The organism is [Phormidium] sp. LEGE 05292 (genome assembly GCF_015207735.1).
Taxonomy (GTDB): Bacteria; Cyanobacteriota; Cyanobacteriia; order Cyanobacteriales; family Aerosakkonemataceae; genus Floridanema.
Window position 1 is genome coordinate 57,672 of the sequence record NZ_JADEWG010000001.1, and the last position, 57,671, is coordinate 115,342.

The window sequence follows — 57,671 nt, forward strand, 5'->3', positions numbered from 1 at the left end:
GCCCTGACTTGTAAATTTGCCAGAAATTCAACGTGACAGGGACTAATGCCGGAATTATAAATATCAGATTTAGCTGTAACTAAGCCTTGTTTAAAAGGTTCGACATACTCTTCGCCAATGCAAGGGTCGTAAATCTGGAGTGGTAAAATCGGCATCCATTCATCTGCCACCGACTCAACTACAGTCGTTCCTCCCCAGCCAGGAGAAAATCGAAAAATTATGACGCGATCGGTTTTGAGATATTCTCGCACTTCATCTACTGTGGTTTGCAGAATATCTTGTAAATTGAGAGAATTCCGTATGCGTTGGGTGCTTTCTGACACTAACCGCTGTTGTTCAAATTGGTGTCGCAGCTGTAGAGACGTTGCTTGCAACGTCTCTACAGCTTGTTTTCTGGCATCGATCGCCATAATCGTTCCCGACATTCGCACAGGTTGCCCTTGTAGGTTATAAAAGGCTTTTCCCCGTCCTTCAACCCAGTGAATGCTACCATCTGCCCAGACAATTCGGAACTCATGATTGTAGGAAGTGTGGTTTTTTAAGGATTGGTCGATCGCCTGATTTAATCCTTGTCGATCGTCAGGATAAAGAGAACTATCAAAGGTTTCATATCTCCCATCAAAACTACCAGGCGCTAAACCAAATAACTGTTCGTGTTCTGGCGACCAAATAATTTTCCCCGTCACCATATCCCAATCCCACATCCCCATTTGTGCAGCATTTAAGGCAGTTTGTAGGCGTTGGGCACTTTCTTCCTGGAATTTATGGCTTAGTCGTTCAACTTTGTGTTTGCTTGCCTTTAAATTTGCACTCAGGAGATTGATAATTAAGGCAACGAAGGTAAAAATTCCTAACCGTAGCAGATCGTCAAAAACAGGTGTCCATTGGTAGATTGGGGGAATCAAGAAGTAGTCGATCGCCAGCACTGACAAAACAACAGATACAATACCGGGATAAATGCCCCCATACCAGGTACTCACAATCACAGCAACGAAGAAAAACGCCCCCAGCGTCCCAGTCATTAACGGCTTTAACCAGATTGTCAGCAGCAGAGCGATTCCTGTGGACGCGATAGCCACTAGGTAGGGCAGTAACTTGTGATACCCTCTAAATTTCATCCTGCTTTCTCTGGTATGGTAATTTTCCAGCTTTTCAGCAATTTTGCTACTACTGTTATTGATCGATTATACCAGGAGATCTACTTCAAATGAAAGAAATAAAAATTTTTCTCTGTTTCGCTCTTTTCCTATTAATACCTCTAACCGGGCAAAGAGAAAACAAAGCTTTAGCTCATCAATCTTTCTTGATGACACAAGCTACTAATAATGAAAGCGAAAAAGTAATAAATTTAGTGTGGCGACTTCCAGAAGTACAGCAAAAAGCGGCAGAAATCAGGAGGTTATCAAAGGGCAAAGTAAGCGTTAAATTAATGTTAGAAAGTACACCTACTAAAACCGAACCTTACTATACAGTCAGAGTTTTTGAAGATAATCCCGATCGCATTGTCACACTTTATTGGTTTCGCGTTAATATGCCAGAAGAAAAGATTACCGTGCAAGATGAAATCACAGGGGAATACATTTCTTTAGAACAATGGCGAAAAAAATGAAAGTAGTCGAGATACAAAATAACTTTGGGTTAGATGCTTTGATGGTGTGCGATCGTCAAATCCCCACACCTAGTATAGGACAAGTCTTAATAAAATTACGCGCCGCTTCCCTAAATTATCGAGACTTATTAGTAGTGCAAGGTCGTTATAATCCCAAACAAAAATTACCCTTAATTCCCCTTTCCGACGGAGTAGGAGAAATAGTTGCGGTAGGCGAGGGAGTAACGCGAGTCAAAGTAGGCGAAAGAGTTGCTAGTATCTTCTTTCAAAAATGGTTAGCGGGAAAACCATCAAAAGAAGTATTTCGCTCAACTTTAGGTAGTCCTGTAGATGGCGTATTAGCAGAATACATTGTGTTAGATGAAAATGGAGTAATTTCAGTTCCGCAACATCTTTCCGACATCGAAGCTGCTACTTTACCTTGTGCTGCTGTTACTGCTTGGAATGCTTTAATAACTGGTGGTAATTTGAAAGCTGGAGACACTGTACTTTTGCAAGGTACTGGTGGTGTTTCGCTGTTCGCTTTGCAGTTTGCGAAAATGTCTGGTGCGCGAGTAATTATCATTTCCAGCAGTGATGAAAAGTTACAAAAAGCGTTAGATTTAGGTGCAACTGATGGGATTAATTACAAAGTAAATCCTAATTGGGAAGAACAGGTTTATCAATTAACAAATGGTGAAGGTGTTGACTATGTAGTAGAAGTCGGAGGTGCGGGTACTTTACCTAAATCTTTCCGCGCCGTTTCTGTGGGTGGACATATTAGTTTAATTGGTGTTCTCACGGGTACAACATCGGAAGTTAACCATCTACCTGTTGTGCATAAAGCTGTTACAGTTCAAGGTGTTTATGTTGGTTCCCGTGAGATGTTTGAACAGATGAATCGGGCGATCGAATTACATGGAATTAAACCAATTGTCGATCGCACTTTTCACTTTACCGAAGCCAGGGAAGCTTTAGAATATTTGGCAAGTGGGGCGCATTTTGGTAAAGTTTGTCTGAGTTTTGACTAATTTTGAATTTTTCACCGCAGATGAAAGCAGATAAACGCAGATAAAGAAGCATCAAAAATACTCTTCCCCAGCCCCCAATCCCCAGTCCCTAGTCCCCGTTAACCTGCTTTCCAAGTACCATGAAATCCCATCGGTACAACGCTGGGTAATCCTAGTTTACACACTGGTTCATCGTCTAATCTTTCGCTATCAAATACCCAAACTTCGCTTTGATTATTGTTGCCATCATAGACAACTGTTAACACCCAAGATTGATTAGGATTTAGGGAATCTGGAGCATAAATTGGTTCTACAGGATAGTGATTTTCGCCTAAGTTTGCTTCTTGGAGGTTGTTTGTTTTGTGGTCAAAACGTGCGATCGTACTATATATTTCCCTAGTAGTATCCGAATTTTTGCCATGCAAAGACATGAAAGTGTAGCGAGAAAATTCGCCGACATTTTCCTGGGGTACAATGGGAAATTCACCATCTCGATCGAGCAATTCTTCACTAGATTTTACTTTAGCAGTTTGCGGATCGAGACGCACTTGCCACAAGGTTGATTTAGCAGGAAGTTGAATTTCTCCTGTTGGTAATTGTTTGAGACGTTGATTAGTTTGAAAATCTTGATAACGAAAGAAATCAATGACAATTTCTCCGTTATTATCTACATAACCATTGCTAAAATGCCATTGATACCAAGGTTCTGCTACACTTTTACTTACTAAGGATAAGGTTGTGCGATCGAAAATTAAAATCTCTGTTCCTAACTGCGGTTTCCATTCCATAGCATCGCTAAAACTCTCTAAACCAAAAACTGTTGGTAACAAATTTATTCGCACTGGCGGAATGAAAAATATTAAATATTTCCCAGCCATGACAAAATCATGAACTAAAGGAACTCCACTCACAGTGGAACTAGATTTTTGCTGGATTTTACCAGTTGAATTACTCTGATAAATATTCAGAGTTGAATCCTTTCCCAGCGTCACGCCAAAATTAAAAATTTCTCCCGTTTTAGCATCACATTTTGGATGAGCAGAAAAAGATAAATTATCACCTAAAGCAGATAAATCATCTAAACCTTGAGTTTGCAAAGTTTCTAAATTTAAAGCATGAGGTTTTCCGCCTTCCCATAATGCTAAAAGCTTATCTGGTAATGCCAAAACTGAAGTATTAGCAGCATTTTTGACTGGTTTAATCCACTGATTCCAAAAAGGCCCAGGCGCAGTCATGCCATAATTAGGATAGAGGTATTTATTTGCTTTTGATTCTGCTAAATATCCAGCAGTTTGCACATAGCGATAAATTCCTGTAGCACCATTATCGCTAAATTTTACAGCTAAAATTGCGCCATCACCATCAAACCAATGACCAACTTTTTCGCCACCACGCTCCAATCTAGCAGGGCCATTACGATAGAGTGTACCACGCAGACCTTCGGGAATTTTACCTGCAATAATTGACAAAGGAGTTAAGGGAAATTCCTTTGCTGGTTGGGAAATCGCATTTGCCCAAGCTTTACGAGTTGTGGGTTTAGTAATTGTTGTCATCTTTCGTAAGTATGAGAGAGTGATAATTTTGAAATTTAAGTTTGCTTTTTTGCCAACCTGTTAAGTAATAATTGTAGCTAAAAAGTATCTTTGGAGGTATGACTAAGAAGCAATCTCATAGTTAAAATGTTTTTTAGTAGTATTGTGCATAAAAATAAAGATTTTTGTTTGTGTGTTTATGAATGCCTTGTATCAACAAGTAAGACAAAGCCTGTTAAAATTAATTAGTTATGCCATTGAAGCTTTACCAGCTTTTCTGGCGGCGATTATTGTTCTTTGTTTAACTAACTATGTTGCTAATTTGGTAAGAGAGATAGTAAAAAAGATTGGAGTACGTGCTGTTAAGAGTTTATCTTTGCGATCGCTCTTCATCCAAACCAGCTATGTTACAGTTTGGGTAATTGGTATTCTGGTCGCTTCTGTAATTGTTTTTCCTGATTTACGCTTAGGAGATTTAATCGGTTTACTAGGGTTAAGTTCGGTCGCATTTGGTTTTGCTTTTCAAGATATATTCAAAAATTTTTTAGCAGGAATATTGCTATTATTGCAAGAACCTTTCCGCATTGGCGATCAAATAATTGTCCAAGATTATGAAGGTACAGTACAAGATATTGCTATTCGTTCTACACAAATTGTCACCTATCAAGGAGAAATAGTCGTAATACCAAATGCTGTTTTATTTACTAATCCAGTACAAGTATTAACCGCCCAACGTCAGCGTCGCACAGATTTACAAATAGGCATTGACTACAATACAGATTTACGTTCAGCTATAGATGTTTTACTGCAAGCTGTATTAGATATCGAGGGTGTTTTAGCTGAACCAAAACCCGAAGTTGATGGAATAGGTTTTGGGGAAAGTTCGATCGATTTTGTAGTACGCTATTGGACTTTACCCCAAAAAATCCACGTTCGCCGCACTAGAACTAAAGTAATAATTGCCTTAAAAGAAGCGTGCGATAAAGCAGGAATTAATATTCCTTATCCTATCCGCACGCTTTACTATAATGACCAAGAAAAATATAACGATAACGCTGCTATTTTCAAAGGTAGAAAAGCTAGTGAGTGAACAATTACTGAGTAAGATTAGTTAGTTTGATTCTCAGATGCTTGCTGCACTTGTTCCACTGTCAATTCAAGTGCTTGGGCGATTTGTTCAACAGTTAAACCCAGTGCTAATAAACGGGGTACTGCTGCGAATTTAGCTATCATTTCACCTTCCTCTACACCCTCTTCCTTGATGCTTTGGTAAATTCTTGTTTGTTTGAATTCGGTTTCGGTAAAGTTAAACATTTGGCGGATTTCCTCCCTGCTTAATTGAGTGAATTTGTAAACTAAGATTGTTTCTATTAATTCTAGAATTTCTCGCTTGGTTGTGGTATCTGTAATTTGTTCTCGCGCTTGAGAGATTAATTCCCTGGCGCTGGTAACTGCTGTTTCCTCCCTTTCAATTATTAATTGTACAATTCTCAATCCGAAAGTGTTGTTTGCTGCTTCTCCTAATTCATCTAAATAGATGCGTTGTACTTGGGGAGTGGAAAGCAAACTTTGATATGGTATTGTGTCAAATGTTTCTATACTGCGAGTGGGATAAACTACTACCGCACGCCAAAGATTTACGGTTTCGTTTTGGCGGAGATAAAGGAAGATTTCGGAGAATAAGCGGCGGTAAAATGTTGTATCTGGTTGGAATTGGACTTCAGTGAAATATACTGTTTCTGCGTTGGTGTTGGAAACGGGGATGAATACGCCATCTATTCGGAAGGCGGTTTGTTTGATTTCAACTGAGACGAATTGATAGGTGTTGATATCGATGTTTGGTTGTCCGATTAATTCAAAAAAGATGCGGGGAAGGTTTTGAATAGGCGGTAGAATATTGAGTCGGTTTTCACGTTGGTTTTGCTTTTTGGCGTTGAGGTGGAATTTTAGTATTTTAGTGTAGCGTTAAAGCGCAACAACCTACCTTTTTTAGTTTGTCTATGGTTGGTGAATTGCTAATATTTCCTTAATCACTCTGTCTAAATCTTCTCTGGTTAAATTAGAACCTGAAGGTAAACAAATACCATGATTAAATAAATCTTCTGATACCGCACCACCGAAATATTCACAATCAGCAAATACAGGCTGTAAATGCAAAGGTTTCCAAACTGGACGCGCTTCGATTTGCTGTTTGGCAAGTGCTAAACGAACTTGTTCTCTATCTGCACCAAAAGCTTCAGGATTAATTGTTAAACAAGTTAGCCAACGAGTAGCACGTCCAAAGTCGGCTTCTGGCATAAATTCAATTCCAGGTAAGTTTCCTAAAGCTTGTTGGTAAACAGCAAAATTATGTCTTCTGGCGTTTACTCTGTCTTCTAAAACGTGCAATTGTCCGCGTCCAATTCCCGCTAAAACATTACTTAATCGATAATTATAACCTATTTCTGAATGTTGGTAATGGGGAGCGCGATCGCGTGCTTGAGTTGCTAAAAAACGAGCTTTTTCTACTAGTTCTGAATCTTCAGAAACTAACATTCCGCCGCCGGAAGTGGTGATAATTTTATTGCCATTAAATGAGAAAATACCAATTTTGCCAAAAGTACCAGGAGATTTACCTTTATAGCTAGCACCAAGGGATTCAGCCGCGTCTTCAATTAAGGTAATTTCATATTGATTACAAGCTTCTAAAATCGGATTTATATCGGCACTTTGCCCATATAAATGTACAAGAACAACCGCTTTCGGTAATTTGCCAATTTTAGCTTTTTTATCTAATGTTTCCCGTAATAATTCGGGATTCATGTTCCAGGTAGTGCGATCGCTATCAATAAAAACAGGTTTTGCACCCAAATAAGTAATGGGATTAGCACTAGCAATAAAAGTGAGAGTTGAGCAAAACACCTCATCTCCCACTTGAATACCTGCCAATCTTAAAGCTAAATGCAAAGCAGCAGTACCAGAACTCACAGCAGCAGCATGAGAAGCACCCACTACCTCACAAAATTCTTGCTCGAAAGCATCAACATGAGGGCCAACAGGAGCGATCCAATTGGTGTCAAAAGCTTCTTTGACAAACTCCAATTCGCGACCTCCTATATGAGGCGTTGACAAAAGAATTGGTTTAGGCACCTTGGGGAATAATCAATTTATTTTTTACAAACAAAGTATAGCATCCCTCTAATAGGTTCGTTAGCTAGTGTTGTTAGTGATTCATGAATCCTACCTTGACTCAGTTGGTAACGAGAACCAAAAGCAACAACATCGAAATTCACATCTGTTAATAGCTGATAAGCTTCTGGAAGTTTATACCAATAAACATGAGCTCCTTCATCAAACAGTGCTGCCAAGTTTGGTCGTTTCTCAAACCTCAGCCAAGGAAGATATTGAATTGAACGATTTGACCCGCGTAACTTTCTCAACAAGCGTATATACTCCACATAAGGACGGTATAAAGCACTGCTGAGTCTGGAGTCAAAACTGAGGAATGAAAATAAGGCAGTCCCCCCTACCTTAAGAATTCGGTAAGCTTCCTTTAAAGCTTTTAATCTTCCCAATTCATCATCTATGGAAGAAATCATTTGACCTAAATATAAGATTTGATCGAAGCTACAATCTTCATAATTTAATTGAGTAGCATCTTGAACCTGAAAATCAATATTGCTATCTACATCTCTCTGTTTTGCTACCTCAATAAATTCGGGTAAGTAATCAAAACCATAAAGAGAGGTAAAACCTAACTTGCTCATTTCTAACAAAAGTCTTCCTCCTCCTGTGCCAGCTTCAACAGTTTTTTTGCTCCGATCTAAATAGTTGGCAATCAAATATTGTTCTTCAGATGACAAACCATTTCCATAAGCCCAACGTGAAAATTCTTTAGTTTGGTAAACTTCTTTATTGCAGAAAGCTTTTTTTAGCGCGATCATATCAACACCTCTCACTTATTTTTTCTCAAGGATTTGTTAAATGGAAAAAGCAAATATCTGGCAGTTTTGTAATCAATAAATCTCAAACAAAAACAGCATTAGCTCTATGATTGCTGAGAGTTTTACTTACCCTTTTTCGTCTTGATTAATTTGACTTTCTTGAAGCTTTTTATTAACCATTTTTCGCAGAATTTCTGTATTATCTTTGATATCTGCAAGTTGTTCCTTTGCTTCCTCTTTATCAAGAAAACCTGCAATCACTTCCCTAGAGAGCAAATTTAACTCTGGATGATAACCCAATCTTTGGTATATGGGATATTCTATTAAACCAGGAATAACACAATTTGTGCTGTTTCCATGTATTTTCACAGTTTTCCAACCGATATCATCCAGCATTTTGTAAACGTCTTTTTCTGTTAATTGCAAAGCAAATGGTAGAGAAAAGAACTGCATATTTAGTCCTGATGCTTCATCTTTTACCCACCGCACAGAACGAACTTCTGGTTCAATCCAACGCCACCAGTTACGGCCTAAAATCACCCGATTAATACCCTTGTCTCCACAGTATTTTTGAATTTCTTTGTGGAACATTTCCCCGCATTTATAGCAAGGATAGCCATTAGTAAAATTTTTATCCATCATCTCTTTTACAAAAGGCGCGAGCTCTATGTTTAAAACAACGAGTTCCACGCCTAACTTGTCGCATAAAATTATACCATTATTGATAACTTGTTCTGGAATAAACCCGTTTTGTACTAAGACAGCAACCACCTCTAAATTCAACTTCTTTTTCGCCCAATAAAGAGCCGCAGCACTGTCTTTCCCTCCAGAAAATGCTACTACTGCATCTAGATTAGCTCCTTTCTCTCGCGGGGTATTGATAAATGTTTCCAATTCGCTCTGGAGAATTTCTAACTTGAAATTCTTTTTGTAAGTCATACACATATTACAAAGACCATCAGAGCAAATGTAGATGTTTGGTATCCTGGTATCAAACAGACAATTATTACATTCTACAGGTTTGATAAAGGGATTTTTGCCTGTGTTAACCCAAGTCTTAATCATATTTTGCCAATGTATCAGTCGCGCCCGGAAATTATAATTTTCTCGGTTCGCGGAGACATTGCATTTGTAGGGTGAGTAATCTTCTCGTAAAAATTTAGGTAGCAATAAACTAAAGGTGTTAAGTAAAGAAGAATTAGAGTTCATAGTTTGTGTCTCCATTATTTTGGTTGTTAGTTATCTAATTAGAAAATTTTTCCAGTTTAACGAGTAGTCGATTTACTTTTTAATTAACTGGTGATTTTGCGATCGATAAAGCGGGAAAAAATCATTGTCAAAATCATTGCTATATCCATATTTTTCCTCCCAAGCTTGAATAAGCTTTGTATATTTTTCTGGGTTGATAATCATTCGATATGTATAAAAATTAGACCTTAAATCAGAGAATCCAGATTTGAATTTAAACAAAGAATCATCACGGGAACCTACACCTCCACCTAAATGAAGCAAGCGATTTCCATTTTCTTTAGCCCAGCGCCGTATCACATCAATTTCTAACTTAGAAGGTGCTAGATAAAGATATTTTTGAAATGTTCCTGAAAGATAGGTTTGTACAATGCCATTAATTGAGATAAACAATAAACTGGAAGCGACTTCTCCTTCAGGGGATAAGATGGTGCAAAGGTGCAAGCGATCGCCAAGAATAGAACGCAACTCAACAAAGTAACTCTCATCAAAAAAGTAAAACTCACTAGCCGATACACGCTGCATAGTTGCCCGGTACAGGGCAATAAATTTATCAAAAAAGCTCCAATCATCAATCAAAGCTTGAAAACCCAATCTGGTCAGCTTATTAATATCTTTCCTGTGATTTTTTGTGGTTTGCGACCACATTTCTTCAACAGATGAAGACAGATCAATATATACAGTTTGACCATGTTTGACAACTGTTCCAAATTTAGCTAACACATCTAAATTTTGCGGCAGTAAAGGATGCAAACGGAAGAACGCACTAATCATTCCAGATGCCGCTCCCATCTCTCGAAAAGACTTGAGAAACATCTCTAAATTCGATGTATCATCAGGAGGAATTAAGAGAGGTGTTGGATAGCCATAAGGGGTAGTCGCATCGTACCAGTTATCAGGTGCTTTCAGGTTTTCTGGAATCTTTCGAGTTAAAAGAGGAACCAAAAACGCCGCTTCATCTGTCTCTCCATAGAAAGCAATAGGTTGACTTTGTTCATATTTTGCTGATAAAGAAACATACTCTGGCAGATGGTAAAAATCGTGAAAAGTCAGTGATAAAAAACGTTTCCATTTTGGATCGCAAGGCAAAATAAATTCTGACAACATGATCGTTTCGCTCCTTTTAAATAATTTCTCGCACCAGAACAAACGCCTCTGCTGCAAAACGTCCTACCGTACTTCCTCGTAACGTCGCCAAAGCTTTTAAAGTTTCTTGCGATCGCTCGTGAGGAAAAGGTTTGAGTTGAGAAGCATATATTTCCATTGCCTCAATTTTCATTTCCAAATAACCGGAAATATCTATAAAAACATTCGGAACAAAATTAGGCGTTAAATAAGGAGCATTCCAGTTCGTTTCTGAAAGTGTTTCGTAAGCATAAATTCTGTTTGGTGTATTAATACGATTGGGTCGTGCTGCTACCAAAGCTGATAAGAAAATTTTTTGATGGTCTACATGAAGATCGCCATTGAAAGGAATATAAAGAACCTGTGGTTGGATGTTGTGAATAGCTTCGACCAATTGATTATTAATCTCTCGGTAGGGAACACTATCTAAATTCGCTGCTGGTAGAGGCAGAAATTGGGTTTGTTTTACACCAAGTAATCGATTAGCAACTAAAGCTTGTTCGCGAACAATTTTAGATACTTCTTCTGAGTAATCAGGTGGATAACCTTGAGTGGCGATGATTACATAAACTTCAGCACCCTCAGCAGCAAACCGAGCCATTGAACCGCCAACACCAAGAACTTCATCATCAGCATGAGGTGCTATTATTAGGATTTTATTTTTCATCAATTGACTCACTTAATTAGCTCCTAAAAATTTCCTCGTTTCTAGACCACAACAGAATAAAGTATCGATAATCGATAGGTTAGGTAAAAAGCCCAACTCTGGAAAGAGTTGATTATAAGATTGAAAGTTAAATTCTTGCCAGATTACATTGATTCCAGCAGATTCAAAAAGTGATAAATCCATATATCTTTTACCGCCAGAACCGGATAAATAAGTATCAGCATCTACTGCTTTACAAACGTCGATGAGAAGTTCACTTTTAGTTCCGTCTATTGCCAAGTCCGACAAATAAACAATCTGCTTTTTAATGCCTAAAACCTCCATAATCCATTCAATTAAAACCATGTCAAGTTCGCAGAGATAATGCCATTCTTTTTCCAGTAATTGTTGAAGTTCCCAGGCATATTTATCAAAATAAGGAGCAGGGGAGTAGTTGGTGAGCAGCGTATTCCAATGCTTCCGCGCCCAAGGAAGTTCCGAGTCAATTTGCACTTCTTTGATATACTCTTCTTCTCTGGAAGATTGATGGAATACGGGAACTGTTAACCATTGCTCACCTTTTTGGGTTTTAATTTTGTTGCGATGTTGAATACCGCGTCGCATAAATTGCACGCTATCCATGACTACAAAAATGTCGCCTTGGTTCAGTTTATGGAAGAAACCCAAATAGGGTAAGTATTGAGGTTGGTGAATTACTGCGATCGTCATATAGCAATCCTCCATTAATTTAATGAAACTTGCAGTAGATGATTAGTTAAACTGCTTTTTATTACCTATTTAATTTGACAGAAACATCATCTTTAGGATATGCACCTTCTTTAGTAAAAACCACGGGAATTGTCCGAAAAAGGATAACTAAGTCTAACCAAACATTCCAATTATTGACATACCAAACATCCAGAGTTAACCGTTTTTCTAATGTGTTAAAAAGACCTCCTTGTACTGCCTCCCAAGCTGTAACACCTGGGTAAACTAAAAAGCGTTGTTTTTGCTCATCGGTGTAAGTTGGTAAACACTGAATTAACAGCGGTCGAGGCCCAACTAAACTCATTTCACCCCGTAAAACATTGAAGAGTTGTGGTAATTCATCAAGATGATATTCGCGTAAGAATCGACCGATCGCAGTGACACGAGGATCGCCTTTAAAAGTATTAATCCCCGCACCTTGATGGATCGCACCATCAATCATTGTCCGAAATTTATAAATTTCAAAAGGTTTTGTTAGCTTCCCCAGTCGTTGTTGGCGAAATAAAATTGGGCCTGGGGAACTTAAGCGGACTGCTAAGGCAATTAAAGCTAAAACTGGAAGTAAGATGAGGATGCCAAGACTGGCGATCGCCAAATCTAATAAACGTTTCAATACCAGATTAACTCGAATTCCTTGCCGTTTGTTTAGATAAGCTGTTTCTAAATCTTGCCACTTTTGGGCTGTCCAAACTTCCGTCATCATTTGCAACTCCTCTGGGTAATAACTAATTCAATCAATGTAAAAGATAAAAAACTAGACAGGATTTGCTGCTGGAGAATAGCGCAGAAACTCAATACCTAATTCTTGGTATAATTCTTCAAGTCTTTGGAAGACAAATCGCTCGTCATATTCAGCTTCAACTCGTTGCCTTCCTGCTAATCCATAAGCTTTTCTCAACTTGGGATCTGACAATAATTTTGCTAAAGCTTCGGCTAACTTTTCGCTATTTTGAGAAGGAACAATCAGACCTGTCTTTTCGTGGATAACCGCTTCTCGGCAGCCGCGAATATCCGTAGCAATAACAGGTAAATTCATTGCCATCGCTTCGAGAATTGAGCGAGGAAGTCCTTCATTATGGAAAGTTGGCAATACAAAAATATCTAAAAGTCCCAACAATTCCGGTATATCTTGACGTTTACCTGTCAAAGTAACGCGATCTTCAAGACCCAAGGTGCGAATTTTAGCAATTAACTCGGTTTGAAAAGGTTCTGGATCGGTGCTTAGTTGGGGGCCAATAATCAAAATATGCAAATGGGGAAACTGCGGCAGTAATGAGGCAGCTGCTTCAATTAAGTAGGCACTCCCTTTTTTGCGAGTTAAACGTCCAACAGTACCGACGATCAAATTGGCAGTCGCTGGAATATTTAAAGAGTCCCGTAATTGTTTTTGATGGCTGGGAGAGAGACGATCGCATTTGAATCTATCGATATCTATCCCATTTCCCAAGTAAGCAATTTTTTCCCGTGAACAAAGACCCTTTTGTTTTGCGGTAGCAACATCTTCATAATTTTGGGTCAGGATTAGGTCAGTGAATAAAGCCGCAAATTTTTCAATATTAAAGTAAACGGCATATTCTAGGGGTGGAGATTGTTCATAAAATGGAAAACCATGAGCGGTATAAACAATCCGTTTTACCCCAGCTAATTTAGCAGCGACCCGACCTAAAACCGCAGCTATTGGAGTATGAACATGAACGAGATCGTATTGTTTTTCCACCATCAATTTTACCATATTGTAAATACTTTTGAAATTAGGTAATAGTGAAATTCTACGATCGATTTGAATCGGATGAATGACGTAACCTTGTTGTTGCAGACGTTCCGCTTCTACCCCAGGAGAACAGGCTATTTCAACCAATACATTCCTAGATAAGAAGTAGTCTATTTGAGGTTTTAAAAGTCCTTCAGCAGTGACGCTAAGGGCACAAATATGTAAGATTTTCATCTTTGAATACCCGAACTTTTGTAAGTCAATTCTTGATTGACGAGAGGTTCGATAGGTGCTCCTGTTCTGATTACCCTATGTGGAACATTAGTACGTTCCACAGGGACTATTTTCTGTCACACACTTCTGAAAGATCTTCTTCTACTTTTAGCGCATGGGTTGGGGCGCAAAAAACTCTTCCTGTCGCCACCGCTATTTGTTAAAGCTCAAATATAACATCCATTGTTTTCACCTGCCTTACCAAAAATCAAAAAATTGATAAATTCCTACTTTTAAACAGAAACCATTTGCTTGACCTGTTCTAACGCCTCTGCATACAACGCTTCGTGCAAATTGAGAATCTGCTGCAAGTCATAGTTAGCCATGAGTTCCCGTCCCCGTTTGCCCATTGCTTTTGCGGCTATGGGGTGGTCTAAAATCCAAGTCATAGCCTGAGAAAGTTCCTCCACATTGCCCAACTCCACGAGTAAACCGCAATCTCCTTCCAGCAAATCCTGGATACCCCGAATTTCAGTACCAATAACTGGAACTTCCAAGCACAAAGACTCCATCACACTCCTGGGTAGCCCCTCCTGTTCCGAAGCCAGTACCGTTGCTACCGAAGCCTTAATCAAAGTCGGAATATCCCGCCGGAAACCCAAAAAATGCACTCTATTTGCCACACCCAACGCAGCGGCTAACTGCTGTATTTCCGGCATCAGTGGGCCACAGCCAGCAAAAGCTAGATGAACTTTAGGTCGATCGATCTTCGCAAATGCTCGTAAAACATCGCGATGGCGCTTCCGGGGAATGAACTCCGCAATTGATAAAAATAGAGGCGTTTCCGGTGCCAGTCCCAGTTCTTTTAGTGTCTGCACTACGACAGCATCAGAAATAGCATTCAGGTTGTATTGTTGAAGATCTACGCCAATTCCTGGCATATAGCGGACTTTTTTGGCAGGAAGAAGACCGTATCGCTTGGCGGCGGCTTCATCCTCGCGATTTATCGTCACTATGTAATCAGTCCATCGCCCCGCTAACTTTTCCAGAGTTAAAAAGATCGCGTTTTTCAGGGGATTTTCCCCATTGTAGAAGTTAAAGCCGTGAGCCGTGTAGATAATTTTTGGCTTTTGGCATTTTTTCAAATCTTTCAGGGCGTACCGAGTGACAAAACCTGCAACTGCTATATGAACATGAACGATATCATAGCCTTCCCGGACTACGATTTCGCGGATTTTTGACGGAGCAACTAAGAGATTTCGGGGATGATAAGGGCTGCGGGAAAATTTCACATCCCAAACGCGATCGAAAACTTTTGCACATTCAGTACAAGCTGAAACACCGTGAGCCATTGCATCTACTCGCCATCCCTGAGCGCGAAAACGATCGGCAAAAGGAAGCAAGAAAGCACGGAGGGCATTGGGAACAGCAGTAACAATTAACAATTTTTTCATTCAGATCTCCCGCAAAACTCATGAAAATTCCTAGTATTTTTGTTTGAGCCAAGCCTGGGTTGTATCGCGGACATAGCGGTAAAATGCAATTCTGCGATCGCGCAACACCTCCTCTCGATAATCTTTTGCCTTTGATAAATTCCGCGCCGACATCCGAGCCATGCGTTCTGGGTGAGTCGCTACCTCACGAATTTTTTTCGCAAGAGCCGCCACATTACCAGGTGGCACCAGATCTTCGGGCGGTAATAATTCGGGAATACCTCCTACAGTTGAGCCAATGCAAGGAAGCGCCCGCGCCATCGCCTCAATCATCGCTCGCGGCAAGCCTTCTTGATGGGATGGCAAGACAAACAGATCTGCCCAATCTAACTGAGTTCGCACGGCTTCCCCCGCAGGCAAGTTGCCCAGGAAAAAAACCCGATCGCTCAAATTCAGCTTTGCAACTTGTGCTTCCAGTTCCCCCCGGTGCTTGCCATCTCCCACCAGCACTAATTGAAGGTCTAATCCCGCTTGTACGCAGACAGCAACAGCATCAATCAGCACATCTGGAGCCTTATAAAGTTGATCCAGCGTACCTACGGTAATTAGAGTTAAAGGGCGCATTACTTGCTTAAGTGAACGAGGAAGAGGTACGAAAGCTAGATCCGCTAACTCCACGCTGGAATAGTGTGTCGAAAAAGCATCATTTGCTGGGGGATAACGCTGTTGCAAGGCTCTTTCGGTAACGTAAGCAGCAGCACAAGCTCGATCGCACTGCTGTTGCAATCGACGGGTGAACATCCAGCGGAAGAAAGTTCTCAAAGGATGTTTAACAGAACCAGGTGCAAAAACATCGTAGGGATCGGCTACAACTTCCACACCGTAGGGATGCTGAGTTTGACGCAGCACAGGTTCGAGATCGTTAGCCAATTGGGAACCAACGCGCAAAATCACCGCATCAGTTCGATTTAAAGCATTTCTGACTACCTGTTTTACCTGCATCGACCGGAAAAGATACTGAAGCGGCCCGGTGTAGTCTGGTACTAGTGCAAATGTTACCCCCGCACCGTCAGCCCGTTTCCAGTGAGGAGGAATCTCCCTGATTTTGCTCATCCGCGCCACAACTTTTACCCGATCGAAAACGTCCAGGTAACGCAACCAAAAGGAATAGGGAAACATTGTCTGCGTCCAGACTGCGCGATCGGGAGTCTGCAAAAAGTGATGCTCAAGCACAACAATTACATCCATCTTTGTTTCACTTTTTTGGAGACTTTTGTTCATTTTAGCTGTCTCAGTTCTTAGCATTTTTACTTTCCTTTAAGCTTCATTGTTTTGGCAGAATCAGTAGATAAATAGTTCTCTTTTTGCGATTTACTAACAATTATTTTGTCTGTACTTAGTAACATTACTATAAAAGGAAAACCTCCATTTTTCATCAAGAAATATATCTGATTATCCAAATCGCCAACCAAAATTACAAAACAGTAATTTACTAAAAACGGCAACAAAATTAATCGGTTATCAGCAGGTGACAAAGTGAAGAGGAGACGGCGAACATTCCCAACAACAACGCCAAGAAAAATAAAAGCAAACGGAATTACCATTGGCCCAAAGTTGAGCATAGTTTCACCAGCTAAACCATAAACTTTTGAAGATGCCCAAAGTTGAGGATGATAAGTTCCCATGCCATATTGTGCCTCTGTCCCTTCTTTAATCTTGTCGGGTGGTTTATTAGGCCAAAAAACGCTAGGAACCAGCATAGAAAGTGCTGAATAATAGGTGTGACCCCAGGCATATTTGTAGTCGCTAGTAGGTTGCATTAATCTGTAAAGCAAAAATGCCTGAACGTCGCTCCTACCCAAGTCTTGGAGAACTAATCCTTGCCACGATCGGCCCGATTTTTTTTCCAGAGTAGCACGCGCTTCCTGTCCTTCTAAAGCTGTACTCACCCCTTCCAAACCACCAGTCTTAAAAAAGCCATAAAGGTACATGAAAAAGACCATAAATACTAGACCGATCGCTATTTGTTTCTTAGTAATTGAGCGAATCCAAAAATTAATAATCCCCACAGCCCAAAACAAAGCCCAAATTGTGTTGCTCCGGCTACCGCGCAGACCGCCAAAAAGCATTTGTAGAACTATAAAAACCAGCAAAACTATTACTAATACAGTCCAACTTCGCATTTTTTGATTTTTTTGGGCATAAGCAGCAAAACCCATCATTGCTAATATTGGAAAACTCTCTGAAAACAAAAAGATGATACCAGATCCGGCAAATTCACCTTCTCCTTCTCTTCTAGCCGCTCTTGTAGCAGCTTCAATATAGTTAGTTATTCCACCAAACTTTTGGTAAACCAATAGTTGTAAGACAGCAGAAAGCATCAAACCAAAGCAAAGAATCGGGATAAAACGCCGTCGGTTGAGTTGCCAAACTGTTTGCTTTGCCGGATTTTCCTTTGGCTGAAAGACAATATTTCTAGAAAGCCGATATATCCAAAGACCTAAAAAATTCAGAATCGCCATCCAGCCAATCCAAGGTCGCCAGTCGGGAGGCGGTGTAGCATCTCCTCCCATCCAAAAATCCCAACTGACATGAAACAGGGGTGCTAAGAAGAAGAAATGAAAACCTAATAAGCCGATAATCCCAACGGGATCGAAAATACCTAAGCGACCGCGAAACCAATCAACCGCATCAATTCCTATGAGAATTCCGCATAATGTGACGGGGAACAAAAACCAGTGTAAAAACTGATCTGAAGTTTGGATAAAAACTAAAACAATCAGGAGGCTGAGGAAAAAAGAAACGATCGCACTATCCTTATATTCAGTTTTGATGGGTAAACTATTCTGATTCATACAACAGCCTCGCTATAATTTTGAATATCTCGCTGTTCAAAATCAACCACAACAGCACTAAACTTAGCTCTCGAACCTCTGCGAGAAATCGAGGAAAGATACCTAAATTCAATCTGTACGTTTGTCTGCAAACGCTTAATTAACTGCTCATAAATTAAATGTTCTAAATACTCGTTTTCTACTGAATCTGCTTCAAATTTGACAATATTACAGATAAATTTTTCGTAATCTACCTGGACAATCTGACTTTCTTTAACACCAGGAAGGTCTTTAAGAACGCTGTAACCCAGCATTCCAATCCTGCGCCCATCCCTAGTTTTTACCAGGTTCTCTAACCTTCCCTCAACTTGAGCAATAATCGGCCATTTCAAACCACAAGAACAGTTTGAGACATAACTTGTTGATATGGCAGCATCTCCTAGTTCGTAACGAATCAAAGGCATACTTTTTCGCAGCAGTCCAGTGACGACAACTCTTCCTAACTTGCCTTCTTTCACGGGTCGATCGTATTTGTCTAGGATTTCGACAATACCCACTAGTGGATTGATGTGCATTTGTCCTTCTAGACATTCCACAGCTAAATGACAGTATTCTTGTGAAGAGTAATAGTTAAAGACTTTCCGGCAAATTGAGTTTTCAATATTAGCACGCCAATCAGGTTGCAGGGTTTCGGAAGTGACAACAGCAACGCATCGATCTTTTGATAGAAAAGTGCGATCGCCTAACAGAATCGCTAATTGGTGAACGGCTGAAGCGTAGCCCCAAATTAGTTGTGGTTTCAGGTTGTTAATTAACTCAATGATGCGAGCGCGATTGCGAGAATTTAATGAGTAAATAGACAAAGCAACATTGCCAAATAAAATATCGCGCCAGTATAATTCTTCACTGTTAGGTGAAGGTGTCATAAATCCGGTAAGATAAAGCGATCGCGGATAGCGAGTTCCGCAAATGCGAAGAAAAAATTCTTCATTAATTGCTTGAAAAAATCCTTTTTCCCCAAGAGTTTCCGACAAGCGCAGCGGAGTTCCACTCGTACCGCTAGTCGTGTGAAACATTGTTAACGGTAACAATGGAGAAGGTAAAAAATTAGAATTGTTGGCTCGCAGCGTTTGTTTAAAAAGAACCGGAAACTGAGAAAGAATTTCTAAAACATTGTCATCTCTAGAAGAAAGGACGGGATAATCATTGAGATTCTTTTGGTAAAAAGGAACTCGATTTCTGGCGAATTCGTAAACGGATTTAAAAGCAGTTGCTTGGTAATTCCAGAATTCATCAGTAGACATCTGCCAAGCATTTCGCACCAGGGAACGATTTGGCAATCCTGCCAAACTTTTAATTCTAGTATTGAGTTCAATTTTGGTGGCTTTCCAGTTACTCATAAATTTCTCCAGATTGATTTATCTGTGAATTTGGGTAGCACACCTGGTAAGACTTGCTGGCGTTCAAGCTATAAAGTTTCACCAAAGCTTCAATTCCTTTTTCGATGTTCAAGGAACTCTGCTCAATAACACTCATAGCTTCTGATTGCTTGATGACTGACGGATCGTGAAATCTAGCTAACACTGCATCCGCCCAAACAGAAGCAGGTTGGGAAAGGGATAGCCGCTGCACCAGCGGCTTGACCGCATCTACTTCTTCGGTAATTACATCTGAAAATATACAGGGTAGCCCTGCCGCCTGTGCTTCGAGCGAGACTAGGGGCAACCCTTCGTAGAAAGAGGGAAACAGGAAAATATCCATTGCACCTCGCATCAAGCGAGATATATCAGACCTGACACCCGCAAAGATTACGCGGTCAGTTAAACCTAACTGTGCAACTTCCTGTTCTATTCTCGGACGCAGCACGCCGTCACCTATGAGTAACAGGTATGTTTTTGGTTCTCGTTTGGCGACTTCTGCGGCAATTTTTAAGAGAAACAGGTGATTCTTTTGTTTGGCAAATCTGCCGACGTGACCGATGACAATGGCATCTACTGGAATATTCAACTCGGCGCGAACTTTAACCGGATCGATCGCATCTCGAAAACCTTTTAAGTCAATACCGTAGTAAAGTACTTGCCAACGAGGATCGCTTTCCCAGTTAGCACCGAACAAAGCTGCAACTGCTGGGCGAGCACACCCTAAACCAAGGGTGGCATAGCGATCGATCCAATGTTTCATCACAGTGGAATATAAGCGCCGATATAATCCGGCTTGAGCTTGCAGGAGAGAGCTATCATTATGGCTGTGGGCAATGCGGACGGGTACGCCAGCTTGTTTTGCCAAGCGCAGAACATAGCCGCTGAAGAGATGGGGGTGGCTGTGAACGATGTCGTATGGGCCATACTCGCGCAAGATGCGCTTGAAGTTGGCAGCAAAACTCCAAGGATTCCAGCGATCCAGCGGACAGGGGATAATTCGACTACCCAAGGCGCGAATCTCTTCATCGTAATCGCCCGGTTGAGTTGTCAGAACCAGGAAATCCATCAAGAAACGATCGCGATCGATATGTCGCAAAACGTGCATCAACCAAGTTTCTATTCCACCCCGCACCATTTGACCGACAACGTGCAAGATCCGAATTGGTCGATCGCCTAAAGTGCTTTGTAGATGCAGTTTTGATTTAGCTGTCGAGTCTGTGTCATACATCTTTTTCAGTTCCTCTCACCTCTTCAATCACGGATATTCACTACAGCTTGGAATTTTGGGCCTAGCATATACTGAGTGCTGTTTGGCAGGTTTTGCAAAGAAAGAAAAACGGTTTCGAGTCCCTCTAATTGACTGTCGAGTTTGGGTTGAATTGCGATCGCGCCCGTACTCGCGCCAACAGGAATTGTCACCGAGTTAGGAATAGTTTGGTAATCTACCCCATTTTCGGCTGTTCCCCGGATGCTGTAATTCACCGTTAATGCTTGACTTAAATTGCCCGTGCGAGTAATGCGAAACTCTCCTAGATCCCCTGATTCAGAGGCATACATATCTGGCGCTACTATGTTGACAATTATCGGATCGCTTTGAGTGAAATTTAAGTTGACATATTGTTTTCCATCTTTCTCGCTAGGTAAAAAATCAAAGGGGGCATCCTGGGAATTTGCGATCGGCTTTCCTTCAATCGAAAGGTTATCAAAATTGATATTGTTGATGTTGCGATCGGCATCGTAGCCTTGAAAAACTGACTTACTACCACCGCGATCGTCTACTTTCAGGTTTTGAATATAGACGTTTCTGATATAGCCAAATTGATTTGGTGTTGAATCAGACCGCCACGAACCTACCCGAATTTGCCAGTTAAATAGACGGGCTGATTTATCATTTTGCGGAATATCAAGAATATCTTCAACCCGAATATTTTTAAAATAAATATCTTCAAAATAGCCTCCAGCGATCGGCCAAAATCCTGAGAGTTCATTGGCAAACACAACATCGATATTTTCGTAGGTGATATTTCGGATAAAATTTGGTTTTTTTGTTGAGGCTAATTTGAATCCATTACCACCATAAAATACAGAATTTTTTACATTAATATTTTCATTATTTTGAATCGCACCCTTCAAGTCTCCACCGTGAGCAGTAGCATCATCCGTTCCTTTGTAAAGCACGTTATCGATCGTAATGTTTCTGGAAGACCAAAAATCAAAGCCATCTGTATTGAGAAATTCCGGCTGCGGATCGGCTAAAATCTTGACATTGTAAATATCAACATTTTCTGAATAAGATATCCAAACATTGGCAACTGCTGGATCTTGGAGAAGAGTATCCTGAATGAGAACATTTTTCGCATTCTTCAACAAGATTAAACTGTACCATCCCCCTCTCGATCGCCAATAAGTCCCATTACCATTAATGACTCCACGCCCGATAATTTTTACATTATCAGCGTTTTCAATTTGGATTAAACCCTTTCCATAAGAAGGATTTATTTCTTTGGTGGCATCCAAAACTGCTCCTGGAGCCAAATATAAAGTGAGATTACTCTTCAGGTTGAGTTGCCTAATTTTGTATACTCCAGCAGGGAAATAAAGCACACCGTTTTGGGCTGAAGCTTCATCAATGGCTTTTTGAATTAGTTCCGTTGCCTCTTGTTTACCAGTATTATCAACGTTGTAATTTAAAATGTTGGTAACATTAACTTCGTCAATGCTGGGAGGTTTTTCTTCTAACGGTTCCGCAAAAATAAATAACTTTTCATCCAATGAATTGACTTGATGAAGAATTAACTTTCTGGGATCAGTTAGGGAAAAAGAAATTTTATTCCCGTTCCGATTGGTGGGGATTTCGTAGCTTGTAGGACTAAGGGTGTATTTTTCGCTCGCTTCATCAGCCGTAATTTCAATATCAACTTTCCCAGCAAAAGCAAATTGAATATAACTCAACGAATTATATTTTTGTACTGATACAGGTTGACCATTGACGGTGACTGAATAAGCACGGCTTTCTGTTGATAAAGCTGACTTGGGATAGAGTTCAACTAAGCTTTCACCCGACGATATGATACTGTTCATAGATAGCGTGTCCTGATATACAAAAAGGATGGTTGCTAAACAAGCTATTGCCAAAAGCAACCAATTAAATTTCCATCTCCTCAGATTTGGGAATTTTATGTAGGGCATAAACGACCACCCCCAAAGTAAAAACAGTTTGGACAATAGCTGCCAAAATCAGTGCTAGTGCTGCTCCAGGTAATCCCAGAGAAGGAATGAACCACAGACTTGCGATCGCACAAGTACCTGTCACCGCAATAAACAAAGGAATTTGAATCACGAAATACCGAGCAGCGGTGATTCCGTAACCCAGGAAAGAAGCTATATAACCGATCCCAGCCGCCACCATCACTTGAACAAACAAATCACTATGCTGGGCATACTCAGGTCGATAGATAATAGTCAATAGTTCCCGACCTGCAACCTGTGCTATCAAAACAGCCACTACACCGATCGCTCCACCCATCCCCACTAACTTGATTAGCAGCGTGCGGAAAGCTTGACTATTTCCCATCGCGTAGTATTTCGCTAATCGCGGACTGGCTGACTGTCCTAAAGCCAGGATCACCATATTCCCGGCTACCATTAGGTAGGCTAAGGCAGCAAAAATCCCCAGTTCCCTTTCCCCTAAATAAGATTCGATAAAGTATCGCGGGATATTGCTATTCAAGGAAATCAACATCATCACCAAACCCAAAGGCAAGCTCAACCAAGTGAGTTGACCCAAGGTTTTTAGGTTCCAACGCGGGCGTAACGGATTTTGGGAAGTAGTGCTTTTGTGCTGACTTGTTCCCCAAGGGCTAGTTTTCAGCAGCAAAGCACCACTACGAATGTCATAACTAAATAAGACGATCGCCCAAGCGATCGCTAATCCGACACTTCCCCACAGCACACTCCTGGTAAAGTAGACCCCAATAGCTAATAGTAAAAGTGATAAAGGGCCTTTAATCATCATCGAAATAGCGATGCGATCCATCCGTTCATGTTGTTGGATGAGTCCGTAAAATACATCGCTAATCGACTCAAATCCCTTAGCCAAACCGATAGTGAGAATCACCAGTGAAGTCTGCCAACGATATCCAGATGCGATCGTAATTGCCGAAATTATCAACAGTCCCAACGTCGTGGCGATCGATCTCAAACCCAAGTAATCGCTAAACTGATACTTATGTTTAGCATCCGTCGCCTGCACATTGCGTAATGAGAGATTGGTCAACATGATCGCAGGTGCTGTCACCGCTAGACCCAAGGTAAACTGACCGACCATTTCAGGAGAGCCAAGTTTAGCCAGCACGACCAACATTCCCCATTGACAAGCCGCATAAACAGCATTGCCAGCGAATGTCCAAGAAAAATTTCGGCGTAATGTTAGTGGTTTGATCTGTTCCATTGGTTACTGATTGCAATAGCTCGATTTAATGGGCAATCCTTTCCTTTTCATCAGTCAGGAATCACCAGTTACTTGATAAATATCTTTATCGATTTGGAATTGCCTTGGCTTCAATTAATGTCTTCACTGCTTTACTTTCTACAGGTTTCGAGAAAAAGTAGCCCTGACCATAAACACACCTGAGAGACTTTAATTGAGCTATTTGACTCACTGTTTCGACACCTGTAGCGATAATACTCACACCTAATTTTTGGCTAAAACTAATTATCTCCTGAAGAGTTTCTGAGTTGACTTGGGTAGAATCAAATTCCTGAATCGCACAACAATCCATCTTTAAGCTATCAATTCGACCATGACTGAGGCTGGTTAAATTGTAAAGATAATTCAATGATGAATTGCTTAATTCAAAGTTATCGATTTGTAATTGTACTCCCAAAGGCTTGAGTTTACTGAATATTTTACTAGCTAATTCAGGATTTTGAGCCATCACTGTTTCTGGAATTTCCAACCTCAAATTAGAAGCATTAAGTTTGGTTTCTTCTAAAATTTCGCTAATTTTTTCAATTAAGTTAGTTTGGAAAAACTGTTTGCTCGAAAGATTCACTCCCATAGATAATTGTACATCCAGGAAGTATTGTTGCTGCCAAACATACATCTGATGACAAGCTTCCCGCATCACCCACCAACCGATCGGAATAATTAAACCAGTTTCCTCAGCCACAGAGATAAAATCTGTGGGAGAAACTAAGCCATAGTCTGGGTGTTGCCAACGCAACAAAGCTTCAAAACCAATCAGTTGATCTGTTTCCAACCGCATAATTGGTTGGTAGTGAATTTGAAACTCTTCACATTCAATCGCCCGCTTTAAGTCATTTTCTAAAGCGTGTAAATTAACGGTCGAATATCCAGGAGTATATTCCGGGACTAATTGCTCTAGCAAAAAGACAATCAAGTTGGCATTATTTTGCTCTGCTGCTTTACAGAGTGAATCAATCTTAGTATCGATTAATTCTGGAACAATGCGGCTGGCATTTTCGGCTGTCAGGATCTTTTCGTGTCGCGTGCGGTTATATTGTTCACCGCAAATAAACAATTCTTCGTAAAGTTTTTCTCCGGGACGCAACCCTGTAAAGGTAATATCAATGTCTTTGCCAAGCTCTAATCCTGAGAGGCGAATTAAATCTTTTGCTAAGTCTACAATTTTGACTGGTTTGCCCATGTCGAGCATGAATACTTCACCGCCACGTCCGAGTACAGATGCTTGCAATACTAGTTGTACTGCTTCGGGAATTGTCATGAAATAGCGGCAGATTTCTGGATGAGTAATGGTGATTGGCCCACCTTTAGCGATTTGGTTTTTGAAGGTGGGAACAACGCTACCTCGACTACCTAAAACATTGCCAAACCGAACTACTACAAATGGTTTGCCACTCTTTTGAGCGGTTCGCAGCACTAACATTTCCGCAATTCGCTTGCTAGCTCCCATAATATTGGTGGGATTAACGGCTTTGTCTGTGGAAATCATGACAAAGTTCTGCACATCATAGTGCAATACTAGGTCTAACAGATTTTTGGTTCCCCGCACGTTATTTGTTATTGCTTCTGGTGGGTTTAATTCCATCATGGGAACGTGCTTGTGAGCCGCAGCGTGAAATACCACTTCTGGACGAAATTTCTCAAACACATACTTCATCCTTGGTAGGATTCGTAAGTCAGCGATGAAAGCAGTAATTTGGGGTAAATTTTCTAGTTCTTCGCCTTTATTTTTCAAGGATTTAATGATACTTTGCAGTTCTTGTTCTATGGTGAATACAGAATTTTCTCCATGTCCCAGTAGTATCATTTGAGCTGGTTTACATTTGAAGATTTGCCGACAAAGTTCGCTGCCTATTGAGCCGCCTGCGCCTGTAATTAAAACTTTTTTACCTTGGAGAAGTTGGGAAACTTTTTCGATGTCGGTTTGGATAGGTTCGCGGCGTAATAAGTCTTCTATTTGTACTTCTCTGACATTGCCTGCGTTGGCACGAGAATAGATAATTTCATGAATTGCAGGTAAGGTACTGGTGAGAATTTTATTAGACTGACAAATATCAACTATTTTGCGAATTACATCGCCAGAAGCACTAGGGATGGCAATAATTACCCGGTGAATATGCAGGGAGTGTACGATTTGGGGAATTTGACTACGATCGCCAACTACATTGATGCCACAAATCTTTAAGTTCAGTTTTTTCGGGTTGTCGTCAATAAATGCAACAGGATAAAGTCCTAGTTGAGGATTCTGTTGTAAGTTCTTGACTAAGGATACGCCAGCACTACCAGCACCAACGATTAAGGCGCGATCGCGACGATGGAATTTTTTATGTTGTTTGCTGATCCTTTCTAGAACTGGCACACTAAAACGAATGCTACCAACTAATAAAAAGCTGAGTATTCCATCTAGCAAGGGTAGTGATTTAGGTACGCTGTGAACTAGGGGATTATGCAAATAAAAGATTTTCAAAATAATTATTTCTGCTACAACAGTAATAATCATGGCGAAACCTATTTGTTCGAGTTCATCAAGTCCAGCATAGCGCCAGTAACGTTTGTAAAAACCAATATTATAAAGTAGCGCAATTTTTGCTAATGAAAATAGTATCGTTACTGCTATGAGTCCTTCTAGGTATGGCGCGATCGCTACTCCATCATCTAAACGAATTTTTAAAGCAATCAACGGGGTAATTAGAAACACACTTGTATCTATTAGTAAAAAGTGTCTATTTCTCAATCCCCGAACTAATTCTGCTAATTTATTTGTCATGTGTCACCCCCAACTATTTCTTAATTTTGATAAAAATTTTATATCTGTTTTTTTCCTGCGAAGGAAAAGCTAGTGCAGCGCAACAGAGATTATTGAGCAGTTCAAAATAGGTAAAAAGCTGAACATAAAAGCTTTCTTACCCTCTACCTTCTGCCTTTGGAATACTTGAGAGATTTAGAAAAAAACTGAGGAAGAAAAAAATTTTAGAAATTTCTCAAAATATATAAAACTTTTCAACCACAGAGACAACAAGAATCATGAGCTTTTGATTGCAAGTCATCAGTCTCACAAGGAAAATATTAAATTGTCATAGCAATTCTCCATCAAGTGTACTTAATACTTCGTAATTATCCTCCCTGAAATCGTAGCTAGAGATAACACTCAGTACAGAAAGTATTAAGCATATTCTTAAAGAGAAATGGATAAGCTGACACGCATTTAAATTGGGATTTTTGAAGCCTCAATTCCTTACACCAAAGGTTTCAGGCTAAAGAATTTAAATGCTGAACAGCTTATAGAGAGACGTTTGTTGAAACATGAAATAATCCATGAGTCACTAAAAAATTTTTTATCTACTACAAAATAGCGTACCGCTCGCTATAAAGACAACTGGTTGGTAATAAACTTTATAGAAACTTTAATCATTTTGATGTCCTGAATCATTTTATTTAATTAAAATTACTTATCAGGCTAGCATAGCTATGCCAAAGTCCAGACCCATTTAAAAATAACTGTTGTCTACTGTAAATTATTGAAATAATTTTAACTCAAAGTGTACGCGATAAAAACATAATTTGCATATTTGAACCAATCCAGTGAACAGATGTAAGAAAGAATGATTAAGTAGTCGCAAATATGCAGTATCTTTTTTAACTAAAACTTTAATCTTTATTGATGAAACTGTAAATACTTGTGCTACATTTTTTTACTTATAGTAAGTTTTACAAAACTATTTTTTTTATATTATAATAATAAATTGAAAGGCTATAATCCTTACCAAATCCTTACCAATTTCTTCCCAAATCTTTACCAGATCATCTATTAAAATACACATAAGATAAATAAAATTTATCAACGATCGATCTAGACGTAAATGGCTGAGCTTTACAGATTCTTCATAATTAGAGCTTTACAGTTGATATATATATTTTTTTTATAAATTTGTGTTAAATATGTATAATAAGTTACTTATAAAAACTATTTTACCGTATTCTCCAAAGCTATAATAGGGCTGGAAAAACCGAAAAATAAGCTTCAAAAAACTTTACCAGGAAATTCAAACCAAACCTTAAATTATTTTAAGCTACATTACTAGTACTGAAACACATTACAACTACTCTAGCTGGGTGAGTTACTATAAATCTATTCGTTAAAAAATTTTCATACACTGTATAAAGCTAACTGGAGTCATAGATGGAATCTACAGAAACTTCTACAGGATTGCAGCATTACTGGCTAATTATCAAACGGCGTTGGCAACCCGCATCCTTTGTATTTATGTTAGTTGTTGTCCTTTGCACCTTAATTACGTTCCGAGAAAAACCAGTTTATGAAGCAGTAGGAAAACTTTCATTTAAAAAGATCAGTCCTACTTCCTCTTTAACAGGCTTAGGGAAAGAGATAGGAGAAGTTACTGCTGTAGGAGAACAAAGTAATCCATTAAGTACAGAAGTAGAAGTAATCCGATCTGTGCCAATGCTCCAAAAAACCATTAATCAGCTAAAATTAAAAGGCAAAGAAGGAAAAGCACTAAAAATTAATGATTTTTTAGCCAACCTGAACGTAATTAATATTCGCGGAACAGATGTACTAACAGTTTCTTATAAAGATCAAAATCCGCAAATAACCGCAGCAGTTGTAAATACATTAATTAACCTATATATAGAAAACAATCAAACTGTGAACCGGATGGAAGCTGCGGCTGCTCGCGATTTTCTGGAAAAACAATTACCTCAAGCAGAAGCAGCTTTGCGGCAAGCAGAAGCAGCTTTGCGAAAATTTAAAGAACAAAATAAAGTAGTAGTTTTGCCGGAAGAAGCTAAGTCAGCAGTAGAAGTAATTGCTAAATTGGAAGAGCAAATTGCTGTAGCCAAATCTCAATACGCCGATATAAATGCTCAAAAGCTTTCCTTTGAAAAAGAGTTGCAGATGAATCCTAAGCAGGGGTTAACAGCAACTTCTCTGAGCCAATCTTCTGCGGTACAGGAAGCACTCAAAGAATATCAGCAGACAGAACGCCAGTTGGCAATAGAAGCAATACGCTTTCAGCCAACACACCCTGTAATAGTCGATTTAAAAAATAAGAAAGAAACGTTGCAGGCTTTACTAAAAGCTCGAATTGAAACAGTTGTTGGTGAGGCAAAATTAAATAAGGGAAATTTACAAATTGGAGATTCAAAACCAAGGCTCATTGAAGAATTTGTCAAAGTGGAAGCGAAACGCCAGGGTTTAGCTAATCAGATTGTTGCTTTATCAAATGTGCAAATGGCATATAAGCAAAGAATGAACGTTTTGCCCAGGTTGGAAAAAGAACAACGAGAACTAGAAAATAAATTACAAGTATCACAATCTACATACGCGCTACTATTTCAAAAGCTTCAGGAAATCCGCATTACAGAAAACCAAAATGTAGGTAATGCACGCATTATTGAAGCGCCTGAAGTTCCTGAAGAACCTATCACTTCTCGGAAGAAATTATTTATTGTTTCAGGTGTTCTGTTGGGTAGCCTGCTGGCTATAGCTACGGCGCTGGTTTTAGAATCTTTAGATAAATCTTTGAAGACGGTTGAAGAAGCAAAAGAATGTTTTGGGTTGACTTTGCTAGGAGTAATTCCGGCGCTGAAAAAACCGGACAAAGTTGCTCAGGGTAATTTCTTTTGGAAAGATAAGCCTAATCACAAAGACTTAGAGCGACCGACTCCAAAGATTGTAGTGACAAACGATTTACATACTCCTATTAGTGCTGCTTACCGGATGTTACAAGCGAATTTGCGATTTCTGAGTTCTGATAAAGAGCTAAATACTATTGTGGTGAGTAGTTCGGTTCCTCAAGAGGGTAAGTCTACGGTATCTGCAAATTTGGCGGTAGCTGTGGCACAAGTGGGACGTAAGGTGTTACTGGTGGATGCAGATATGCACCATCCTGTGCAGCATCGGATTTGGGATCTGACTAATCAGGTTGGTTTGAGTAATGCTATTGTCGGACAAGCAGAACTAAGAATGGCAATTAGGGAAGTGATGCCTAATTTGGATGTGCTCACTTGTGGGGTAATTCCACCTAATCCTATGGCTTTACTTGATTCTCAAAGAATTTCTTCGTTAATTGATGAGTTTACAACGCTATATGATTTGGTGATTATCGATACGCCTTCGTTGAATGTGGCTGCTGAGGCGCTGATTTTGGGTAAAAAGGCAGATGGTCTTTTGTTTGTAGTGCGACCTGGTGTAGTAGATTCTGCTAGTGCTACTTTTGCTAAAGAGCTGTTGGAAAAATCAAATCAGAATGTGCTGGGTTTGGTGGTGAATGGAGTGATTCCTAATCACGAACCTCATAGTTGTTATTATTTTGCTAATGAATCTTACTCAGATGCAGAGAATCTAACGGATGTCTTTGCAGATAAACACAGATAAATAAAATTGGCTCTCTCGTACTTGTGGTGGAAAACCTTGGTTTTTGGGATTGGGGATTGGGTACTGGGTAAAGGGATTCATTGTAGCTCAAGCGTTTCCCGAATTAATTAGCTTTACCGATCGCCATGAGTACAAGAGAGCCAAAATTATTAAACTTTTAAACTGCTACAGCGGCTTTTAACTGGAAGATTTTTTCGATCGCATCTTCTACAACTTTATCCGGTGTAGAAGCACCAGAGGTAATTCCTACGACAATTTTGCCAGCAGGTAGCCAATTTTCTACTACTTCTAAATCGCCGTGTAAAATTTTATGTTCGATGCGATTTCCAGGGCCGATTCTCTCAGCACAATCGATATGATAAGAGGGAATTTTCCGCTCGATCGCTATTTCTTGTAAATGCGTAGTGTTGGAAGAATTATACCCGCCAATTACTACCATTAAATCCAATTTTTCATCGACTAATTGGAACATGGCATCTTGGCGTTCTTGTGTGGCATCGCAGATCGTATTGAAGCTTTGGAAATGCTCGTTTAACCGATCGGGCCCATACTTTTTCATCATCGTATGTTCAAACAATTTACCAATTTGCTCGGTTTCACTTTTGAGCATGGTTGTTTGGTTGGCAATACCGATATGTACTAAATCTACATCCGGATCGAAACCTTGAGAACAAGCACGGCTGAATTTAACTAAAAATTCCTCACGGTTGCCACCATTGAGAATATAATTCGCTACATATTCGGCTTGTGCCATATTCAAGACAATCAAATATTTATCAGCAAAAGAACTCGTGGCGATCGTCTCTTCGTGGTTATATTTGCCGTGAATAATTGAGGTGTAGCTCTTTTTCTTGTGCTTTTCGACAGTGTTCCAAACTTTCGACACCCAAGGACAGGTAGTATCAACAATTGTGCATTTTTTTTCGGAAAGCAATTGCATTTCTTGGACGCTGGCACCGAAAGCGGGTAAAATTACCACATCACCCATACCAACGCCAGAAAAATCTTTGTTACCCTGTTCTACAGGAATAAATTCTACTTGCATTTCCCGCAATCTGTGATTCACAGAAGGATTGTGGATAATTTCATTAGTAATCCAAATTCGTTCTGTGGGGAAATGCTGACGAGTTTCATAAGCCATTGCCACCGCACGTTCCACACCCCAGCAAAAGCCAAACGCCTCTGCTAGTCGGATGGTGACATCTCCCCGTTCCAGGGTATAGTTATTTTCGCGGATTTGCTGAATCAGACTGCTTTCATACTCGGATTTCAGAACTCCAGCGACTTCTTCTTGATGACCGAATCCTTTACGATGGTAGTTTTCTGATTGTTGCAGTGAACGTTTAAAAGCTTTTGTATCCATTTTTGTCCCTTGTCTGAAAAGTCCAAGTGCAGATGTTTTCAGACTACCGGGAAATTGGCACAATTGTCATGTGATTTTAAGAAGGCAGAAGGCAGAAGGCAGAGGGCAGAAGGGAAGAAAGGCAGAAGGCAGAAGGGAAGAAAGGGGAAAGGGAATAGGATAAGTTTTCAATAATTTTCTCCCCTGCTCCTGTGCTCCTGTGCTCCTGTGCTCCTGTGCTCCTGTGCTCCTGTGCTCCTGTGCTCCTGTGCTCCCCTGCTCCCCTGCTCTCCTGCTCCCCTGCTCCCCTGCTCTCCCAAAACTAACTGAGAGTACATTTGCAAAGCCGATCGCCAAACTAGATAACCTTGACGGTTAAGATGTAATCCATCAGTGGTTAAATCGGCGCGAAGATGACCTTGAGCATTTGTAAATAAAGGATATAGATCTAAAAATTTTACTTCTTCTTCTTGGGCGATCGCAGCTATTTGTTGGTTAAGCTGTTGAATGCGACTGATGGGAATAGCCTTTAAGCGATCGCGCCCTTCCCAAGTTGCCTCTTCTCCACCATGAGGTAAAATCGACTGGACGACAATTTGGGTTTGGGGATGAACTCGCCGCAATCGTCGCAGAATCTTGCGGTAATTTCTTAACAAAGTCCGATCGTCTACTCCCCGAATCAAATCATTAATCCCAATCATGATGTAGATTCTTTCTGGTTGAGTGCGATCGAACAACCCCAACCTCCGCCATAAACCAAGAGAATCTTCCCCAGAAATTCCTTGATTCAACCAATTTTGGTCTGTGGGTAACAAATCTGGCGGAAACCATAAACTCAAGGAATCACCCAACAAAACATTTAAATGTGTTGGCTGTTTTTTAGCTGCTACTTCTGCTTCCTGCTGCAAAATAGTCATCCACTTTTGATATGACAGTTGGTGTCTTTTACCTAATCCAGGAGTGGCAGAAAAATCTTCTGACAACAGACTTTCTCTTGCAGGTGAAGTACTAATCTGATAATCAACTGGCCACCAACTATCACGTAGTAGCCAGCCAACCACCAGTATCAGTAAAGCATTAACAGCGAGAGACAGCAAAGCCCAAGTCGGGTAATTCTTGAGCGAATGTAATACCCGTTTGGATGTTAATGTTTTTGGTTCTGATTTGAGAGTGCGATCGGTCATTCGATTTTAAATTTTAGATTTTAGATTTTAGATTTTTCTGTTTCGTTCAGAATAGAACAAATCTAAAATCCAAAACGGTATAAATTACTCGCCCAGACTCAACCCGGAAGCAAACTCTTCTCCATAAGCTTCTTCGCCATGTTCGTTGATATCTAAACCTTGGTCTTCTGTCAATGGTTTTACCCGCAGTGGCATCACCAATCCCAAAAGCTTCAAGATAATTAGTGTCCCAACAGCAGCAAAGATATAGGTAGCTATCACACCAACTAATTGGGTAATGACTAATCCGGGATTGCCATATAGTAACCCATCACTTCCCGCGCTGTTAACTGCCTTAGTCGCAAAGAAACCCGTGAGAATCGCGCCTATAGTCCCGCCTACGCCGTGAATCGGGTAAGTATCTAAAGAATCGTCGAATTGTAACTTCGCCCGCAAGCTAACAGCCCAAAAACAACAGAAAGCAGTGATCGAACCTATTAAAATTGCCCCCAAGGGAGTCACGAAACCTGCGGCGGGAGTTACACCTACTAATCCAGCGAGGAAACCGCTAGCGATGCCAATCGCGGTGGGTTTGCCTCTTAATACCCATTCCACAATAGTCCAAGTTAGACCCCCGGCAGCAGTGGCTACCGTAGTAGCTACAAAAGCTACAGTTGCTAATGGGCCTGCACCTAAAGCACTACCACCGTTGAAACCCATCCAGCCAAACCACAGCAAACCAATTCCCAGTAGAACATAAGGGACGTTGTGAGGGGCTGCGGGTTGGGTGGGGTAAGTTTTCCTGGGGCCTAAAATCCAAGCAGCGACTACGGCAGAGACACCGGAACTGATGTGTACGACGGTTCCTCCGGCAAAGTCTAAGGCTCCCAAAGTACCGATCCAACCTTTGCCCCAAACCCAGTGAGCTAAGGGAGAATAAATAAAGGTAGACCAAAGGAGAATGAACCAGAAGTAAGCTTTAAAACTTACCCGTTCCACAATTGCCCCAGAAATTAGGGCTGGGGTGATGATGGCGAACATCATCTGGTAAACCATGAATAGTTGATGGGGAATGGTGGGTGCGTAGCCAACGGGATCTGGTTGATCGAAGGCAACACCATTCATAAATGCCCATTTCAAGCTGCCTAAAATGGGATTCATAATGTAAGGAGGATTGGCTCCTGGTGCCAGTTCGTTGGGTGCAAAAGCGAGGCTGTAACCCCACAAAATCCAGGTGACACCAACAACTGCCATTAGGATCAAGCTCATCATCATGGTGTTGAGGACGTTGCGCGATCGCACCAACCCCCCATAGAAAAAGGCTAATCCTGGTGTCATCAACAACACTAATGCTGAAGAAATTAACATCCAGGCACTATCCCCAGTATCGATTTTCGATGCTTCATTTGTGGCTGGTGTGGTAGCTTCCTGACGAGAGGCATCTGGTAAAGGTGACTCTGGTGCCGGGGGGGAAACTGCTCCCGGTGTCGGACTCGGAGAGACTAATGTAGGAGATGCTTCTGGCGAAACTGTCGGACTCGGAGAGACTAACGTCGGAGATGCTTCTGGCGAGACTGTCGGACTCGGAGAAACTAACGTAGGAGATGCTTCCGGTGAGACTGTCGGACTCGGAGATGGTGATTGCGCCAAGGATTGGATTGCCGTTGGCCCAACTAATACCAGAGCCGAAATTATGAAAGGAAGAATAAATTTTTTCAACACTTACCTTTTCCTTCTATTACCAACCAAAGATTTTACAGCAATGTTAATTGAACGAATTATAAGTATATGGTTTCTGTGTTTTTGCAAACAAAATAATTTAATTTTTCTAATCTTTTCTGTTTGTAACTTTAGTGAATTATAGTAAAAAACCTAAATTTTAAACATAAAGTCCCGCATATTTTCAGAAATTTTCCTGAACTTATGACGGGAAGATTATTGACAAACTAATGAATATATTTGCTGCAATTAGTCAAGCATTAACTAAAATTTACTAGTTATGCCACCAGAACTATTAGAAATTCCTCCTGATTTACCTCCCAAAGTGGAAGGGCTAGCTTCTTTGACAAAGCCGCTGTAGCCTTCCATTCCGTGTTCCCCAATATCCAAACCAACGATTTCTTCTTCTGGAGATACACGAATGCCCAAAGTGGATTTGAGTGCTAACCAAAAGATGGAACTGATCAGAACGGTGATGCCTCCGACGGAAAGAATGCCGACGATTTGAGGCCAGAGTGTGGTGAAACCGCCACCCATAAACAATCCGTGTGGGCCAATTGGTTTACCCGCCAGGTCAACCATCCAGGGATAACCACCAGGGCCAACAGCAAATAGACCAACAGCTAATGTACCCCAAATCCCGCAAACTAAGTGAACTGAGGTTGCACCTACTGGGTCATCTATTTTTAAGCTATCGAAGAAGGTAACTGCAAATACAACAATCACTCCAGCCACTAAGCCGATAATGAAGGCGCTACCCATGTTGACGTAGGCGCAGGAGGCTGTGATGCCAACTAAGCCAGCCAAGATGCCGTTGATGATCATGGATAGGTCTGGTTTACCAAGGTAAAGCCAAGCGGTAATAGTAGCTGCAATTCCACCGACGGCACCAGCCATGTTGGTGGTGAGGGCGATGTGTGCGATCGCTCTACCATCAGCAGCCATTGTCGAACCTGGGTTAAATCCAAACCAACCCAACCAAAGAATTAAGCAACCCAAGGTGGCAATACTCATATTGTGACCGGGTAAAGCCACAGTTCCGCCACTTTGATATCTGCCAATACGTGGCCCCAAAAATGCTGCGCCCATCAGTGCTGCCCAGCCCCCAACGGAGTGAACTACAGTAGAGCCAGCAAAGTCAAAAAACCCCATGTCTGCTAACCAGCCACCGCCCCAAATCCAGTGCCCAGTAATCGGGTAAGCAATACCAACGAGTAAAACGCTAAAGATTAAGAAGTCAAGGAATTTAATTCTTTCCGCCACAGCCCCAGAAACAATAGTGGCTGCGGTTCCGGCAAATACTAATTGGAACAAAAACTTGGCTTCTAAAGGTACACCTGTCCAGTTCAAAGCACCGAAAATGCCTTTGTAAGCGTCTCCTGTGGCAGGACTGTTATCTTGTCCGTTGAGGAACATTCCTCCTAGTCCACCGATGAAGTCGTTGCCGTCAGCAAACATCAAGCTAAAACCAATTGCCCAAAATGCAACGGTGGAAAGAGCAAATACAATTAGGTTTTTCGCTAAAACGTTAACCGCGTTTTTCTCCCGACAAAAGCCAGTTTCTAACATACAGAAGCCAGCGTTCATGAAGAAGACTAAAAAGGCGGCGATTACTACCCAGACTGTATCCAACGCTATTTTTAACTCAGCAGTTGTTGGGCCAGCCGCAGGTACAGCTGGGCTAACTACTGCTGAGTCAGCAGGTGTAGCTGGTACAGTTACAGGTGCGAGTACAGGCGATGGAGTGGCTGTGCCATCTGGTGTAGTTGTGCCTTCTATTGGTGATGGAGTTGGTGTAGCTTCTTGTACAACTCCTGGCTGTAAAGGTGTAGTGGTGGGTGTGGCATCTTGTGCGATCGCCATGTAACCCCACGACAACAAAATCATTAGAGCTAAAGGAATACAAGCTTGCCAACTAGGAGACAATCTCTTCACTCTCGCTGGCAATTTCTGCAAAAATTTTACACTTAATACTTGGTCGAGCAGTCTATGTGCAAATGGTCTTCTAGCTTTTGCTCTCGACCTCTTTTTTCTGAGGACTAATTTAGGCATGATTACCGCACTATTCTTTTTCGATGTGTAAAATGTCTCAGCTTTGTTTGACTAATTGTTTGGTGATTGTAACTTGAAGGAGAACCGTTTTAGATATGTTTTTCCCCTTTTACACTTAGGACAACTATGCGCTTTAGGTTTCAAATCTGACTATCGTCAAACTTTTTGTTTAATTATTCTGTAACAATTCATACAATTTCTCAAAAGAGTAAGCGGTAATTAAGGAAACACGGGGACAAGGAGACAAGGAGACTGAAAAATCCCCCAGCTAACAAAACTGTCCGATCGCTTAATGTGTTTCGGGCAAATATTGCTTGTAACCAACAGCATCTAGCTTTGTTTGCTTGTTATATACTGATTGTGAGAGATTTTGGCGGTATTCTACTACTTTTTCTTGCAATTCAGGATCGTAAGTTGCTAGAATTTGCACTGCTAAGAGTCCAGCATTGATGGCGTTGCCAATAGCAACGGTTGCTACAGGAATTCCGGCAGGCATTTGCACAATGGAATAAAGCGAGTCAACACCTTGGAGATGGCGACTGGCTACGGGTACACCAATTACTGGCAAAGGAGTTAAGGAGGCTACCATTCCGGGCAAGTGAGCAGCGCCACCAGCACCAGCGATAATAATTTTTAGGCCACGCTGGGCTGCTGTTTGGGCATAATTTACCATACGTTCGGGGGTGCGATGGGCGGAGACGATGGCAACTTCACAGTTTACGCCAAATTCTTCACAAATGGCGATCGCTCCCTGCATAGTAGGTAAATCAGAATCGCTGCCCATGATAATACCAACTAATGGTTGGTTATTGGTCATTTTACAAAAGTTCGACAGGTCAAAAGGTCATTAGTTATTCTGACAGAGGATGCAGCAAACAGAACAAATGATTTTTCCGGTGCAGATCGCTAACGTTAGATTTCCAGGGTACAAAGGGTTACAAAAAATCTTGACCGACTCCCAAGGCAAAATTACCAAAATTCAGCAAATGGGTGTTGTTAATTCCCAAAATTCAGCAGCAAAAAAACATATTATAGATGTTGCGGGTGACTGGGTTTCTCTAGGTGGAGTTGACTTACAAATTAATGGGGCGCTTGGTTTACCATTTCCCGAATTAAATTTAGATAATTGCGACAAACTTCCGATAATTTGTGATTTTCTTTGGCATCAAGGAATTGATAGCTTTTTACCAACTTTGGTAACTACTTCTATTGAAAATTTTCACCGTAGTTTAGCAATTTTTGCTGATTTTGTTAGTTCCCAGTCTGAAACTAAACCAACAGCAAAAGTTTTGGGTGTTCATTTAGAAGGGCCATTTTTAAATCCCGAAAAACGCGGAGCCCATCCGGCTGAGTATCTTTTGCCTTTAACGATCGACAATGTAAAACGAGTTTTGGGCAACTATGCAAATGTTGTAAAACTGATTACTTTAGCACCAGAATTAGATCCAAATGATGAAGTAATTCCTTATTTACAAGATTTGGGAATTACTGTCAGTTTAGGACATTCCCAAGCGACTTTTAATCAAGCAGAAAAGGCTTTTAAATTGGGTGCGTCAATGGTGACTCACGCTTTTAATGCTATGCCAAGTTTACATCATCGTGAACCAGGATTATTAGGGGCAGCAATTATTGATTCTAATGTAAGATGTGGTTTAATTGCTGATGGACAGCACGTTTCTGTACCCATGATGCAAATATTACTCAGTGCAAGTCATTATGAAAAGGGCATTTTTTTAGTTAGTGACGCACTTTCTCCTTTAGGTTTACCTGATGGTGTTTATCCTTGGGATGTCAGAGAAATTGAAGTAAAAAATAGTACTGCTAAGTTACCAGATGGTACTTTGGCTGGGACTACTTTACCGTTATTATCTGGAGTACAAAATTTGGTAAAGTGGGGAATTTGCGATCGAGAAAAAGCGATCGCATTAGCCACCGTTTCTCCTCGCAAAGCAATGGGAATTAAAGGTATAATTGGGCAATCTGTCTATCAATTATTACGTTGGCAAACAAGTCAATTACTAGAAACTAATGAAACTCTCTTAAGTTGGGAAAGACTCTTAACCTAACTCTAAAGTTGTCACGCCAAAAACTCGTGTAATATCAAACTCAGGTATGCCACGAGTGTACATTCTCACGCATTCAAATACTGGCTGCATACTATACTTTTGCGCTAAGTAAATAGCCTGGGAATTAGCATCAGGTGTATCGAGAAAAATTGGTTGATTTTGGGCATGGTTAATCAAAGCTAGAAACAGCGACTCTGCTATTTCTGAATCTTCAGCAAATAAAGGCCCAATTTTAAAACCATTGCGGCATTTTCTCAAGACTCCATAACCAGATAAATTGTCATTTTTTAAGAATCCGTAAGCAGCATTTTCCGGTTGGTTAATCCATTTTTGCAGGAATTGAGGACGGGGAGTGGGGAAGTATTGGCGATCGTAATTCAATAGTTTTTCCATTCCTACATCCGATAACAATACAAGACTTTTGTTAATCTCTGTAGTCATTCCCAAACCTGCGTAACGTACATGACGATAAGCTAGCTGAAAACCAAATTTACGATAATTTTCGACTTGTGCTAAAACTCCATCAAGAGCAATATTGCGATCGCCTAATAATTTTAAACCTGCGTTCCAAGTTTGTAAACCGAAACCTTGACCTCGCCAATTAGGTTGAACAATATACAATCCAATAAAACCAAATTTGTCATCATACCTAACAGCCGAAATGCTACTAATTGGTTCGCCATTAATTTCACCCATTAAAAAGCCACCAGGATCAGTTGCATAAAATGCTTCTGCATCGTAAATTCCAGGGTTCCAACCTTCTGTTGCTGCCCATTCTAAGGATAATTCTAAATCAGCAAGAGTCATCGGACGAATTTTAAATTGGTTGCTGTTCAGCATGGCGATAAAACCTACCTATTTGCAATTAACTGTTAACGAAAATTTTATATTCTTGTTTTTGCTTACCATAATTATGCTAAATTGATTCCTGGCAACTTGTTAGGCAAACCCAAATTCATGAACGCAGCTGACGACAAAACTATTGTTCAGGACTACTTTAATTCTACTGGCTTTGACAGATGGCGACGCATTTACGGCGACGGCGAAGTTAACAAAGTCCAACTGGACATTCGCAACGGACACCAACAAACTGTAGATACAGTAATTAGCTGGCTAAAAGCAGATGATAATTTAGCAGATTTATCCATCTGCGATGCTGGTTGTGGTGTGGGTAGTCTCAGCATTCCCTTAGCACAAGCTGGCGCTAAAGTTTATGCTAGCGATATTTCGGAAAAAATGGTGGGAGAAGCTAAAGATAGAGCACAAGAAGTTCTCGGAAATAATCATAATCTCACCTTAGCTGTTCAGGATTTGGAATCATTAAGCGGCAAATATCACACAGTAATTTGTCTAGATGTTTTAATTCATTATCCTCAAGAAAAAGCGGCTGATATGATTAATCATCTCAGTTCTTTATCAGAATCACGCTTAATAATTAGCTTTGCACCAAAAACTCCTTGTCTAAGTTTGTTGAAGAAAATTGGTAGCTTTTTTCCTGGGCCAAGCAAAACCACACGCGCTTATTTGCACCGGGAAGTTGATATTGTGAAAATTTTGGAAAGTTGCGGATTTTCCATCGAAAGAAAAGCGATGACTAAGACTCGTTTTTACTTTTCTCGCATCCTAGAAGCTACTCGTAAGTCAGCTTAAGGAATTGTAAGTAAAATTTCTTATTTAAGTTTGTTGTAACGAATTTAGTCGTTTCTTTGCCAGAATAGAAGGACTAAAGTCCTTACAACGAACAAGTTTGAACAGGTCTGTTGTAACGAATTTAGTCGTTTTTTTGCCAGAATAGAAGGACTAAAGTCCTTACAACGAACAAGTTTGAACAGGTCTGTTGTAACGACTTCAGTCGTTTCTTAGTTAGTAAAAATTATGATGCGAATTTTTCTCATGTTTGGGGCAATTTTTGGCGCTGTGTCTGTAGCTGCTGGCGCTTTTGCTTCCCACGCTTTGAAGGAAAAACTTACAGAAAGAGCGATCGCAATCTTTGAAGTAGGCGCTCGTTACCAAATGTATCACGCTTTGGCTTTGGTCTTGGTGGGGTTGTTGTTAACCCAAATTGAAAAACCCACACCGTTTCTGGTAACATCTGGGTGGGCATTTATTGCGGGTGTCATAATTTTTTCTGGTAGCTTGTACGCTTTGAGTTTAACCGGGATCGGGTGGCTAGGCGCAATTACGCCCCTTGGGGGTGCAGCTTTTATAGTAGGATGGAGTTGTCTGGCGATCGCTGCTTGGGCATTGAAGTAGTCAGCCATTAGCATTATTATTTTCCCCTATCATGTTTAATTAGAGGGGGGTGTCATGAAAGAACTCTTAATGATTTCGGGTGGAATTTTCTTAATTTTAATTGCTTTAATTGCAGTAACCGTGTTGGGAATAGTTGTTGCTGTGTTTATTTTTTTACCGAGATATCTTAAATCTCTGCCTCAAGCATTGGAGGTAAACGAGGAAGCACAAGATTATGTGAATGCAGCAATTCTAGAAACCGTCAGTGATTGGAATTTTCAAAAGCTTTACGAAAAAGCTACACCACAACTTTTAGAATTATCCCATTTAGAAGAAGCAGAAAAAATCGTTAATTTTTGTCGTCAACTGGGTAAATTAGAATCTTATAAAGGTGCGGTGGGAGGATGGCAAACTTCCGCAGAAGGAAGCAAAGAACTATATCCGAAGGGTAGTCATAAATTTGGCAAAATCACTTTAGGTAATTATGTTGCAGAAGCAGATTTTGAAAACGCATCAGCTACAATAAAAGTGCAAATTATTAGGCGGGAAAATCAATGGTTAATTAATAGTTTTACCATTAGCACTCAGGGAGTAATTACAACTTTGGGAATACCAACTACTTTAGAAGCATTAGTAGATACAGATCAAAAGAAACGTTTATTAGAAGCTTTAATTAAGGGAGATGAACTGAAAGATTAACCATTGTTTTTGAGTAGTTACCTAAATTTATGAAAAACCCAAGTTTTTTCATATTTGTAGGGTAAAATTACCATTATTGCGTTAGACATAAAATTACCTCCGCTCTTTTTTAGTAACTGGTTTATCTAGGGAAAAATTAAGGGTTTCTAGAAATTCTTCCTCTTTTATTTGAACTTCATCACTAATATTTAATAGTGATTTTGGTTCGCTCAGCAGTTGTCGCATTAATATTTGGATTTCTGTTTCAAATTGGCGCTTTCCTTGTTGAAAGAAATCTTCAGAACTTGAACGGTATAAACCGTTAGTTACCTGCTGAGGAATAGTATTCGCTAATATGGGCGAACTCAGTAATAAAATGAGTGAAATTCCCCATCCCGTCGCATTAGCTAGTCGGTAAAGTATCAGAGCCGGATTAATTTTCATTTTTTAGCACATAAATAATCCTGCGTCAATCTTATTATAGACAGTAGAAAAAGATTATTACTTATGATATTTTTTTTGTAACGCATACTTGTATAAAATATGGCAGATAGATATTTATTTTTGGCGCGTCGTGGCAAAAACCAATGGTGGCGTTACCTGTCAGGAATATCGTTGATTTTAATTTCTTGGTTAGTGATTGGTAATATACCTACTTTAGCTTTGATTCTTTTAGTATTTTACGATAGTGACGAGCCGACAAAGTTTAACTCTCAATTCAATCAAGTTGAGGAGATAGATTTATTATTTAATTATATAGTAACTAATTTTACTTTTATTGCTTTCATCGTTGCTTTGTATATTGCAATTAGATTTATACATCAGCGACAATTTATTAGTTTAATTACTCCGAGAAATAAAGTGAATATTTTCAGAATTATCCAAGGATTTTTGCTATGGTTGATTCTTTTAAGTATTGCTTGTGCGATCGAGTATGCACTATTTCCTCAGAGTTATGAGTTTAGTTATAACCAAACTAATTTTTTAATATTTCTCCCTATAGCGTTAATATTTACCCCGATTCAAACTAGTGTTGAAGAGCTTTTCTTTAGGGGGTATTTAATGCAGGCAGTTGGCTTAATTACTCGTCTATCCTGGATTCCGGTTTTGTTTTCTTCATTAATATTTGCCCTTCTCCATTTCGGAAATCCCGAAGTAACAGCAAATTTTTCTATCTTAGCTCTTTTTTACTTGGGATTATCTTTTTTCTTAGCCATTATTACTGTTAAAGATAATAGTTTAGAACTAGCTTTAGGAGTTCATGCAGCCAATAATTTATTTACTGTTTTGTTAGTTAATCCAACTAATTCTGCTTTACCAGGTTATGCAGTTTTTGAGTATACATTAAATCCCTTCTACACTTTAGTAAGTTATGCGATCGCATCGCTCATATTCTATAGGATTCTCTTGCAGAAAAAGCCAAAAAATAAACAAGATAATGAAACAACTAAAAGACCGGAACCAAAAATTAAAAGGAAACCCCAGCAACCAATTTAGCAGGTTCCCAATGCAAGAAAGCAGAAAGTATAAGGAATAAAAGACTTTACTCTTAATTCAGCTTTTTACCTGATTTCAACCGAGCGGTTACTTCTGCCTCCCTGCACTAACTTTTCCTTCAAAATCTTAACAATTGTAATTGAATAAAATTGTCCCCTTGCCTGTGATTTGGTTCTGTTACTACTTGCCCTTCGCCTAATTTGACAAGATAAGCATCTGGCAAAGTTTCTTCTAAATCTGGGCCACCAATACCTATAGGAAAAGTTTGAGTTCTGTAGGCAACAGCGCCATAAGCTGGTTGATAAAGACCTAAAGTAACCTCAACTTGACTAAATTGGTTGAAGTTGTATTGGTTAATTTCCAAATCCTCAACAACTGTAGGGTCGATTTGGATTCTGGATCTAGGTTCGACTTGTGCATTGGCAACAAGAGGCATCCCCGCAAGCAAAGCGGATATTCCCAAAACGGAAGCAATTTTGGCGATCGTTTGCATAGCTTGTTTCTCTGGTGTGATATTGGTTGAATTTATTTGTGCTACAAATCAATATGGTTTACTTCAGATGTAGAAACGTTTCACGAAACATCCTTACATCTGTAGCTTTTTCACTCTCACCACACTTAACAAATACTTTTTTCTAGCTAGCTTCTATATTTAGAGTAACAATTATGGATGAGCAATTTCGCAGTCTAAAGGTATAGATTTCTTAAAAATAAATATGTATCGTGAAGTTTGTATAAGATAACCATACAGAAGGATGAAACATTAGGACTTACGCAAAAATAATGCGTAAGTCCTGACATTAACAAATTGGACGATGACCGGGTTTTACGGCATGGATATACTCACTACCGGAAGTAGGCCATCCTCGTTTGTAAGCAGCTTCCTCTGGGTTTCCCCATCCCAACTGCAAGAGAATTTCCAGAAAGTCTGACTTTTCCCACTTGTAAAGATTAGCCCATTCTGTTCTATATGCGATTCTACTCACATCAGCGGGAGCGATCGCACGATAGTCTTTACCATGATTGACACTCAGATAAAAATCCATAGCGGATGTTACCTCATGCCAAAATTTCAGTATGGAGGATTTAGCAGCTTTTAAAATCTCCACATCGCTTGGTAAAGCAATTAAGTGAGAATCAACTTCTGGAAAGCGCAAAGACTTGCCATGAATGACAATCTCGCGCCAAACAATCCCAGAAACTTCATGTTGTCTTTGGTAATGATGAATAGTAGCTTTAAAATCTTGATAAGCTGTAAACTTTTGTACTCCCTCCGATTTCAAAAATCTGTCTATTAAAGGATTTCCCGAAGGTTTCGCACTCAAGCTAAGGCGCTGTCCAGTGAGACAGGCTTGACGCTCGTGCTCCAAAATTGTTATTAGATCCTGGGTGGTGTAAACCTTTGTCATGAGAACACCATTCAGTTGGTTTAAAGCAAGTTTAACCTCTGAACCAATATTTTTTGGTTATCCTTTACTAATAATTTGGAAATTTGGTTTTTTACAGGGTTGACACATTGACTTGACGAATTTGAAGCAGCGTTCCAGGGATTGCTTGCCATGAGCCATTCCTCCCGTCATCTCCCTTGTGACAGTTTTGGGTGCGGAATGTGGGTACTATCCTCAACCCAAAATCTTGTAGAGACGTTATATATAACGTCTCTACATTATGTCTAATCAACCGGACATGATATCAATTGGCTAACTCGCTGTTGAACTCGTTGAAAGCTCTTGGTTTTAACTCCTTAGACTCGGTACGAGGTAGCAAGTTAAACAGTTCCCGAAAGGCATCATCGATTTTTTCAAAGGGTACTTGTCCTTTTTCGTTAATTACTTGTTTACCTGACTTGTCAAGTAATACGACTTGGGGAACAAAATCTTTGTAATAATAACCAACTTCTGTGGGTGCGTAGTTGGATTTAATGGGGATGGAATCGACGCTGACGGGGATAAAGTCTGCGGCTCGACCGTAAAATGCTTGTAGTTGGGAAACAACGATCGCATATTGCTTACAATCTTTACTATCGTCGGCGTAATACACTAACAGAGTCGGCTTATCTCGTTTTAAGGACTCTGCTAACGTTACCTTTGGTGGTACTAAAGAACCATTTCCGCCATAAAGGACGAAAATATTGCCATCATAGTTATCATTGTTCATACCCGCTAGGGCTGAGGGTGTTCCGAAGAGAAATAGGCAACTGAGGGTAGCTACTACCAAGATTAGCCAGCTAAACAGTCGTCGTCCAGAATTGAGAAAAGTAGCGATACTCATTGTTACTCAGAATCCTTACGCTTTTATTATCTCAGCGCAACTGCACTTCTCTGATGCTTTCAATTAACACCTTATTACCTCTTACCAGGCGATACTCTCCACGCCAAACGCCGGGAACTAAAGGTTGACTGGCAGAGTTTTTCTTGCCAACGTAACTCAACCACACACGATGAGTGGATTTTAGCGGTTGCTTACTGTTAATTACAGTTTTACCATCAGGTGCTATCAGGCGAAACTGTTCTTCATCTCCCTGACGCACTCCAAAAGCTTGCACCCAAAACAACAATGCCGGATTATTTTTAGCTAAAGTAGTTTCTGCCAACTGTCCTTGCCAAATTTCTGCCATTTCTGGTTGTTTGCTAGCAAAACCTGCACGAATCAAACCTGTAGGAACATATTCTAAAGGTTTTTGCCACAAAGGTTGACGCGCCACGTTACAACCTTGAGAACTGCCAGTACCAACAAAAGGGTCTACAACTTTATCCTGATAGCGAACTGTTAAATGGACGTGGGGAAAAGAAGCTAAACCCGATTCTCCCACCATACCTAAAACGGCACCCGATGCCACTGATGTATTTGGTTTGACGACAACACTACCTTGGCGAAGATGACAATACTGACTTTGCCAGCCGTTACCATGATCGATAACTACACCGTTACCGCATTCTATACCTTGAACTCTGCTTTTGTCTGTTTGGTCTGCTACCCGAATGTCGGGAACTCCGTCGCGTATTCGTAAGACTTTCCCGGAAGCAACTGCTTTCACTGCTACACCTTTTGCCATCGCCCGTTCGTCTGGAATCGCAAAATCTGTGCCATTATGAGTGTCGTAGGTAAGTTGACCACAAGCAAAATCTATTGCTGCGGGACTAGGGTCACGGTCTAGATAGTGCATGATAAAACAGTCTTTGCCTAATGTACAATTAATCGGCAAGCCAAGTTTAAAACTGTTTCCTGCTGATTGGGCTGAAGTTATATTTGATTGTTTATTTATGGCAAGAATAACTGTGAGGAGAAAAACCAAAGTTGCTATAGCTAAAAAAGTTTTTTTCATGGATTTTTGGGGATTGGGGATGACAGGCAAGATGCCTGTCCTACGGGACCGCCATCGACTGGGGACTGGGAGAATTTTGAGTTAGGGAGAAAGTTTGACCAAGATTTAAAAATTTACCAACCTTCTTAATTAATCTTGTTCATCATGTAAATCCATCAACTTCAGCAAATTCTTAATTAATCCTGTTCATCATGTAAATCGATAAATACTGGTCTTGTCTTTAACTACTGCGACTAAAAAAAATTGCCGCTAGAATGATGAGACTTAAAAGTGTTAGGGGAACCCAAAGGTCAATTATTTGCTGAGACATAGTTGTTTTATAGGTTTGGCATTAGATTAAAAAACTTTGCTGGGAGTAGAATTCATGAGTTATCCAGAGAGAGTGGTTTGGTTGGAGGAACGCACAGAGTTAGGTGTGTTATCTGAAAATGCGTTGGCAGCAATTGGGGAAGTTTTAGAAGAAAAGGTAGTTCCGGCGCAGACTCGTTTGGTACAAGAAAATACTATACCTGATGGTCTTTATATTTTAAAACAGGGGAGGCTAGAGGGCGATCGCATTAATCAAACTGGTTCGGTTTGGATGATTAGTTTACTTCCTGGGGCTATAATTCATTTACAAGAACTATTATTTGGGCAGTTAACTCAAAGAACTGTTATAGCTTTGAGTGAATGTCAGTTATGGTTTATTCCTGCTAATAAGTTTCAGGAGTTAGTCGCTGCATATCCCGAAATTAGCCAAGCTTTTACGCAAAAGTTAGCGATGGAATTGGTGCAGCTTTCTTCGCAGTTAACTTATGAACAAGAACGTCAAACAATTTTACGCCCTTATTTAGTCACCAAAGCCAAACGTGGGGTTGTGGGAAAAAGCCGCTATGCGGAAAGGTTGCGCCAACAAATTAAACAAGCAACTAATGATATGGATTCGGTTTTAATTTTTGGAGAACCTGGTTTAGAAAAAGATAACCTTGCCGCTTTAATTCATTTTGGTTCCGATCACAGAAGGGAACCAATGATTAAGTTAGATTGTAGCACTTTGCAAGCCAGCGGTGCAGATTTGTTTGGTCGTGCTGGCGGTAAACCGGGATTAATTGAATGGCTAGGAACAGGAACTTTATTGCTGAACAATATCCAAGAACTTCCCGAAGAATTAGTACCAAAAATTGCTCATTTACTGGAAACTAAAACTTTCACGCCTGTAGGTGTCCAAGAATTAGAAACTGCCGCTTTAGAAATTGAGTGTCAGGCTAAAATTATCATGATTTCGGAAAGGACATTACCTAGTATCGATCGCTTAGTCAAGCATCTAATCAAAGTTCCTCCTTTGCGAGTCAGAAAAGCTGATATTAGTGACCAATTAGAATACTATATGCGGTTATTTTGTCGGGCTAAAGGGGTTGCCAAACCGCAGATTACAGAGGAGGCTTTACGCAGGTTACAATCTTATGATTTTCCAGGAAATTTGCGGGAATTAGAGAGTTTGGTGCAAAGAGCGATCGTCCAATCCCCCGGCACTAAACTATTAACAGAAGAAGTTTTTTGGTCAGTCCAAACTAAAAAGAAAGTATTTCGGGTTAATCTCTTAAATGCCTATCCTTGGTTAAGGCAATTTTTGCGTAGTCCTTGGTGGCCGGATAGAATAAATTATTGGTTCACTTTTAGCTTTTTCGCCTTTGTTGTTGCTGTCTTATTTCTGGCTCCCCAAAATCGTCAAGAAAACTTTGCTTTAAACTTATTTTGGGCTTGGTGGTGGCCTTTAATTTTAATTGGGTTTCCCTTTGTCGGACGCTTGTGGTGCGCGGTTTGTCCCTTCATGATTTATGGAGAAATTACCCAAAAATTATCTTTATGGTTATGGCCTAGACAACTGAAACGTTGGCCTAGACAGTCAGCAGAAAAATGGGGAGGTTGGTTTTTATTTGGCTTATTTGCCTTAATTTTCCTTTGGGAAGAACTCTGGAATTTAGAAAATACCGCTTATCTTTCGGCTTGCTTACTGTTATTAATTACTGCCGGAGCCATGATATTTTCTACTATTTTTGAGCGAAGATTTTGGTGTCGCTATCTTTGTCCGATCGGGGGAATGAATGGCTTATTTGCTAAACTTTCGATGACTGAATTACGAGCGCAACAGGGAACTTGTTCGGCTGAATGTACCACTTACCAATGTTATAAAGGTGGGCCGCAAAAAGGAGAAGGTTTAGCGACAAATGGTTGTCCTTTATATTCCCATCCGGCACAATTAGAAGATAACAAAGATTGTGTTTTGTGCATGACTTGTTTAAAAGCTTGTCCGCATCGATCGGTAGAATTAAATTTGCGTCCTCCCGGAATTGAACTTTGGACAACTCACACTCCTCACAGCTACGAAGTAGCGTTGCTAATGTTGTTATTAGGTGGGGTTTTTCTGCATCGTTTACCAGAAATCAATTCTTGGTTGGGATGGAATTTGAATTTAACTCAATTTTGGCCTCATTTAGGGTTTTCTTTAGCAGCATTACTCCTGCCAGTAACAATTACATTTGTTGCTTATGGATGGATCAGGTTGATGATTTGGTTCAATGTAACTAGAACGCACAATTTTATTAAACCCCGCTCTTTTGTAGAGTTGGCTTATGGTTATTTACCGCTAGTTTTAGGAGGAAATTTAGCTCATTATTTGCGTTTAGGTTTAGGTGAAGCAGGACGCATTTTACCCGTGAGTTTAGCAACTTTTGGTTTGCATGGTGAAGGTTTACCAATAATAGTTGCTCACCCGGCTGTGATCGCATTTTTACAAGGAGTGACGTTGATATTTTCGGTAATTTGTTCGGTAATATTAACCCAAAAAATTGCCCGTCAATCTTTTAGAGGTTTGTTGCCTCAACATCTAGCAACTATTGTTTTGTGTGTAGGGTTATGGGTGATTATTGTTAATTAAATCAGATTTTACACCTTGAGGCAGAGCCTCTATTTTTCTTTCCCAGGTTGAACCTGGGAACAAGTAAATTAAGTTCCCTTCTTAAAAAGGGGGGCTAGGGGGGATCTAGGTTTCAGGTAGAGAGTGCGATCGTATTAATACCAATTGTTTAACCCCTCCCCGTCTACAGGGAGGGACTAATGATTAAGTGCATTTTACAGAGAATGGGTATTAATACGATCGCACTTGCAAAACCAATTCTGCTAATTCTCTAAACCCTTCTCCTTCTTCTAAGGATGTGACGTAAGTAGGTAAAAATTTTAATTTATCTTTGTAGTGTAAGATATTTGCCACACCAACAGAGAAAGGAAACAAACTGCGATCGAACAAAGTTTCATCATTAGGACTATCGCCAACGGTAATTAAATTTTCTGTAGTTATTTCGGTAAAATAACTATTTAATACTTGCAGTAAACTGGTAGCTTTTGTTTGATTTTGTGGTTTAATGTGACATTGTACTGTGCTATAAGTAAAACCCCAATTTTTTGCTTTACAAAGTTGTTCTAGTTGCTGTAATTCATCACTTGTTAAACCTTGAACATCAAATGTCCAGTCGGTGAGGCGGAAAGGGTTATCTGTAGATTCTTCTATTTGGGGAAAGTGGGATTTTAAATAGTCAAAGGTGGCAGCTAATTGTTGACGGTGATTAATTAAATTAGGAATAGGTGTTAAAAGTTTTGGTTGTTCGCTGTTGGCTGGAAAGAATACTCCGCCATTTTCTGCGATCGCACCTGTCACAGGTAAATAACTTTTTAAACCTTGTACCCAACCAGCCGATCGACCCGTAATTAATAGTACAACAATTTTTGCTTCAGCTAACGCTTCTAAAGCCTTGAGTAAAGATGAAGTAAATTTCCCATGAGTGGTTAAAGTGCCATCCATATCAGTAGCAATTAAACTGATATTTCCGTTAATAAAAATACTTGGCGAAGTCAGGGTATCTAGAGACATAGAATATAACAATAAAATTAGTTGTTTTATTTTAAAGCTATATAATTCACTTACAATTGTAACTTACTAGTATCTGAAAAGTAAAGTATTCTAGGACAAATTTTAAAGAAAATGTAGGTTGGGCAAATATTAAACCCAACCTACATTTAAACATAAGATGAGAGATTAACTTAAACAAGCTGCCAAATCTTCATCGGCGGTAGTAATCGGCTTCAAGTTATATTTTTCTGACAGTAACTTGAAGACATTTGGAGAGATAAAGGCTGGTAATGTTGGCCCTAAGCGGATATCTTTAATTCCCAGATAAAGTAGGGTTAATAAAATGGATACAGCCTTTTGTTCGTACCAAGAAAGAATCATTGATAAAGGTAACTGATTCACTTCTACATTAAAGGCATTTGCTAACGCTAAAGCAATTTGAATTGCCGAGTAAGCATCATTACATTGACCTACATCCATTAACCGAGGTAAACCTTCGATATCTCCTAAATCTTTGTCGAAGAAACGGAACTTACCACAAGCCAAAGTTAAAACTATACAATCAGTTGGAACTTTTTCTACTAATTCGCTGTAGTAGTTCCTTCCTGATTTAGCACCATCACAACCACCGACTAAGAAAAAGTGGCGAATTTTGCCTTGTTTAACTGCATCAATTACATCACCAGCTACACCTAAAACTGCGTTACGGGCAAAGCCTGTCATTACTTCTTTAGCGACAACATCTTCAATAAATCCAGGCATTTCTAAAGCTTTTTCAATTACCAAATTGAAGTTGCTGTTGGTGAGGTGAATTAATCCAGGCCAACCAACAGGCCCAAGGGTATAAACGCGGTCTTTGTAGTTATCATGGGGTGGCATGAGGCAGTTAGTTGTCATCACGATCGGCCCAGGAAATGCCGGAAATTCTTTAGTTTGATTTTGCCAAGCGGTGCCATAATGACCATACAAATGAGGGTAGTTTTGTTTTAATTTGGGATAGGCATGGGCTGGCAACATTTCGCCGTGAGTGTAGATATAAATGCCTGTATTTTCTGTTTGTTGGAGGAGGTATTCTAATTGTTTAAGGTCATGACCTGAAACTAAAATTGCTTTGCCTTTTTTCGCGCCTAAAGGTACAGATGTAGGAACCGGATGCCCATAAGTGTTGGTGTTTCCTGCGTCAAGTAATTCCATTGTTCGCAGGTTAATTTCTCCTAATTTTAAAGCTATATTTACCCAATCTTCTAAGGTTTTATCATTGCTACCAAGGGCGGCTAAGGCTTCATGACAGAAGGCATAAACGCGATCGTCTTCTTGACCAAGTTCGGCAGCATGATAAGCGTAAGCAGCAATGCCTTTTAGTCCATAAAGTACAGTGAGTTTTAAGGAGAAAATATCGACATTTTTGGCAGAAGAACTGATAAATTGGTATTCAATATCTTTGCCTTGTTGGACTAGTTCGCTAACAGTTTGTCCTGGTTGAAATTCAGCAAGGGTTGACCATTCTATATGTTGGCAACTGGTGAATAATGTTCGGGCTTTTAATTCATCCCGCAATGCTATGGCTTTGTGGATATAATTAACAAAGTCGTTGGGGTCAAAGTTGACGTTTGTTAGAGTAGAAAATAGGGTTTCACAAGTGAAGAAATCGGCTTCTTTATCGATGATATCAAAGCTACGAGCAGCGATCGCAACTTCTCCCAATCCCCGCAAACAATGAACTAATAAATCTTGTAGAGCATCAACTTCTGGGCTTTTACCACAAGCACCCCATTGATAGCATCCTTCTCCTTTGGTGGTTTGTTCACATTGGTTGCAATACATAGTCTTGTTCCTGTTTCTCTCATCTACCCTCAGAATAGGGGAAGCTAAAAAAGATAACCTTGACTTAAGTCAAAAAATGAAGGATTGAAAAAATATGGCAAGCAAGGACAACCAGAAAAGTATTGATTTACAGGAGTTTCTGAGCAATAGTCAAATGTTTTTTGGCTTGCCAACAGATGAGGTTGATGCTTTGTTAAGTATTGCTCAACAGCAAACTTACCAAAAAGGCGAGACAATTTTCTGGGAAGGGGATGCTGGAACGGGATTTTTTTTAGTAATTTCTGGCAAAGTAAAGGTTTTTAAGATTTCCCCGGAAGGTAAAGAACAAATTTTACAAGTGTTCGGTGCTCATGAACATTTTGCTGAAGTACCAGCTTTTGATGGGCAACCTTTTCCGGCTTCAGCTGCGGCTTTAGAGAAAACTGAACTGTTGTTTTTTCCCCGCACTACTTTTTTAGAACTAATCAAAAATAATCCAAGTTTGGCAGTTAATTTGTTGAAGATTTTCGCTCGTCATTTACGCAGGTTTGCTAAAGTTATTGAAGACCTTTCTTTAAGAGAAGTTCCCGGAAGATTTGCAGCTTATTTGTTGTATTTGAGCGATCGCACTGGCAACCAAGAGGAAGTAGAATTAGATTTAACTAAAGGACAATTAGCCGCTTTGTTAGGTACAATTCCTGAAACTTTATCGCGGGTATTTGCCAAACTCAGCCAGGAAGAAATTATTAGCTTGAATGGTTCAACTGTTAAATTATTGAATTTACAGAGGTTAAAAGTTTTAGGTGGCACTAGAGAGTAATTGTTAAGAATTTTTGAGACAAAGTAGATTCTGCCGAGAAGTGGGAAATCTGAAATGTAGGATAATCTTAACTTTATAGCTTGAAATTTACTTCTTTGCGATCGGTATGCCTAAATCTAAATCAGCTAGTGGCTGCCGTAAAATGTTGCGGCGCACTTTTTTATTTTTAATAGTTTTTACTGCTACTCAAGTTTTAGCCGAATATTTTTCCGTACCCAAGAACCGCGATAATTTCTTCACGTTGATGGGAAAATTATGGCAAAAGCTGCTAGCTTTAAGAGAGCAACATCAGCAAAAAGTTACTACTGAACTTCCGGCGAATAATCCAATAGGTGCAACTACTCCTTCTCCTCAACCAAAAGTTATTAATTCTCCATCTCCAGACCCAGAAAAACCAGCAAAAACTCCTGAAGTTAAGCTTTCTAATCAAAAAGGTAAGCCTGTACAAATTAGCCGCAAATCTATTGCTGGTGTTAGTTTTTATCAAACAATTATTGACCTGACAGATCCCGAAACTTTTATTACTGTTGGATTGGCTAATAATGCTGATATTGCTAATAATTATAAAATTAGTAAAGGCGATGAACCTTTTAAAGATTTAGTAGATAGACAACAGGCTGCGATCGTAACTAATGGTACTTTTTTCGGCAAAGATAGCCAAAAAGCTGTGTTGGGTAATATGGTAGCGGCGGGAAAATTTGTTAAATATAGTCGCTGGGAAAATTACGGCACTACTTTAGGAATTAAAGCCGGAAATGAATTAGAAATGGTTACTGCTAGAACGGAAAGAAAGCCAGATTGGACAGAACATTGGTTTTCGTTAACTTGTGGGCCAAGATTAGTTAAAGAAGGAAAAGTTTGGCTTTCTCCACTTTCGGAAGGTTTCAAAGATTCTCATGTTTTGGGTGTAGGTTCTCGTTGTGCGATCGGATTTCCTGAATCGAGAAAACAGTTATATTTGGTGACTTTTTTAACTAGTTTATCTTTACAAAAAGAAGCGGAAATTATGCAAGCGATCGGTTGTGTGGAAGCGATGAATTTAGATGGTGGTGCTTCTGTCGCCTTAGCGCACAAAGGTAAAATTTTAGTGTCTCCGGGACGGAATTTAACTAATGTAATCGCGGTTTATGATACAAATTATCCAGCGCCAGAAGAGTTAAAACAGTCTTGGTTACGCTTTCAAAATGGCGATCGTCCTTCACCTGCAACCGCTGATTTTTCAGATTAAATAAGTGAAGTAATATCGTTTATACAAATGTTTGCTACAAATCAGGTAGGGGCGGGTTTAGCCAAAAGCTGAGAATACCCTGCAATAAAATTGAAATCAAAACCCGCCCTTTCCCAAGCATCTGTAGCCAACATTTAGGTAGTCGATATAAGGTAAAGGGAAAAGACAAAAGGCGAAGAGTAGAAGCAAGTTAAATCACGAGCTTTGTTCCTCTACATTCTCTTTTCCCAGTCACCAGTCACCAATCCCCAGTCTCTTTTTTATAGTTTTATTAACTTGCTATCCTATTGAGTAATTTGGCAACTTTATGGGAATTATATCTATATGAAAATACCGTAAAGCTCCCAGTGAGATTTTGGTTACAGCTATCCTCAAATTTCCACTTAAATCTATTTTTTAGAAGCAAAAAGAAGATGAGAACTTTAACTAAGCAAATGATGCAAAATCCAGAATTACAGCCAAATTCTCTAGAATTTTTGCAAAAAGTCATCAATACCACTAGCGATCCCATTTTCGTTAAAAACGATCGGCATTGCTGGATTCTCTGCAATGATGCTTTTTGCAATTTTATCGGTATTAATCGTGAAACATTACTCGATAAATCTGACTATGACTTTTTCCATAAATCAGAAGCGGATATTTTTTGGGAAAAAGATCGACAGGTATTAGAAACAGGGATTGGTGATGAAAATGAAGAAACTATTACCACTTTAGAAGGCAAGATTCGCATCATTTCTACTAAAAAGTCTTGTTTTCAAGATTGCCAAGGTAATAAATATATCGTTGGTATTATCAGGGATATTACTAACCGCAAACATTTAGAAGAAGCACTAAAGCAGGTTGTTGAAGAGTTAGAAAATCGGGTTGAAGAACGCACCGCACATCTGAAACAGGCGATCGAGCAATTAGAGATTGAAGTTGCTGAACGCAAAGAAGTAGAAGCATTGTTGCAGGAAAAAAACCAAAAATTAGAACAAACACTTTTGGATTTACAGCAAGCACAAACTCATCTCATTCAAAGCGAAAAAATGTCCAGTTTAGGACAGTTGGTAGCTGGAGTTGCTCATGAAATTAATAACCCAGTGAATTTTATTCATGGCAATTTAGTTCATGCGAATCAGTATATGAACGATCTGTTAGATTTGTTGCAACTTTATCAAGCTCATTGTCCAGGTTCGCATCCTGATTTAATAGAAAAAGAAGAGGAAATGGATTTAAAATTCCTGCGTACAGATTTACCAAAACTGCTTTCTTCTATGCAGGTAGGTGCCGATCGCATTCGTGCTGTTGTGCAATCTCTGCGTCACTTCTCCCGCATTGATGAAGCAGAAGTGAAAGGTGTGGATATTCATGAAGGAATTGAAAGCACATTAATGATTCTCAGTAATCGGTTGAAAGCTAAACCAGATATTCCGGCAATTGAGGTAATTAAACAGTATGGAAAATTACCTTTGGTTGAATGTTACGCTGGGCAACTCAATCAGGTATTCATGAACATTATTTCTAATGCCATTGATGCTTTAGAAGAACGTATGAAGCAAGAAATTGAGCATCAACCTAAAATTTGCATTATTACAGATTTTGTCGAACCAAACCGAGTAAAAATTTGCATTAAAGATAATGCTTTTGGAATGCCGAAATCCGTAATAAAACATTTATTCGATCCTTTTTTTACTACTAAATCTATAGGCAAAGGAACGGGATTAGGAATGTCAATTAGTTATCAAATTGTCGTTGATAAACATGGCGGTACTTTAGATTGTAATTCTACATTTGGAAAAGGCACGGAATTTATTGTGGAAATCCCCATGCAAAGAAAACATTAGATTTTGTTTAATCGGAAAAATGGATTTCTGCGAATTGTCGTGCTTTTTGGAAATAATTTTCTATTTCATTGACTAGTTCATTAGCTTCTGGGAGTGTCTGTCGATCGGCTTGTTTTTGTAATTCTGCTGCTGCAATAGACATTTTTGGTATACCTACGTTAGCACTAGAGCCTTTTAGTTGATGAGCTTTATGTTTTATGGTAGGAAAATCATGATTTGCGATCGCCTCTTTCAAAGCTGCAATATCTCCCTCAGCAGCTTGGAAAAAGATTTCTAAAAGGCGCTTTTGCATCGCTACTTTTCCCCTGCTAACTGCTTGCAGACGCTGCAAGTTTATCGGCAATTCTTCATCTTGTGGTAACACTGCTAGAGGCTGTTTGTAAAATTATTCTGATTTTACCGGAATAGCGATTAACTTTGTCTTATAAAAATCTTTACTTTCGGTAAAAATGTTACTTATGATACAAAACGCGGTTTTATTTTTTGATTAGATATTTTTAGTCTTTATTATTTTTTATCATTTATATAAATAAAAATATACGCTCAGGCTGAACTTATAAAAGTGTTAATAGTTTTATAAGAGAACTCAACAATATTTTCTGTACCAAACTAGGCAAAAATCTTCCTGGCCTAATGCAAACACTACATCAAAATCGATGGGTTTTTCTCCCCGTATTTCCGAACGCAATATTAATAATAATGGCACACAATGAACAACATACATGAGCTTCCTTTTGTCTAATTAATCTTCTGTTTTTCAAGGAAGTGAAGTATTCAGCTGTTCGTAGTAGAATATTTTATGCCAGTCATGAAGATTATTAAAGGATAATTTAATGTATGAGCTTGATTTGGTGAGCGTTATCTGCCTATTCTTTCATTGGTAGAATTACATCAAGTTTCTATGTCAATGGAGAACTAAAGCAAAAGTTAAATAGCAACTATCAATGTTAGATTACTACTTAACAAAATAGGGAGAAAAAAGAATGAGTGAACCATTAGAAGATTGGCTAATCTTATCTGCGGATTCGGTAAATCTTGCAGGATTAAAAGTTTTGGTTGTAGATGACGACCCTGACTCTAGAGATTTAGTGGCATTTTTATTGGAAGAATACGGTATTGAAGTAATTGTGGTAGCCTCAGCATTAGAAGCATTAAAAACTTTAGCTAGCGTTCAACCAGATATTCTTTTATGTGATATTGGAATGCCGGATATGGATGGTTATATGTTAATGCGTCAAATTCGAGGTTTACCACCAGAACAAGGGGGACAAATTCCTGCGATCGCGTTAACTGCATACGCGGGGGAATCTAACCAACAACAAGCATTAAAAGCTGGGTTTCAAAGGCATTTAGCTAAACCAGTAGAACCAATGGATGTAATTGCTGTAATTGTTGAACTTACTAAAAAGTAAACAATTATTTGCTATAAAATTCACGTTTTAGGTTGAACAAAGTTTAATCCTATGATACCAACATTATTTATATTGAACTCGTTCTATAGATAGAAACATAAATTCTTCTTCGGATAGAGGTTTGGGTCAAATAGGATTGTTAATTTTTACTAACAGTAATCAGTTCTATATATCGCTGATTTTAAGTAATTAAAACAGCGAAAATTGGGTTTTAGAAAATTACAGTTTTTAATTCGATTAAGGCCATTGTTAATTAATCACTAATAGCGGGGAATGAGTAGATGAAA

47 protein-coding genes (1 of these 47 only partly in view) are annotated in these 57,671 nt (G+C 39.7%); 14 read left to right on the forward strand and 33 right to left on the reverse strand.

Annotated elements, in window-relative coordinates:
- Positions 1 to 1,118: the 5' portion of a PAS domain S-box protein gene (locus tag IQ264_RS00200; protein ID WP_193977409.1), read on the reverse strand. It extends 2,128 nt beyond the left edge of the window; the window shows 1,118 of its 3,246 coding nt (coding positions 1-1,118); its start codon is at positions 1,116 to 1,118; the stop codon falls past the left edge of the window.
- An 89-nt stretch (positions 1,119 to 1,207) separates the two neighbouring features.
- Here IQ264_RS00200 and IQ264_RS00205 point away from each other — a divergent pair, with 89 nt between their 5' ends.
- Both IQ264_RS00205 and IQ264_RS00210 read left to right on the forward strand, forming a co-directional pair.
- Positions 1,208 to 1,609 carry a hypothetical protein gene (locus IQ264_RS00205; protein WP_193977411.1) on the forward strand — a complete coding sequence of 134 codons (402 nt, stop codon included), beginning with the start codon at positions 1,208 to 1,210 and terminating at the stop codon, positions 1,607 to 1,609.
- Positions 1,606 to 2,619: a zinc-dependent alcohol dehydrogenase family protein gene (locus IQ264_RS00210; protein ID WP_193977413.1), complete on the forward strand. Its 1,014-nt coding sequence runs from the start codon at positions 1,606 to 1,608 to the stop codon at positions 2,617 to 2,619. Before IQ264_RS00205 ends, IQ264_RS00210 begins: the two co-directional genes overlap by 4 nt.
- Before the next feature lie 98 nt (positions 2,620 to 2,717).
- Here IQ264_RS00210 and IQ264_RS00215 read toward each other — a convergent pair whose 3' ends face one another.
- Positions 2,718 to 4,151, reverse strand: coding sequence for a carotenoid oxygenase family protein (locus IQ264_RS00215; RefSeq protein ID WP_193977415.1), 1,434 nt, complete (start codon positions 4,149 to 4,151; stop codon positions 2,718 to 2,720).
- A 178-nt stretch (positions 4,152 to 4,329) separates the two neighbouring features.
- On the opposite strand from IQ264_RS00215, the gene IQ264_RS00220 reads away from it, so the two are divergent.
- Entirely contained in the window at positions 4,330 to 5,220 is an 891-nt protein-coding gene (locus IQ264_RS00220) for a mechanosensitive ion channel family protein (RefSeq protein WP_193977417.1), read from the forward strand.
- A 17-nt stretch (positions 5,221 to 5,237) separates the two neighbouring features.
- On the opposite strand, the gene IQ264_RS00225 is transcribed toward IQ264_RS00220, so the two are convergent.
- The 17 genes from IQ264_RS00225 to IQ264_RS00305 all read right to left on the reverse strand — a co-directional run bounded on the left by IQ264_RS00225 (position 5,238) and on the right by IQ264_RS00305 (position 26,705).
- Positions 5,238 to 6,083, reverse strand: coding sequence for an Rpn family recombination-promoting nuclease/putative transposase (locus IQ264_RS00225; RefSeq protein ID WP_322744569.1), 846 nt, complete (start codon positions 6,081 to 6,083; stop codon positions 5,238 to 5,240).
- Between the two features lie 45 nt (positions 6,084 to 6,128).
- Positions 6,129 to 7,259 (reverse strand): DegT/DnrJ/EryC1/StrS family aminotransferase, encoded by a 1,131-nt coding sequence (locus IQ264_RS00230; protein ID WP_193977419.1) that lies wholly within the window; start codon positions 7,257 to 7,259, stop codon positions 6,129 to 6,131.
- A 17-nt stretch (positions 7,260 to 7,276) separates the two neighbouring features.
- Positions 7,277 to 8,053: a class I SAM-dependent methyltransferase gene (locus IQ264_RS00235; protein WP_193977421.1), complete on the reverse strand. Its 777-nt coding sequence runs from the start codon at positions 8,051 to 8,053 to the stop codon at positions 7,277 to 7,279.
- Positions 8,054 to 8,179: 126 nt separating this feature from the next.
- The gene (locus tag IQ264_RS00240) at positions 8,180 to 9,262 is read right to left on the reverse strand and encodes a 7-cyano-7-deazaguanine synthase (protein ID WP_193977423.1); all 1,083 of its coding nucleotides are present in this window, start codon (positions 9,260 to 9,262) and stop codon (positions 8,180 to 8,182) included.
- Positions 9,263 to 9,334: 72 nt separating this feature from the next.
- Positions 9,335 to 10,408: a GNAT family N-acetyltransferase gene (locus IQ264_RS00245; protein ID WP_193977425.1), complete on the reverse strand. Its 1,074-nt coding sequence runs from the start codon at positions 10,406 to 10,408 to the stop codon at positions 9,335 to 9,337.
- A gap of 16 nt (positions 10,409 to 10,424) precedes the next feature.
- Positions 10,425 to 11,093: a PIG-L deacetylase family protein gene (locus tag IQ264_RS00250; RefSeq protein WP_193977427.1), complete on the reverse strand. Its 669-nt coding sequence runs from the start codon at positions 11,091 to 11,093 to the stop codon at positions 10,425 to 10,427.
- A 12-nt stretch (positions 11,094 to 11,105) separates the two neighbouring features.
- The gene (locus IQ264_RS00255; protein WP_193977429.1) at positions 11,106 to 11,801 is read right to left on the reverse strand and encodes a WbqC family protein; all 696 of its coding nucleotides are present in this window, start codon (positions 11,799 to 11,801) and stop codon (positions 11,106 to 11,108) included.
- A gap of 61 nt (positions 11,802 to 11,862) precedes the next feature.
- Entirely contained in the window at positions 11,863 to 12,543 is a 681-nt protein-coding gene (locus tag IQ264_RS00260; protein ID WP_228061181.1) for a sugar transferase, read from the reverse strand.
- Between the two features lie 51 nt (positions 12,544 to 12,594).
- The gene (locus tag IQ264_RS00265) at positions 12,595 to 13,785 is read right to left on the reverse strand and encodes a glycosyltransferase family 4 protein (RefSeq protein ID WP_193977431.1); all 1,191 of its coding nucleotides are present in this window, start codon (positions 13,783 to 13,785) and stop codon (positions 12,595 to 12,597) included.
- Between the two features lie 272 nt (positions 13,786 to 14,057).
- Complete coding sequence (locus IQ264_RS00270) at positions 14,058 to 15,218, reverse strand: glycosyltransferase family 4 protein (RefSeq protein WP_193977433.1); 1,161 nt, start codon at positions 15,216 to 15,218, stop codon at positions 14,058 to 14,060.
- A gap of 30 nt (positions 15,219 to 15,248) precedes the next feature.
- Positions 15,249 to 16,502 carry a glycosyltransferase family 4 protein gene (locus IQ264_RS00275; RefSeq protein WP_228061182.1) on the reverse strand — a complete coding sequence of 418 codons (1,254 nt, stop codon included), beginning with the start codon at positions 16,500 to 16,502 and terminating at the stop codon, positions 15,249 to 15,251.
- Between the two features lie 2 nt (positions 16,503 to 16,504).
- Complete coding sequence (locus tag IQ264_RS00280; protein WP_193977435.1) at positions 16,505 to 18,052, reverse strand: hypothetical protein; 1,548 nt, start codon at positions 18,050 to 18,052, stop codon at positions 16,505 to 16,507.
- Complete coding sequence (locus tag IQ264_RS00285) at positions 18,049 to 19,431, reverse strand: phenylacetate--CoA ligase family protein (RefSeq protein ID WP_193977437.1); 1,383 nt, start codon at positions 19,429 to 19,431, stop codon at positions 18,049 to 18,051. Before IQ264_RS00285 ends, IQ264_RS00280 begins: the two co-directional genes overlap by 4 nt.
- The gene (locus IQ264_RS00290; RefSeq protein ID WP_193977439.1) at positions 19,424 to 20,680 is read right to left on the reverse strand and encodes a glycosyltransferase family 1 protein; all 1,257 of its coding nucleotides are present in this window, start codon (positions 20,678 to 20,680) and stop codon (positions 19,424 to 19,426) included. The genes IQ264_RS00285 and IQ264_RS00290 overlap by 8 nt, the downstream gene beginning before the upstream one ends.
- 23 nt (positions 20,681 to 20,703) lie before the next feature.
- Positions 20,704 to 22,533 carry a glycosyl hydrolase family 28 protein gene (locus tag IQ264_RS00295; protein ID WP_193977441.1) on the reverse strand — a complete coding sequence of 610 codons (1,830 nt, stop codon included), beginning with the start codon at positions 22,531 to 22,533 and terminating at the stop codon, positions 20,704 to 20,706.
- Between the two features lie 64 nt (positions 22,534 to 22,597).
- Positions 22,598 to 23,902: a lipopolysaccharide biosynthesis protein gene (locus IQ264_RS00300; RefSeq protein WP_193977443.1), complete on the reverse strand. Its 1,305-nt coding sequence runs from the start codon at positions 23,900 to 23,902 to the stop codon at positions 22,598 to 22,600.
- Positions 23,903 to 23,987: 85 nt separating this feature from the next.
- Positions 23,988 to 26,705, reverse strand: coding sequence for a polysaccharide biosynthesis protein (locus IQ264_RS00305; protein ID WP_193977445.1), 2,718 nt, complete (start codon positions 26,703 to 26,705; stop codon positions 23,988 to 23,990).
- Between the two features lie 1,413 nt (positions 26,706 to 28,118).
- Between IQ264_RS00305 and IQ264_RS00310 the strand changes: the two genes are divergently transcribed.
- A complete protein-coding gene (locus IQ264_RS00310; protein WP_193977447.1) occupies positions 28,119 to 30,335 on the forward strand; it encodes a GumC family protein in 2,217 nt (738 codons plus the stop codon).
- 157 nt (positions 30,336 to 30,492) lie between these two features.
- On the opposite strand, the gene IQ264_RS00315 is transcribed toward IQ264_RS00310, so the two are convergent.
- The 5 genes from IQ264_RS00315 to purE form a co-directional block, all read right to left on the reverse strand.
- Positions 30,493 to 31,698 (reverse strand): 4-hydroxy-3-methylbut-2-enyl diphosphate reductase, encoded by a 1,206-nt coding sequence (locus IQ264_RS00315; protein WP_193977449.1) that lies wholly within the window; start codon positions 31,696 to 31,698, stop codon positions 30,493 to 30,495.
- Positions 31,699 to 31,865: 167 nt separating this feature from the next.
- Positions 31,866 to 32,861: an SGNH/GDSL hydrolase family protein gene (locus IQ264_RS00320; RefSeq protein WP_193977451.1), complete on the reverse strand. Its 996-nt coding sequence runs from the start codon at positions 32,859 to 32,861 to the stop codon at positions 31,866 to 31,868.
- Between the two features lie 84 nt (positions 32,862 to 32,945).
- On the reverse strand, positions 32,946 to 34,562 hold the full coding sequence (gene amt, locus IQ264_RS00325) for an ammonium transporter (protein ID WP_322744557.1): 1,617 nt from the start codon (positions 34,560 to 34,562) through the stop codon (positions 32,946 to 32,948).
- A gap of 261 nt (positions 34,563 to 34,823) precedes the next feature.
- Complete coding sequence (gene amt, locus IQ264_RS00330; protein WP_193977453.1) at positions 34,824 to 36,611, reverse strand: ammonium transporter; 1,788 nt, start codon at positions 36,609 to 36,611, stop codon at positions 34,824 to 34,826.
- A 289-nt stretch (positions 36,612 to 36,900) separates the two neighbouring features.
- Complete coding sequence (purE, locus tag IQ264_RS00335) at positions 36,901 to 37,428, reverse strand: 5-(carboxyamino)imidazole ribonucleotide mutase (protein ID WP_193977454.1); 528 nt, start codon at positions 37,426 to 37,428, stop codon at positions 36,901 to 36,903.
- A 49-nt stretch (positions 37,429 to 37,477) separates the two neighbouring features.
- Here purE and nagA point away from each other — a divergent pair, with 49 nt between their 5' ends.
- Positions 37,478 to 38,677 (forward strand): N-acetylglucosamine-6-phosphate deacetylase, encoded by a 1,200-nt coding sequence (gene nagA, locus IQ264_RS00340; RefSeq protein WP_228061183.1) that lies wholly within the window; start codon positions 37,478 to 37,480, stop codon positions 38,675 to 38,677.
- Here the strand turns inward: nagA and IQ264_RS00345 are convergent.
- Positions 38,669 to 39,517, reverse strand: coding sequence for a GNAT family N-acetyltransferase (locus IQ264_RS00345; RefSeq protein ID WP_193977456.1), 849 nt, complete (start codon positions 39,515 to 39,517; stop codon positions 38,669 to 38,671). The genes nagA and IQ264_RS00345 overlap by 9 nt on opposite strands.
- Positions 39,518 to 39,634: 117 nt before the next feature.
- On the opposite strand from IQ264_RS00345, the gene bchM reads away from it, so the two are divergent.
- From bchM to IQ264_RS00360, 3 genes are all read left to right on the forward strand, one after another.
- Entirely contained in the window at positions 39,635 to 40,327 is a 693-nt protein-coding gene (gene bchM / locus IQ264_RS00350) for a magnesium protoporphyrin IX methyltransferase (RefSeq protein WP_193977458.1), read from the forward strand.
- Positions 40,328 to 40,552: 225 nt separating this feature from the next.
- Positions 40,553 to 40,930 (forward strand): DUF423 domain-containing protein, encoded by a 378-nt coding sequence (locus IQ264_RS00355; protein WP_193977460.1) that lies wholly within the window; start codon positions 40,553 to 40,555, stop codon positions 40,928 to 40,930.
- A 54-nt stretch (positions 40,931 to 40,984) separates the two neighbouring features.
- The gene (locus IQ264_RS00360; RefSeq protein ID WP_193977462.1) at positions 40,985 to 41,608 is read left to right on the forward strand and encodes a hypothetical protein; all 624 of its coding nucleotides are present in this window, start codon (positions 40,985 to 40,987) and stop codon (positions 41,606 to 41,608) included.
- A gap of 93 nt (positions 41,609 to 41,701) precedes the next feature.
- Here the strand turns inward: IQ264_RS00360 and IQ264_RS00365 are convergent, their stop codons facing one another.
- Positions 41,702 to 42,031 (reverse strand): hypothetical protein, encoded by a 330-nt coding sequence (locus IQ264_RS00365; RefSeq protein ID WP_193977464.1) that lies wholly within the window; start codon positions 42,029 to 42,031, stop codon positions 41,702 to 41,704.
- Between the two features lie 99 nt (positions 42,032 to 42,130).
- Between IQ264_RS00365 and IQ264_RS00370 the strand changes: the two genes are divergently transcribed.
- Positions 42,131 to 43,084, forward strand: a complete 954-nt coding sequence (locus IQ264_RS00370; protein WP_193977466.1) for a CPBP family intramembrane glutamic endopeptidase — start codon at positions 42,131 to 42,133, stop codon at positions 43,082 to 43,084.
- Between the two features lie 118 nt (positions 43,085 to 43,202).
- On the opposite strand, the gene IQ264_RS00375 is transcribed toward IQ264_RS00370, so the two are convergent.
- The 4 genes from IQ264_RS00375 to IQ264_RS00390 all read right to left on the reverse strand — a co-directional run bounded on the left by IQ264_RS00375 (position 43,203) and on the right by IQ264_RS00390 (position 46,409).
- On the reverse strand, positions 43,203 to 43,577 hold the full coding sequence (locus IQ264_RS00375; protein ID WP_193977468.1) for a hypothetical protein: 375 nt from the start codon (positions 43,575 to 43,577) through the stop codon (positions 43,203 to 43,205).
- A 307-nt stretch (positions 43,578 to 43,884) separates the two neighbouring features.
- Positions 43,885 to 44,493, reverse strand: a complete 609-nt coding sequence (locus IQ264_RS00380; protein ID WP_193977470.1) for a hypothetical protein — start codon at positions 44,491 to 44,493, stop codon at positions 43,885 to 43,887.
- A 283-nt stretch (positions 44,494 to 44,776) separates the two neighbouring features.
- A complete protein-coding gene (locus tag IQ264_RS00385; RefSeq protein ID WP_193977472.1) occupies positions 44,777 to 45,355 on the reverse strand; it encodes a thylakoid membrane photosystem I accumulation factor in 579 nt (192 codons plus the stop codon).
- A gap of 31 nt (positions 45,356 to 45,386) precedes the next feature.
- Positions 45,387 to 46,409, reverse strand: coding sequence for a M23 family metallopeptidase (locus tag IQ264_RS00390; RefSeq protein WP_193977474.1), 1,023 nt, complete (start codon positions 46,407 to 46,409; stop codon positions 45,387 to 45,389).
- 364 nt (positions 46,410 to 46,773) lie between these two features.
- Between IQ264_RS00390 and IQ264_RS00395 the strand changes: the two genes are divergently transcribed.
- On the forward strand, positions 46,774 to 49,326 hold the full coding sequence (locus tag IQ264_RS00395; RefSeq protein ID WP_193977476.1) for a sigma 54-interacting transcriptional regulator: 2,553 nt from the start codon (positions 46,774 to 46,776) through the stop codon (positions 49,324 to 49,326).
- Between the two features lie 210 nt (positions 49,327 to 49,536).
- Here IQ264_RS00395 and IQ264_RS00400 read toward each other — a convergent pair whose 3' ends face one another.
- Entirely contained in the window at positions 49,537 to 50,316 is a 780-nt protein-coding gene (locus IQ264_RS00400) for an HAD-IIB family hydrolase (RefSeq protein WP_193977478.1), read from the reverse strand.
- A 165-nt stretch (positions 50,317 to 50,481) separates the two neighbouring features.
- Positions 50,482 to 52,119, reverse strand: a complete 1,638-nt coding sequence (gene hcp, locus IQ264_RS00405; RefSeq protein ID WP_193977480.1) for a hydroxylamine reductase — start codon at positions 52,117 to 52,119, stop codon at positions 50,482 to 50,484.
- 94 nt (positions 52,120 to 52,213) lie between these two features.
- Here hcp and IQ264_RS00410 point away from each other — a divergent pair, with 94 nt between their 5' ends.
- From IQ264_RS00410 to IQ264_RS00420, 3 genes are all read left to right on the forward strand, one after another.
- Positions 52,214 to 52,918: a Crp/Fnr family transcriptional regulator gene (locus IQ264_RS00410; RefSeq protein WP_193977482.1), complete on the forward strand. Its 705-nt coding sequence runs from the start codon at positions 52,214 to 52,216 to the stop codon at positions 52,916 to 52,918.
- 106 nt (positions 52,919 to 53,024) lie between these two features.
- Positions 53,025 to 54,146: a phosphodiester glycosidase family protein gene (locus IQ264_RS00415; RefSeq protein ID WP_193977484.1), complete on the forward strand. Its 1,122-nt coding sequence runs from the start codon at positions 53,025 to 53,027 to the stop codon at positions 54,144 to 54,146.
- Between the two features lie 413 nt (positions 54,147 to 54,559).
- Positions 54,560 to 55,972 carry a PAS domain-containing sensor histidine kinase gene (locus IQ264_RS00420; protein ID WP_193977486.1) on the forward strand — a complete coding sequence of 471 codons (1,413 nt, stop codon included), beginning with the start codon at positions 54,560 to 54,562 and terminating at the stop codon, positions 55,970 to 55,972.
- Positions 55,973 to 55,979: 7 nt separating this feature from the next.
- Here the strand turns inward: IQ264_RS00420 and IQ264_RS00425 are convergent, their stop codons facing one another.
- On the reverse strand, positions 55,980 to 56,336 hold the full coding sequence (locus IQ264_RS00425; RefSeq protein WP_193977488.1) for an Hpt domain-containing protein: 357 nt from the start codon (positions 56,334 to 56,336) through the stop codon (positions 55,980 to 55,982).
- Between the two features lie 619 nt (positions 56,337 to 56,955).
- Here IQ264_RS00425 and IQ264_RS00430 point away from each other — a divergent pair.
- Positions 56,956 to 57,384 carry a response regulator gene (locus IQ264_RS00430; protein WP_193977490.1) on the forward strand — a complete coding sequence of 143 codons (429 nt, stop codon included), beginning with the start codon at positions 56,956 to 56,958 and terminating at the stop codon, positions 57,382 to 57,384.
- Positions 57,385 to 57,671: the final 287 nt, after the last annotated feature.

Excerpts from the sequence above, each read along its gene's own strand:
- IQ264_RS00250 (WP_193977427.1), bottom strand. The coding sequence starts at position 11,093 with ATGAAAAATAAAATCCTAATAATAGCACCTCATGCTGATGATGAAGTT.
- IQ264_RS00345 (WP_193977456.1), bottom strand. The coding sequence starts at position 39,517 with ATGCTGAACAGCAACCAATTTAAAATTCGTCCGATGACTCTTGCTGAT.
- IQ264_RS00420 (WP_193977486.1), top strand. The coding sequence starts at position 54,560 with ATGAGAACTTTAACTAAGCAAATGATGCAAAATCCAGAATTACAGCCA.
- IQ264_RS00220 (WP_193977417.1), top strand. The coding sequence starts at position 4,330 with ATGAATGCCTTGTATCAACAAGTAAGACAAAGCCTGTTAAAATTAATT.
- IQ264_RS00235 (WP_193977421.1), bottom strand. The coding sequence starts at position 8,053 with ATGATCGCGCTAAAAAAAGCTTTCTGCAATAAAGAAGTTTACCAAACT.
- IQ264_RS00275 (WP_228061182.1), bottom strand. The coding sequence starts at position 16,502 with ATGCTAAGAACTGAGACAGCTAAAATGAACAAAAGTCTCCAAAAAAGT.
- amt (WP_193977453.1), bottom strand. The coding sequence starts at position 36,611 with ATGCCTAAATTAGTCCTCAGAAAAAAGAGGTCGAGAGCAAAAGCTAGA.
- bchM (WP_193977458.1), top strand. The coding sequence starts at position 39,635 with ATGAACGCAGCTGACGACAAAACTATTGTTCAGGACTACTTTAATTCT.
- IQ264_RS00355 (WP_193977460.1), top strand. The coding sequence starts at position 40,553 with ATGATGCGAATTTTTCTCATGTTTGGGGCAATTTTTGGCGCTGTGTCT.
- IQ264_RS00215 (WP_193977415.1), bottom strand. The coding sequence starts at position 4,151 with ATGACAACAATTACTAAACCCACAACTCGTAAAGCTTGGGCAAATGCG.
- nagA (WP_228061183.1), top strand. The coding sequence starts at position 37,478 with ATGCAGCAAACAGAACAAATGATTTTTCCGGTGCAGATCGCTAACGTT.
- IQ264_RS00365 (WP_193977464.1), bottom strand. The coding sequence starts at position 42,031 with ATGAAAATTAATCCGGCTCTGATACTTTACCGACTAGCTAATGCGACG.
- IQ264_RS00270 (WP_193977433.1), bottom strand. The coding sequence starts at position 15,218 with ATGAAAAAATTGTTAATTGTTACTGCTGTTCCCAATGCCCTCCGTGCT.
- IQ264_RS00375 (WP_193977468.1), bottom strand. The coding sequence starts at position 43,577 with ATGCAAACGATCGCCAAAATTGCTTCCGTTTTGGGAATATCCGCTTTG.
- IQ264_RS00380 (WP_193977470.1), bottom strand. The coding sequence starts at position 44,493 with ATGACAAAGGTTTACACCACCCAGGATCTAATAACAATTTTGGAGCAC.
- IQ264_RS00255 (WP_193977429.1), bottom strand. The coding sequence starts at position 11,801 with ATGACGATCGCAGTAATTCACCAACCTCAATACTTACCCTATTTGGGT.
- IQ264_RS00260 (WP_228061181.1), bottom strand. The coding sequence starts at position 12,543 with ATGATGACGGAAGTTTGGACAGCCCAAAAGTGGCAAGATTTAGAAACA.
- IQ264_RS00370 (WP_193977466.1), top strand. The coding sequence starts at position 42,131 with ATGGCAGATAGATATTTATTTTTGGCGCGTCGTGGCAAAAACCAATGG.
- IQ264_RS00395 (WP_193977476.1), top strand. The coding sequence starts at position 46,774 with ATGAGTTATCCAGAGAGAGTGGTTTGGTTGGAGGAACGCACAGAGTTA.
- IQ264_RS00295 (WP_193977441.1), bottom strand. The coding sequence starts at position 22,533 with ATGAACAGTATCATATCGTCGGGTGAAAGCTTAGTTGAACTCTATCCC.
- IQ264_RS00205 (WP_193977411.1), top strand. The coding sequence starts at position 1,208 with ATGAAAGAAATAAAAATTTTTCTCTGTTTCGCTCTTTTCCTATTAATA.
- IQ264_RS00400 (WP_193977478.1), bottom strand. The coding sequence starts at position 50,316 with ATGTCTCTAGATACCCTGACTTCGCCAAGTATTTTTATTAACGGAAAT.
- IQ264_RS00360 (WP_193977462.1), top strand. The coding sequence starts at position 40,985 with ATGAAAGAACTCTTAATGATTTCGGGTGGAATTTTCTTAATTTTAATT.
- IQ264_RS00210 (WP_193977413.1), top strand. The coding sequence starts at position 1,606 with ATGAAAGTAGTCGAGATACAAAATAACTTTGGGTTAGATGCTTTGATG.
- IQ264_RS00265 (WP_193977431.1), bottom strand. The coding sequence starts at position 13,785 with ATGAAAATCTTACATATTTGTGCCCTTAGCGTCACTGCTGAAGGACTT.
- IQ264_RS00300 (WP_193977443.1), bottom strand. The coding sequence starts at position 23,902 with ATGGAACAGATCAAACCACTAACATTACGCCGAAATTTTTCTTGGACA.
- IQ264_RS00240 (WP_193977423.1), bottom strand. The coding sequence starts at position 9,262 with ATGAACTCTAATTCTTCTTTACTTAACACCTTTAGTTTATTGCTACCT.
- IQ264_RS00390 (WP_193977474.1), bottom strand. The coding sequence starts at position 46,409 with ATGAAAAAAACTTTTTTAGCTATAGCAACTTTGGTTTTTCTCCTCACA.
- hcp (WP_193977480.1), bottom strand. The coding sequence starts at position 52,119 with ATGTATTGCAACCAATGTGAACAAACCACCAAAGGAGAAGGATGCTAT.
- IQ264_RS00285 (WP_193977437.1), bottom strand. The coding sequence starts at position 19,431 with ATGAGTAACTGGAAAGCCACCAAAATTGAACTCAATACTAGAATTAAA.
- IQ264_RS00410 (WP_193977482.1), top strand. The coding sequence starts at position 52,214 with ATGGCAAGCAAGGACAACCAGAAAAGTATTGATTTACAGGAGTTTCTG.
- purE (WP_193977454.1), bottom strand. The coding sequence starts at position 37,428 with ATGACCAATAACCAACCATTAGTTGGTATTATCATGGGCAGCGATTCT.
- IQ264_RS00280 (WP_193977435.1), bottom strand. The coding sequence starts at position 18,052 with ATGAATCAGAATAGTTTACCCATCAAAACTGAATATAAGGATAGTGCG.
- IQ264_RS00415 (WP_193977484.1), top strand. The coding sequence starts at position 53,025 with ATGCCTAAATCTAAATCAGCTAGTGGCTGCCGTAAAATGTTGCGGCGC.
- IQ264_RS00315 (WP_193977449.1), bottom strand. The coding sequence starts at position 31,698 with ATGGATACAAAAGCTTTTAAACGTTCACTGCAACAATCAGAAAACTAC.
- IQ264_RS00245 (WP_193977425.1), bottom strand. The coding sequence starts at position 10,408 with ATGTTGTCAGAATTTATTTTGCCTTGCGATCCAAAATGGAAACGTTTT.
- IQ264_RS00310 (WP_193977447.1), top strand. The coding sequence starts at position 28,119 with ATGGAATCTACAGAAACTTCTACAGGATTGCAGCATTACTGGCTAATT.
- IQ264_RS00385 (WP_193977472.1), bottom strand. The coding sequence starts at position 45,355 with ATGAGTATCGCTACTTTTCTCAATTCTGGACGACGACTGTTTAGCTGG.
- IQ264_RS00320 (WP_193977451.1), bottom strand. The coding sequence starts at position 32,861 with ATGACCGATCGCACTCTCAAATCAGAACCAAAAACATTAACATCCAAA.
- IQ264_RS00430 (WP_193977490.1), top strand. The coding sequence starts at position 56,956 with ATGAGTGAACCATTAGAAGATTGGCTAATCTTATCTGCGGATTCGGTA.
- IQ264_RS00290 (WP_193977439.1), bottom strand. The coding sequence starts at position 20,680 with ATGTATGACACAGACTCGACAGCTAAATCAAAACTGCATCTACAAAGC.
- IQ264_RS00305 (WP_193977445.1), bottom strand. The coding sequence starts at position 26,705 with ATGACAAATAAATTAGCAGAATTAGTTCGGGGATTGAGAAATAGACAC.